Raw genomic sequence first — 57,671 nt, 5'->3', positions numbered from 1 at the left:
GGCTATTTGGCTGTATGCTGCCTCAGAGTTAAATAAATCTAGGCTGTAATTCGCCGCGTCTACCACAGTAATAATCGAATCCAAACGGGTTAAATCCCGCAATTCTGTGCCCAGGAATGTTAAAGCTACTGGTAGCGGATCTGCCAATCCAGTTGTTTCCACTACTAGATAATCTAGATTTTCTTGGCGTTCTAAAACTTTGTAAACTGCATCTACCAAATCATTATTAATAGTGCAGCAGATACAACCATTATTTAGCTCCACCATGTTCTCACCAGTGGAAACTATTAGCTCGTTGTCGATGCCAATTTCGCCAAATTCATTCACGAGAACAGCGGTTTTCAAACCCTGTTGATTGTTGAGGATATGATTAAGTAAAGTCGTCTTCCCACTACCGAGGAAACCAGTAATAATTGTTACTGGCATTCCTTGTTTAGGCGTATCCATTTCCGAAGATTGGGGTGTAACTGCTGATTGCATAGCGCTGTTATCAAGTCAAAAAATAGTAATGTAGCGCAGATAGTCCAGAAAACACTAGCATAGGGATGCTGGACTGTCATCCCATCTGCTTTACCCTATTATTACGTATCTCCCTATTTCAGCATTACTCTGTTATGACCCTAACCCTTTACAATACCCTCACCCGTCGTCAAGAACCGTTTGAAACAGTCGAACCAGGCAAGGTTAAGATGTATTACTGCGGCGTGACGGTGTACGACTACTGCCATTTGGGTCATGCTAGAGCTTGCATCGTTTGGGACGTAGTGCGCCGATACCTCCAGTTTATCGGCTATCAAGTCCGATATATCCAAAATTTTACTGATATTGATGACAAAATTCTGAATCGAGCCTGTGTTGAGCATTCCTCAATGGAAGCTGTAGCCGATCGCTTTATCAAAGCATATTTTGAGGATATGGCGCGGCTGGGTATCAAAGAAGCTGATGAGTATCCCCGTGCTACTCACACGATGAATGGCATTTTGCGGTTAATTCATGAGTTAGAAAATAAGGGTTTTGCTTACCCTGCTGACGGCGATGTGTATTATCCAGTACGAAAGTTTGCTGAGTATGGCAAGCTTTCTGGACGCAAGTTAGAAGATATGCAAGCGGGGAAAAGCGATCGCGTCAATCTAGAAGATCCAGAGTACCAGAAAAAAAAAGACCCCTTTGATTTTGCTTTGTGGAAAGCAGCACAACCGGGAGAACCTGCTTGGGAATCACCTTGGGGCGCAGGTCGTCCAGGGTGGCATATAGAATGCTCGGCGATGGTGCGCGATCGCTTGGGTGATACCATAGATATTCATGCTGGTGGTGCTGACTTAATTTTTCCCCACCACGAAAACGAAATTGCCCAATCTGAGGCTGTGACAGGAAAACCCCTGGCGCGTTACTGGCTGCATAACGGCATGGTGAAGGTAGATGGTGAAAAAATGTCTAAATCTTTGGGCAACTTTATCACTATTCGAGAATTGCTGGATCGAGGAGTTGATCCGATGGCAGTGCGGTTGTTTGTGCTGACCGCTCAATATCGTACACCAATTGATTTTACCGATGAAGCGATCGCCGCAGCAACTAACGGTTGGCACACCATTAAAGAAGGTTTACTCTTCGGCTACCAATACGGTCAGCAACTCGGTTGGTCATTGGATATAGTGAGTAATCCCATGCTTTATCCCAACGGTCAACTCTTTGAGGGACACGCTAAACAACTTGGTTGGCCATTAAATACAAAAATAGATTCCAATTTCCATCCCTACGCTGAACTCCTTTGCAACGCTGTCAACAATGACTTTAATTTCCCTGGTGGGTTAAGAAGCTTGTTTGAAATGGCTAAGGAATTACGCCAGGAGGGGAATATGCTCATACATGAAGGGAAAACAAATAATCCAGACGATGAATTGCTTCAGGTATGGCGAACACTTGTTACTTTAGCTGATGTTTTTGGTTTAACCGCGAAGCCAGAAGTGAAAACGCCTGCGAGTAATGGTTTAAGTGATGCGGAAATTGAAGCGCGAATTCAGCAAAGGCAACAAGCACGTATTGCCAAAAATTTTGCTGAAAGCGATCGCATTCGTGACGAACTTCAAGCAGAAGGTATTACGCTAATTGATAGTCGTGATGGCACACGCTGGCACCGTAATTAGAGAGTACTGGGAACTGGGGCCTAGGAATTGAATTATTCCCAATGCCCCATGCCCAATGCCCAATACTTCGGCTTCTCTACGAGACGCTACGCGAACGCTCAGTACAAGTGCCCAATTCCCAATTCCCAATTCCTTAAATTATGTGGTCTGAACTTAAAAAAGCGATCGCTAGTTTCGACATTCCCGCTGATTGGATCGGAATTAGAGCCGTAAAGGAGACTTCTACTACCCGTTTAGTTCGTGACGCCTTACCCCAGTTAAATGGCAAATCCTTCACTGTAGGAGCCATGCTGGAAGTTTTAGTTAATGGTTGTCTGGGTTATGCAGCTACTAACTCCCTGGAACTACCATCCCTACAAGCTGCTGCCCAAACAGCGTATAAACAGGCACTAGCAGCCAGTGAATGGTGGATACATCCCTTCGGTGAAAGTGAGCGCCCTAAAGTCGTTGGTGAATATAAATCTCCATTTCTTGAGCCATTGGATGGTCTGAGTCCGGGAGAAATCAACGATTTACTGATTCGTATTTGCCAAACGCTCAAAGTTGACGACAAGATTGTGCAAACCATAGCCAGTGCTAGCACAACCGAGAGAGAATCTTGGTTTATTAGCAGCAACGGCTCAGAAGTCTATCAAAAAATACTATCTATAGGCACTAATTACGGAGCCACTGCCCAAGATGGCCCGATTGTACAGCAGCGCAGCAACAACGGTTCGCAAGCAAATTGTTACCAAGGCGGACTAGAGCTTTTAAAACAAAAAGACTTATGGCATCGAGTGCGGCAAATTGGCGAACAAGCAGTAGAACTCTTGACAGCAGAGGAATGCCCAACCACCCGTACAAATTTAGTTTTAGCCTCAGACCAAATGATGCTGCAAATCCATGAAAGTGTCGGGCATCCCCTAGAAATTGACCGAATTTTGGGAGATGAGCGTAACTATGCTGGGGGCAGCTTTGTGAATAAAAGTGATTTTGGCAACCTAGTATATGGTTCGCCGCTGATGAACATTACCTTTGATCCCACCGTGCCCGGTGAATATGCCAGCTATGGCTTTGATGATACAGGTGCTGTAGCAACACGGGAGTACTTGGTTAAAGAAGGTGTACTCCAACGGGGTTTAGGCAGTCTAGAGAGTCAAGTAAGAGCAGGTGTAGCAGGAGTTGCCTGTGCCCGTGCTTCCTCATGGAATCGACCAGCGATTGATCGCATGGCAAACTTAAATTTAGAGCCTTTAAACGCCACTTTTGAAGACATTATTGGCGGGATAGAACACGGCGTTTATATGGAATCTAACCGATCTTGGTCAATCGACGATCGCCGCTACAAATTTCAATTTGGTTGCGAGTACGCTAAATTAATTGAAAACGGTAAACTCACCAAAACACTCCGCAATCCTAACTATCGCGCCACAACACCAGAGTTTTGGCACAGCTTAATCCAAGTAGGAAATGCTGACAACTGGCAAATGTATGGTACTCCTTATTGTGGTAAAGGAGAACCAAATCAGGCCATTTGGGTAGGACATGGTTCCCCTGTTTGCGTATTTGCTAATGTCGAAGTTTTTGGTGGAGGAAGTTAAAAGAGTGCAAAGTTAGGAGTTAGGAGTTAGAAGTTTTGAATTCCAAAAATTATTCAAATAATAACTCATAACTCATCACTCCTAACTCCTAACCTTCTCCCCTTCCCGATTCACTATTAATATTTAATATCTATGAAAATTGAGGAATTATCTGCGTTAGAAGTCAGCTTTAATCAAGTGATTGAAACTCTGCTTATCAAAAAAGTAGAAAATGAACAATTCACTGTAAAACTAAGCTGTGAAAGAAGTCAATTTACTCGTTTCAATCATGCGAAAGTACGACAAACTGGTTGTGTTGCTGATGGTTGGATCGAACTAACTTTGATGGCAGACCAGCGCAGCAGTGTTCGACAGTTTCCCTTTACTGGAAATTGGGACGTAGATTGGCAGTTAGCATATACTGCTTTGCAAGAACTACGTGACGAACTTATTCTATTACCTATCGATCTATATCTAGTTTTACCATCAGGAAGTAATACCAGCCGTGAAATACATTCTGGTAATTTCTTGGCAGCAGAAGCAGTAGTACCAACTGTGTTAGAACCAGTTGCTGAATTAGATTTTACAGGGATATATGCAGGGGGAATAGTAATTAAAGCTTATGGTGATTCCAGTGGTCAGAAACACTGGTTTGCTACTGATTATTTTACCTTAGATTATTCTCTATTCTCTACATCTGGACAAGCAGTTAAGGGGACATTTGCAGGGAGTGATTGGGATGCATCTGCTTATATAGCCAAAATCAGCGAAGCCAAAAAGCAGCTAGAACTGCTTTCTCGCCCAGCTAAAGAATTGCCACGGGGACAGTACAAAACTTATTTTGCACCTGCTGCTGTTGCAGATTTATTAATGATGCTTTCTTGGGGATCTGTGAGCGAAGCTGATATCCAACAAGGAAACAGCGCTTTAGCTGCTCTATGGCGTCAAGAAAAACAACTTTCGACCGCATTTAGTTTGAAAGAAAACTTTCAACAGGGATTAGTACCGCGATTTAATGAATTGGGAGAAATAGCAGCAGCGGAGTTACCTGTAATAGAAAAAGGAGATTTAGTAAACACTCTGGTGAATTCTCGGACTGCTAAGGAATATCAAAAAACCACCAACGGCGCTAATGCTTCAGAGACTTTACGAGCGCCAGAAGTGAGACCGGGAAATTTAGTATTTGAGCAGATTCTCCCAAGATTAGATACCGGATTATATGTATCGAATTTGCATTACTTGAATTGGAGCGATCGCCAAACTGGTAGAATTACAGGTATGACCCGTTATGCTTGTTTTTGGGTAGAAAACGGAGAAATTATTGCCCCTATTGAAAACTTACGTTTTGATGAAAGTCTCTATCGCTTCTGGGGAGAAAACTTAGTAGATTTGACTAATTTTCAAGAATTTATTCCCGAAGTAGGTACATACGAAAGTCGCCAACTTGGAGGTAGTTTAGTTCCCGGTATGCTAGTGGAAGATTTCACATATACTTTGTAATGAGTTCATGCAAATTCCCTCTGGAAATGCAAGATTCTGCATCTCTATTAGGAACACCAACCTTGTGTTTTTATAACTTGTTTAATTTCAGTTTCCAGTAATTGAAAAGCAGACAAGGCTCTTAGTGGTGAAAAGTCATCAATGAGTTCCGCTAATCGGTGTACACGTTCGTTAGCCGAGAATTGCTTTAGCCGCCGACCTCTCAACTCACTAGCTTCGCACAGAAGTCCATAGAGAATATCTTTTGGATCAGGTAGTTGTTCAAGTTTACAGATATCTGGCAGTTGTAATGGCTGACGCCCACGAGGATTCCCTGCCGCCTTCCGTAGCGCTGCTTCGTAAAATAAGAGCCACGCCTCCTGCATACGCACCGGAATCACACAAATATGAGGTGGCACTACTACTGATTTTTTAACTACTTCTTCTAGCGCTTCTAAAATTTCTGTTATACGTTTTTCGCGTGGTTCTCTTTCTGCATCTCGATGGATAAACAAGAGATCACAAGGATAAAGTTCTAAGCTGTTGATAATACGGGGTAATAACTTTTTCGGTGGTTTGGGTAAGCGTCGCAAATCTGCCCAATTAGACTGGATAGCACACTCAACCTCATGCGCCCGTAATAACCAAGTGAGGATAGGCATCAGTGCTTTATCTGAGCTGCCGTCTGACAGCAAAGTGTAGCAAAGTTCTTTCATGCCTATTCAGTAGGAAAACCGGGAATTAGTAGTTGAAGATCAGCTCTATCCACAACACGATGTTTCTTGGGTTGTGTTGGTTTTGATTGCTGGAGATTTCCTACTTTTCCATTACTATCAGGCTCTGATTCACCAAGTACTACTGGATTCAAGTAAGCAAGTAATTTGTTTTTAGGTACATCATTCATGCCTTCTGGGTCTTTCTGTCGCCAAGTTTCAGGTAGACAAGCAAACGACACTCGCTTAAATCGCTTCCCTAAATCTACTGTTTCTTTTAATTCAGCAACCAATAGGCTATCGTCAGGTACTTGCATAACTACTGAAGGTGAGTGAGTGTTTATGATTACTTGACGAAGGGGGTTATCTATCCCAATAGGTTCATCAACATCAGTAGCAATGTCTTGAAGTAGTTGGAGTATTTTGGGAATACGCTCTGGATGAATACCGTTTTCCGGTTCTTCTAAACACAAAAGACCTTGTGCTTGAGGGTCTAATTCTAGAACTGCTAACGCCAAAAAGCGCAGGGTTCCATCTGATAGCGCCCTTGCTGGATGTGATGTACTGTCTTTACCAGTAACTATTAGCGTCAGAATTTCGCGTCGTTCATCCCGGTCAATTCCTACTTCATCCACATCGTCAATAAGTTCTGCCAGCCGATTCGCAACTTGGCTATAAACCTGTGCTTCCGCCTCATCATCTGACAGTCCATTTGTTGGCTGATTTTTGTTGAACCGTGCCAAGTGATAGAGTGTTGCAGCTAAGTGAGAACCATCCATATCTAATTTTGTGGGCGATGTAAATTCGTCTGGCTGCCGTAGTGCTGAAGGTTCTAACTGAAGTAGCCGCCAGGATTGCATTTCTCTTCGCGCCAGCAGCACCGTTGGACTTTCCGCCGCATTAGCCACAGAAAGCACGGTTCGGGGAAGATTGGCAGCTAATCGAGACAGAGGTTTCCCTTTAATACCATCTTGATGTAGCTTAATAACTGTCCTATCTTTATCACCTTCAGTTGAAATAAATGGTGAAGTTCTTTTTCCCTTAACTGCGGATTTACGCCACTCAACACTGTGAGGAAACAATAAGTTTTTTCTGGCATCACCAAGGTTGATGTGAACTAACTCTTCTTTGATGATTTCCAGCGATCCTAAAGACCGTAAACTATGATCTAAACGGTAAGCTAGAGTGAGAGAGTAACGAAGAAAGGTAATACTAGCTTTTGCCTGTTGTCCTAAATCATCTACGCCTTCCTCCGGTACTATCATTTCTGCCTCAAATAATATTTTACCTGCATATTCATCACCAACTCGGTGAAATAAACTACGCACATCTGCTGTTCGTCCCTCTTCATCTCGCACAGATAACGCAGCGTCAATTAGGGTTCGATCAGCGATCGCACTTAAAAATCTAATAGCATCAAATAAGTTAGATTTCCCCACCCCATTAGCCCCGGCTACACAGGTAAATGGCCCGAAGCGGACATCAACACCGACGAGGTTCTTAAAACCAGAAACTTTCAACCTAGTTAGCATAATATTCCTCTGTTGGCAGAAAACATTGCAAATTTGCCAAGCAGACGTGGCTCACAAACAGAGTAGACCTTCTGCTTCTAGTTTGACTGTACAACCTGAGAAATTTTGGGTCTGGTTGGATAAAACTTGGTTATATCCTGATACTTGCGACTAGCTCAATCAGCTGTCGCGCCTCTAGTAAAGCATCTTTTGTACAAACGGGATGTGTACATTGCATCTCTATGAGAAAAATGTATCAAACCATCTTTCTACAACCCCGTCAGCCCAAACTGGTAAATGCTAGGACTACAGTTTATTTTTTCTTGCCAGGAGGTGAATTACGCTGGGTGAGGTTATCAATTTGCAATTGTTGCCGTCCGTTGGTGATAACTCGTAACATCTGCTTGAGATCCTGCTCAATATTTTCCAGGACGCCATCGGCATATGCATCAGCACCATCCTCAATTTCTTGAGCCTGAGCGATCGCAGTTTGTCGTATTTGCTCTAGCTCTTGCTGACAAGCATACCGCTTACGATCAATCTCGGCGAGGGTTTCTTTCATTATCGCCTCACACTCTTGTTGCACTTGTCGCCGCAGTTGTTCAGCTTCTTGTTCTGCCTGTTGAATAATATCGCTTTCAGCTAAAATTTGCGCTCTTTTTGCTTGCGCGGCCTCAACAATCTGCTGCCCATACTCTTCCGCTTCCAGCAGAATTCCTTCCTTTTGTTCCAGAATCACTGCTGCTTCTTGAAAAAGCGATGGTAAACCAAGCCGGATGTAATCAAGCTGATCCAGCAGCTTTTCTTCATCTATGAGTGTGCGTCCCGTCAGCGGAATCCTGAGACTAGAGAGAACCATTTCCTCTAGGCGGTTGAGTTCCTGCTGAATATCTACGCTTCCCTCTCCACCGAGATACTCTTGAGGGGGGGGATTGCTTCCGTTGAGATTGGGTTCAACATTGGAGAGTTGTGATTGTAGCATTGGTATATATCTAGGGCAACGTGTGGGGGAACAAGATGATCGATAGAGCCACCAAACCTTGCAATCTCTTTTACCACACTACTACTTAAAAAACTATACTCATTTGAGGTTGCGAGAAAAACTGTTTCTATTTGGGTAGAAAGAGTTTTATTGGTGTGAGCCATTTGCAGTTCCACTTCAAAATCTGACACAGCCCGTAAACCCCGCAGCAAAACTTGTGCTTGTCGCATTTGGGCATAGTTGACTGTAAGACCATCAAAGCTGTCTACTTCTACATTAGGTAAATGTTGTGTAGAATGACGGATCTGATCTAGCCGTTGCTGCACACTAAAAAGTGGCATTTTGTTAGGGTTCCGCAGTACAGCGACAATCACCCGCTCAAACAGCCGACTACCGCGCCCAATGAGGTCAAGGTGTCCCAAGGTGATGGGGTCGAAGCTACCAGGATAAATTGCAATCACAATTTTAGATATATCAAAGTTGTTTAGGTGATTATATCGAAACCGTTTGGTGTAACTTACTCAAATTTACCATCTTGCGCTCTGAGTAAGGATACTAAACTCAATTGTTTTAGTGGCACAAGTTATGCTCAACTAGGCGTTAGGAATTAGACTCCTAAATATGGATACTGGATTTTTACTTACGTCCCTACAATGTTGTGGAGATTCAAGTGTAGTTCCAGTATTCCAGACATAATAAACTCCGTACTTAACAAAGTGCGCGGGTAGTTAACGAATTCTAGGTAATTTTTCATGGCACTGGATTTTTCCACCTTGCCCTTGGCGTTTCAATTTACTTCTCCAGGACCGATTCTGGTGAAAATAGGGCCATTATCTATCCGCTGGTATGGCTTATTGATTGCCACAGCAGTGTTAATTGGCGTCATCCTTTCCCAGCATTTGGCAAAGCGCCGTAATATTAATCCGGAGTTGCTAGGCGATTTATTTTTTTGGTTGTTGATTGGGGCAATTCCTGGCGCACGGCTATATTACGTTTTCTTTGAGTGGTCAAAATATGCTCCAACTCCAGAAAAAATCTTTGCTATCTGGGAAGGAGGTATTGCCATTCATGGAGCGATTCTCGGTGGCGTTTTGGCTGCGTTAATTTTTGCCAAAATCAAGCAGGTTTCTTTCTGGCAACTGGCAGATTTAGTAGCGCCTTCGCTGATTTTAGGGCAAGCGATCGGACGTTGGGGCAATTTCTTTAATTCTGAGGCTTTTGGCGATCCTACTGATTTACCTTGGAAGTTGTATATTCCACCAGACCATCGTCCTCTAGAGTATGCTAGTTTCGATTACTTTCATCCCACCTTCCTCTACGAATCTCTGTGGGATTTAATGGTGTTTACGCTATTAATAACCTTGTTTTTCCGGTCTTTATCCGGTAAGCCACGCCTGAAGGTAGGCACACTGTTTCTAGTTTACTGGCCAGCCTATAGCTTAGGACGCTTGTGGATCGAAGGCTTTCGCACTGATAGCTTAATGCTGGGTCCGTTAAAAATGGCACAAGTAGTCAGTAGTCTAGGAATTTTATTGGGATTAGTTGGATTAGCTTGGCTTTACTTACTCAAACGCCCTTTACCCGATGTAGTTCCTACTCTTAAGGGAAATGGGGAGAGTGGGAGATGAGGGAGTAGGGGGAGAATTACTAACTCTTTACTCTTCCCTTGACTCAAAAAAAATGCCCCAGAGTATTCTCTAGGGCTTAACCAGGGTGCATCTACCATTACTCTCTACTAGGGAAAGAGGGTGAATCCGGAAAGATACTGAGAAAATACCAAAAAAGTTTTTTGAGGGATTGCCGTGTGTTCTTCTAAAAGTGAATATATAGAAAACTTGAGCTATAAAAAAACACTATATGCCGTAGAACCATCTGTGTATATTGTCGGAGCAGGCCCTGGAGATCCGGATTTATTAACGGTGAAGGCGCAGAAACTACTAGCTGCTGCTGATGTGATTTTATTTGCTGATTCTTTAGTACCCGAACAGATTTTAGAACTTTGCCGAGAAGATGCGGAGATCGTTAGGACTGCGAATCAGACTTTAGAAGAAATTTTGCCGATTATGATAGATCGGGTGCGATCGCAGCACAAATCTCTAGTCCGTCTCCATTCTGGCGATCCTAGTCTTTACAGCGCCATCCACGAGCAAATGCACCTCCTAAGAGAGGCAAATATCCCTTTTGAAGTTATACCAGGTATCAGCGCCTTTCAAGCCGCTGCTGCCAAACTAAAAGTAGAACTGACTGTCCCTGGTTTAGTCCAAACCATCATCCTGACACGCATCAGCGGACGGACAGAAGTCCCTGCCGCCGAAGAATTAGCTACTCTTGCAGCACATCAGGCTAGCCTCTGCTTATATCTCAGTGCGCGTCACGTCGAAAATGCCCAAGCCAAACTACTCGAACATTACCCAGCCGAAACCCCCATTGCGATTTGCTTTCGCATCGGATGGCCCGATGAAAAAATCAAAGTTGTTCCCCTTAATCAAATGGCAGACTGCACTCATAAAGAAAAACTAATTCGCACTACACTTTATATCATCAGTCCAGCCCTCTCGACAGCAACAGGGCGATCGCGTTTATATCATCCCGAACATAGTCATCTATTTCGCTCGTCTCATTAATTTTAATAGGTTCGTAGTGAGGACTTTAGCCCTCATTTAAGCACTAAAGTGCTTACTACAAACTCTCTTACCCAATCCCTAATTACTGCTGTGAGCCTCTGCGGTTCGGTAAACTTAACAGTGTGAATAAAATTAAAATTTCCAATTCGCTACTATGCCATTAATTAAAGTGCAAACTTCTGCATCTGCTCCTCAAAAAGCTGAAATTGAGTCAATGCTTTTAAACCTATCAGCCAAGTTAGCAAAACATTTGGGAAAACCAGAATCATATGTAATGACTGCTTTTGAACCGGGAATCCCCATGACCTTTGCAGGCAATACAGACCCGGTTTGCTACATTGAAATTAAGAGCGTTGGCACGATGAAGCCAGACCAAACCGCAGCAATGAGTCAGGACTTTTGCCAGCAGATTAACCAAACTCTAGGTGTGCCGAAAAATCGCATTTACATAGAGTTTGCAGACGCCAAAGGTGCAATGTGGGGCTGGAACGGCACAACCTTTGGATAATTACCCATCTTCTTTGGTCAAGACTAAGTTAATCTGGCAGGTGTAGGATAGAGATCCTACATCAACTCTTGATTTTTTATGTCTGCTACGCCTCTTGTATCTCAAGTTGAGTTACACAACCCACAAAAATTAGAACTAATTCCACCCCTACTAGGTGCGAACGTTACCGAGTTAACTGCTTGGGTGCAGCAGCAGGGACAACCTGCTTATAGAGGAAAGCAACTGCATGAATGGATTTATGACAAGGGGGTGCGATCGCTATCTGATATTTCTGTCTTCTCCAAGCAATGGCGCAAAGAAGTTGCAGAAATCCCGATTGGGCGCTCAATTTTACATTACCGCTCTGTGGCACCTGATGGTACAGTCAAATATCTTTTGCGATTAGCAGACGATCAAATTATTGAAACTGTTGGCATCCCCACCTTCGCAGAAAAAGGAGAAGGCCCAAAAGCCCGTCTGACAGTTTGCGTCTCTACTCAGGTGGGTTGCCCAATGGCGTGTGATTTTTGTGCTACTGGTAAGGGAGGCTACAAGCGCAACCTAGCACGCCACGAAATTGTCGATCAGGTGTTGACTGTGCAAGAAGATTTTCAGCAACGGGTTAGCAATGTAGTGTTTATGGGGCTAGGTGAACCGTTGTTGAATACTGAAAATGTCCTAGCAGCTCTGAAATCCCTAAATCAAGATGTCGGTATTGGGCAGCGATCGCTTACAGTTTCAACTGTTGGTATTCGCGATCGCATCCGTCAGTTCGCGCAAAATAATTTGCAAATCACTCTGGCTGTGAGTCTCCACGCACCCAACCAAGCCCTGCGGGAAAAACTCATCCCCAGCGCCCGCGCCTATCCTCTAGAAGATTTGCTGGCTGAATGTCGAGAATATGTAGAAATCACTGGACGCCGCGTTACCTTTGAGTATGTTCTCCTTGCTGGTGTTAATGATTTACCAGAACATGCATTGGAACTGGCAAAATGCCTGCGAGGGTTCCAAAGTCATGTGAATTTGATTCCTTATAATCCTATCCAAGAAGTAGACTACAAACGCCCCAACCGCGATCGCATTCAAGCATTTGTCAACGTCCTCAAGCAGCAAAATATTGCTGTTAGTGTCCGTTATTCCCGTGGATTAGAAGCCGATGCAGCTTGCGGACAACTCAGAGCAAGTAAAAATTAAACCTTTTGCAGTCAATTTTATGAATTAGGACTAGCCCTTTCAAGGTGAGTCATAAAATCTTAGTTCTGGCGATAAAATCTCTACTTTACTCTCTGTGTCGCGCCAGTTGCTTCTCCCTTGGCGCTAGCCTCTCCCTTTAGGAGAAGGGGAGACGCTGCGCGAACAAGTCGGGAAACCCGCCCAATGCACTGGCTTCTCTGTGCCTCGGCGGTTAAAAAGTAATTTATGGAACTACTCCATACGCAGAGAGCACAGAGATCAGAAAAATTCTTATCCAAAAATTTTACCTACCTTGAAAGGGAGCATCCCAAATGTGCAAAAACCTTGATAGCCCTCATCCCCTAACCCCTTCTCCCATGCTTGAGAGAGGGGCTGGGGGTGAGGGAAGAGAGTTAAAGTAGCCTTCATTGGGATGCTCCCCCTTGAAAGGGCTAGTCCTGAACCTGAGAAATTATCTCTATTTATCTATAGTGTAAAACCGCCTGTAATCCTTTTTTTAACTTACCTGCCGCAGGTAGGTGGATTACGGAAATCCGGCAACCCATGTAAAAAATTTAAATGTATAATTTAATTAAGATGAATATCTAAAAAAGGATATTTTTATGCAAAATCAAGATAATGCACTGGATATAACCTTGATTTAGGAAGTTATTATCAATGCACTGATATTTAGAGAACGTTATGGACTGGAGACGCTGAAGGAATCGCGCAAGCCCATAACGCTAAATAAAGCTAATGCTTTATTCAGCTATTTTAAGCTCCTGCATTTATGTATAGGGTAATTATGAATTATTTTGACATTTTTGGGGTTTAGCGATCGCTCAACCCAACCTATAACAATTGAGGAAATAACTGTATGTTGAATCGCTTATTAATGGTTAAAGCATGGCTACTATTGATTGTGCTTGCAAAAGCTTTATCGATGAATTCTGCTGTATCTGCACAAGTAATTCAGATGAATCCTCAACAAACCGAGTCTTTTCAAGAAAGAATGAGACAACAACAAGAGCAGCGAAATCAGCAAACACAACAGCAGTTTAAGGAAACATGGCTACGGCAAAACTTTCAAGATCCACGACTACAACAACAACAACAGATAATACAACAGCAAGAATTTACACGACAACAGCAAGAACTGATACGCCAGCAACAATTAAGACTACAACAGGAAGAAACAAGACTACAACAGCAAGAATTTACACAACAGCAACAGCTGAGAATACAACAGCAACAACTCAGACAAGATCAACAAATTAGACAACAGCAAGAATTTAGATTACAATAACAAAGACTACAGCAACAATTCAGACAACAGAAGAATAAGCTGTGAAGTGTTCAAAATTTCTGTTCAGTAATTTTATTATTAAAAATTGGAGAATGTTTTCTCTAATTTTTAATTTTTATTATTTAGCGGTGTGCGTAAATACCAGGAGCATAAGCCTCAATGACTTTGCCAGTGCGAGTGCAACTAATCATCAAGTAGTCGCAACTTGGGCATTGTGTGCGAGTTAATTGACTATCATAAATATAATAACGCTCTGCGTGACTACCACAATTTGGGCAGTAAATCTTTTGTACTGTCTGCATTTTAAAACCCCTGGTTGTAATTATTTTTTATTTGGTAAATCTAGAAGCTAAACCAGGAAAAATTCTGGTTCGACCCAACTTCACAAACTGCTGTAATATTGGCTGATTATTTTAAACAAAATTTCAGGTTAGAAAACTTTTCGATATCTTCATCTATTATCCAATAATCTAGGTGATTTTACCCTCCTACTTTAGATACATAAATTATTTTTTAATTAGATGCTGCTTAGATATTTACTGATCCCTATGCTTAATGCCTTGAGAGAGCCTTGTTTATAGTCATTTCAGACGGCTACAAAAAAACCCGTTCTTGTATTCAAAAATTAAAACCAATAAAATACTGTATCTTTAGTAACAAAATTTTTATCTTAAGATTTAGTTAATATTTGCCAACAAGATGTTTGAGATTAAATTCTGGTGAAATAATTTAATCCCAAGTGCGAACTTTTAAGGCGACAGCTTTTTTCGCTCGGCTCAGACAAGAGCTGCTCAAAATTCTCTTGGCATGTGATTTCTGTGCTACTGCTAAAAAAGGTTACAAGTGCAACCCCACAAGGGATGAAATTATCGATCAGGTTTTGACTGTGCAAGAGGATTTTTAGCAACGGGTTAGCAATGTAGTGTTTATAAGTCTAGTGAACCGTTGTTGAGTACCATCAATCAGCGATCGCTAAGTGTTTATACAATTGGTATTAGCGATCGTCCCTCTAAGGTTGTAGATTAAAGGATGCTTTATTGAGGAGGATATCGTTTTGAAATCTAAGTGTAACACTCCAGTATGGATTGATAACATCTCCTCTTTGAGATTCGTAATCAGTTAAATAAACATCTTGATTGTTCCACTGGTAAAACTTCTCATGTATTTGTCCATCGGCAGAATCAATATTGTTTTCATAAATCAAGATACCATCCCAGCCTATAATGGAACGAACTTGATCATAAGACATACCGGGAGATATAGAGTTATATAAATTTTCCCTGATTTCAGATGACAAATTTATCTGTTGAATCTGTAGATTATCGTGGGTATTTTGATTAAAGACTTTGAACATAGAGTTCATAAAAAAGATAGGCATCTGATTCATAGATATAACTCTATGGGAATAGTTAAACACAATCCATGCCAATAAAGCAACAGTTAACAATATTGAATATTTCATAAAAAAAAGGGTGGAATAACCACCCTACAATTTTTTCTAATTATATCAAGCGGGGTCTTTACTAACGAATACCTGCACTGCTTTCGTGGGAGTTTGTGTATGAATTCATAATAGTATTGATTGTACCCCATACTCTATTTGTCATCTCTTCGTGAAAACTACCATTCAAGTAAGAACCAGCATGATTAGCAGTAAAATTTTTAAACGATTTTCTTATATTACCATTGTTGGATTCGGTTTCAACCGTACCATCGATATACATCTTGTCAGACGAAGAACTGTAATCTTGAGTGCGATTTGAATTGGTTACATTATCGATATTTATATTAGTCTCTGTTCTGCTGCCCTGAATTGTCCACTGGTTCAAGACAAAAGTTTCATCTGCTAAGGCAGGGCTAGCAAACAAAGTAGCAAGAATAGCTAAACCGACAACTTTCTTCATTACTTTGTCCTCATTAGAAATTAGTTGCCTTTGTCAGATAAACTAATTTAGCCAAAGGAACTAAAAGAAGTCTCAGGGTGGATTAGCCACCCTAGAATCTTTTCAAATTAGATCAAGCACTATTAAGAACTAACGAACACCTGCGGTAGTTTCGTGAGCATCAGTATAGGTGTTAATTGTAGTGTTAATACTACCACCAAGGGTAGTCCAATTAGTTTCACTATATTTACCATGCAGCTCACTATCTGCTGTATTATTGGTAAATTTATCAAAGGAAATTGTTGTATCACCATCTGATCCTTGGCTGATATTAATATCACCATCGACATCAACCTTGTTAGCCCAAGAACTGTATTTTTCATCCCGTTGTGAAAAAGTCTTAGAATCAAGCATTAAATTGGTCTTTGTTACGCTGTTACTCGATGAATCTTGGTTACCCACAAATGTTTCACCAGCAAAAGCAGGGGTAGCTAAGAAGGTAGCAAGAATAGCCAAACTAAGAACTTTTTTCATGAGTTTATCCTCGTTGTGAATTAGTTGTCTCTTCCAGCCTCATTTTTAGGTAATTCTTGAGACTGAAACCTGGGAACTTTATTAGGTTCATTTGTATTACTTCTGTTTATAGCAACCCCTTTACAGACAGCAGAAATAGTAGGAAAGCTGTCGGGGCTTAGTTGGATACCAGCGCTGATTAGTTCAGCACAGGCACGAGCATTGATAATCTCTACATCATATTGAGTCTTACGACCTATAGTTTCAGCCATTTGCTTGCAAGTACTCTCTAAGCTTCCACCCAAAGGGAAAACTATCGCAGCATTCACAGCATAAGAGGCGTTGTTAGAGAAACTAATCCCATCATAGGAACTCAAAGAACTCCCTAATATTAAAGATGGTCGCGGACACACAACATTTATTCCAGCTACTCCTTGAATCTTATAAGTAGCCGATTCACCAAGGTTATAAACTCCTGTTTGATTAATTGCAGCAGAGTTACGTTGTTGGTTATCAAGAGTCTGCTCTTGATTAGGCTGAGATTGAGAATTAACAGAGTTAGTGACAGATTGTGCTTGGGCTTCGAGATTTATGCTAACTACTCCGAGTAGACACAGTAAGGAATGGTTAGTGAATAGTCGTAGAGCTTTTTTAAACATTTGAAGTTTTTTAGATATTGCAAAAGAAGGATGTTAAGAGTCATGGATTAAGTAAGTTGGCAGAATCAAACCAAACTATGTGAAGAAAGATAAATTAAAGTAAAACAGTCTTTCTTCCTGCCTCCTACCTCCTACCTCCTGCCTTATCCTAACGACAAACTTTTACGCCGACTTACTTGATTTACTAATTGGGTGTTTTACCTCATTACTATCTGTAGTATTGACCACTTTATTTACTATTGAAAGTGTTGATTTTTATGAACTTTTGCTGTTCATTTTTGATTACAAATCAATATTCCCAAAGAGCAAAAAAAAACACGAGGGGGGTTTTGTGGGATTAAGTGGGAGATTGGTAAATATTAAAATTCATAGAGCGAATAATAGTTTGATTTATACTACTCTACTGAGATTTTAATGTTGGTTTAGATAAAGCTTCAACTAATCTAGCTTTTCATCAATCAAATAACATTCTTATATCAAGCTTTTTTTCAAGTTCTTCAACTTGGCACTATTGGACTTTTTAAAGCAACGATGATAAATCTTTAAAGATAAAATAAATACAAAATAAAATTTTTGATAAGTCAGTTAATTTAAACGAATTTTTTAAAGATAAAATAAACTTTCTCATAAAATAGTTAATACTACTATAGTTTGTTATAGATTAATAATTACTACATCCAATTAGATTAGAATCGATAGAAAAGTTTGTGCTATAAAAAATTGTGATAAGCAATAGTACTTAGGAAGTAAATTTGGCAAATTCGGTTTTGTAAAGATTGAAAACCAGTATTTAACAATAAAGATTAATTTCCGGAAACAATGATGATGAAATCATGAAAAAATCCAAATAACAGAATAAACAACTTAACTCCAAGTACAATCATGATTATCTACTTCAGTAATATTAGTGATACTTAAGTAGATAAGACTTGAAATCTTTTCAAGTTAATAAATTTAATAGTACTCCTATTTGATTTGTGAAAAAACGACCTACTCTTTTACCTCTCTTCTTTTATGTTCCCTGTTTTTACGAGTAAGTTGATAAATCAAATCGGATTGCTATATCAACTAATAATTAATCATCTACATAAAAATCATCAGATAAGTTTGACGTATGAACACTCAAGAGTTATTAATTATTGCAGATCAAGTAGTATCGAAATCATCTGGCAGACACTTGACTGATTTACAAAGTGATTTGTTAAAAGCATCTTATGAAAATCAGACATACGAACAGTTTGCCAACGATCGCGGCTACTGCCTTGATTATATAAAGAAGGATGTAGGGTCTGCTTTATGGCAATTGCTATCTCAAGCATTAGGAGAGAAAGTTACAAAAAAGAACTTTCGGCAAGCGTTAGAGCGATCTCAACAGGCTGAAAAATTTGTGATTTATAACGAAAAAGAAAAACAACAATATTTTGGCATCTACCTGATGTTTTTGCTTTCTAGGGAAGCACAGAAGAATTCGACAACCTTTGACAATCGATACTACAGCATAGATGCCGAGTAATACTGCTACCTTGGAATTCAAACTTCACTCATTGAAAATTTCAAATACTTATGTCATATGCTTTTCACCCATATCAAGATGGATGAAAATAATCGTAAATTTCCTGAGCCAAACGCGGCCCAATTCCTGCTACTTCAGCTAGTTGTGTAGTTGTTGCTTGCCGAATATAATCGACTGAGCGAAAATGTCCTAGTAACTGCTTTTGTCGATGATGTCCTAAGCCAGGAATTTCATCTAAACGCGATCGCTTCAATTTATCACTGCGCTGCTGACGATGGAAACTCACTGCAAACCGATGCGCTTCATCCCGCAACCGCCGCAATAACTGTACCCCCGGTTGTTCTGCATCAGTTGTCAAGGGTTTGGATTCTCCCGGTAAAAAAATCTCTTCTCGTTGCTTTGCTAAACTCACAACTCGCAAGTCTTCTAATAAATTCATCTCTTGCAAGACGGCGACAACCGATGATAACTGACCTTTACCACCATCGATCATGATTAAATCAGGCCAGTCGGGATTACCCAAACGTGATAACTGCTGATTTGTAGAGTCGTCTGACGCTACAGATTCCCCAACGCCATATTTGCGGAACCGCCTCTGAATAACTTCAGCAAGACTAGCAAAATCATCTGAGTGTCCCGCTGTCACAGTGGGATTTTTAATTTTGTAGTGGCGATAGTGTTGTTTGGCGGGTAATCCGTCGATAAACACAACTTGCGAAGCTACAGCATTTGACCCTTGAATATGGGAAATGTCATAACCTTCGATGCGGTGGGGTACATCTGGTAAATCGAGAATGGCGGCTAAATCTTGCATTGCTTGGTGATTGCGATCGCCTAATTTCTGCATTCTTTGCAATTCATACTGGGCATTTCGCTCTACCATCTCAATTAATTCTGCCTTAGTTTGCCGCAAAGGAGTCAATATTGTGACTTTTTTCCCTTTACGTTGAGTTAAGACATCCGCCAATATCTCTCCATCTGGTAACTCATGCTGTACCAAAATTTCTGTAGGTATTTCTACAGAGTCAGCAGTTTGGTAATGTTCCTCTAAAGCTCGTTGTAAAATAGCGCCCGGTTCCGCGTGAGTATCCGCTACAAAAGCCAAACGTCCTACCAATTGCCCAGCGCGAATCTGGAATAGTTGAATGCAGGCGTGTTGTTCGTCGGCTGCCAGTGCGATCGCATCCCGCGAAACTGTATCATCTGGTAAGGAAACTTTTTGATCAGCTGTCAGCAACTTTAACCCAGAAATTTGATCGCGAATTCGCGCCGCTGACTCAAAATTCAAGTCCTCAGCTGCTGCGTTCATCTGTTGGGTCAAAATATCAATCAGTTCCTGAGTTCGACCTTGGAATACCATCGCTATTTTTTGCACAATTTTGCGATATTCTTCTGGTGAAACCAGCTGTTGACACACACCTGGACAGCGCCCTAAATCAAAATTCAAGCAAGGACGGTCTTTGAAAAGTGGTTGAGGTCGTTGTCGCTGTGGGAAGATCCGCTTGCAGATGCGGACAATTTCTCGCAATAAACCAGCATCAGTATAAGGCCCGTAAAATTTATCCTTTTCTTTGCCGAATTGGCGTTTACGGGTGATAAAAATTCGAGGATAATCTTCTGACCAAGTAATGCAGAGATAGGGATATTTTTTATCATCTTTGAGCAGCACGTTAAAGTATGGCTGGTGCTGCTTGATCAAATTGGCTTCTAGCGCTAGCGCTTCGGCTTCAGTATCAGTGACGATGAATTCAATTTCTGTCACCAACTTGACCATCGTGGCGATGCGTTCACTCTTGTTGTAGCCATCCCGGAAATAGGAACGGACACGCGATCGCAACTTACGTGATTTACCTATATATATAATGCGATCGCTCCTGTCTCGCATGAAATAAACCCCCGGTTCCGGTGGAATTTCGGCTAGACGGTTTTCCAGTCGTTCTGGTTCTTTAAGCAGTGGTAATATTTGAGTAGATATTGTCACAACTAAAATTAGCTAATTTTTATCTATTTTAAGAAAAATTATTTTTTCGTGCCGATTTCACAGACTATTTATCAAGTAAATATAAAGTTGCCCTGATCAACTCCATACACCAGAAGACATGAAACAGGGACTGGGGACTAGTATTTTTTACTCAGCACGGGCTAAACCATAGTCCGCTAACAGCACTTTCAAGTCAGGTAGGCTTTTAGTCCACCCAAACAGAAGTCTCTAGACGCTTCTGCGCCTACTCTAAGAGAACGCCAAAGGCAAACTGGCAAGGTGGGTCAAGCAATTTTGGATTTTAGATTTTAGATTTTAGATTGAAAAGAGCAATCAAGTCAGGCGATGCACTGAGCGTACTTGTACTGAGCGTAGTCGAAGTAGCCGAAGTGGGCAAGTCAATTAATGCAAGGATTTTGGATTTTAGATTTATTCGTGGAATAAATTCGCTTGATCTCAAACCTCTCTTACAAAGTTCAGATGCCTGCGGCAGGCATCTGAACTTTGCAAGACGAGCAACCATTTAAAATCCCTAAAAAGCCTATTCCATAATACTTTTGACTTTTGAATGAGTGACTTACGCCTTGCGGTACTAGACGCTTGCCAGAAAACTTGCTGCAAGCATCAGAACTTTGGAGTAGACGAGAGTTTGTCTAGCCGCGACCTTAGTCATCGACTGCTACTGTCAGAATAAAAACTTTGCTTTTTGAATCTATAATCAGGATTTGTAAATCGATAATACTTTATTATTTGAAACTTTATATTTTGCATAAAAATATTTTATTACTTGATTTTGCTAAGTTTGTATCGGGATTTTTAATAATAAATAGTCTGTGGAGATATTGCTTATATAAATGCCAGATAAATAATTGATTAATCAACCATGTTTCAGCTTTTTGATTGAATTTATAATATTAAGCGAATTAACGGATTGAGTAACTTAAATTTATGATTATGATTGTGAGTATAGCTATTATAATGATTTTAGACAAGAGCTAAACTATGAATTTGCAAGACTTTGAAGCCCAGTACCGTGAGGCTATGGCTGAAACTCTCAATGAGCTGCAAACAGCAGTTTTGTTGTTAGCACAAGTCCAACAGAAAATCTCAATAATTGGCAGTTCTGTACAAAATCTTAGTGAGTGCGTGGAAGAGTTCATCGCTAACCAAAAAGCCGAATAAATGCACGCCCAGCAGAAAAGTTTATCTGTGGCAAAAAGTAAACTCTTCTTCAATTGTAAGGATCAGCTCCTTGAGTTTTAAAGGTTTTACAAAATAGCGACGTGCGCCCAAACTCAGAGCTAGTTCTTGATCTGCTTTAAAAGCAAAAGCTGAAACCACAATAATAGGTATTTTTGACAAATCAGGTTTTTGCTGGACTTGTTTTAAGAGCGAATAACCGTCAATATCTGGCAATTTCAAGTCTAATAACATTAAATCTGGCTGAAATTTATCTATAGTTGAGAAAAAAGTAGAGCCTTCTGATAAGCTTTGGACATCGTACCCACAGTAAGTTAGATAGTCACTCAGTAATATCCTATTGAGATAATGGTCTTCAACTAGCAAAATTCGTTTAACCTTATGTGACCGCAATGCCTGATCTATATTGAGTAATTGTGCTGTCATTGCTACCTATTATCTGATTATCTTAAGTAAAAGCCAACAATTATTACCATAAACTGAGACGGTAGTGCATTTAAACGGTTAAACGAATATAAATTTGACTTATGTAATCTAGTCAAAGATATGAATAAATTAAGTTTAGCTGCACTCCAATACTTAAATCACACGTATTATTAAATATAATTTAATCAAAAACTAAGCTTTTTTTACGAACTTTTTCTAAGTTATAGTATAAAATTAACGGCTAATTTTAAAAAGTGAATTTTCCAATTTTTAGGAATAAAACTACTTAAGTAATACTCTAATTAACAGTATGGTAATTGCCCTTTCTAAAAGAGTTTTTACCTGGATGTGAGGGGAAGTAATACCATTTCACGAAATCTATGTTACAAACACGTTGGTAGAGGCATACATATCTAGAATTTTACAACCGACTCATTTTTTGCAAATATTTTTATAATTATTATAACCTAGAAGATTAAATTATCTTATATTCTGAAGAAATTATTCATCAAAAAAGGGAGCTAATAGCTCCCTGACTTATTTGTAGTTTTGAACCCACAATCTTAAATAGATGCTTTTTTAAATGTGCGTTGGGTAGCAAACACACCAGCAACACCTAGCAGACCCAGGATTACTGATGGTTCTGGCACTGCTACTGGAGGCACACCTTTTATGCTAACTTCATAGTTGCCACTGTGAGACTTTCCATCAGCACCTACCCCCGAACTGTTGGTTAGCTCAGTTGCCGTAGCAGAAAAGCTGTAAAGGAAATCAGTCTTGTCATTGTAGGTAACTTTAACAACTTCACTGGCTTGGAATCCATCTTTGAGAAGATTACCCGAGGTTCCTAACAGAGGCTTATAGTAATCTTTTAAATTGAAGTGACCGGCTAACCCAATTTTGATTTCGCCAGTAATATCGTTTTGATTAACATAAGAGATATTAGGGTCGCTGGTGCGTTGGAAGCCATTGATGCCGAAAAACGAAGCATAGGCTTGACTACGAGAGATAAAACCAGAACTTGTTAGACCAGCTGCGTCATAAAATTGGTTAAACCAAGTATTTGCAAAGTTCTGTGCACCATAGGTTTTATTTAATATTGACCCAGTACTAAACCAATCTGTTTCTGTTAGACTGCTCAAGATAATACTTTTGCCCCCAATTTGCCCTGTCAAGGTGGTGTTTTTGGCGAAATCAAAACCCGCTCCTTCACTACTAGCTCGTAACTCTACGTTTCCTGTGGGATGTGCGGCGTCTCCATCTAGGACTTTTTGTACATCATTTGCGGAGGGCTTGTCCACGAGCTTGGTACTGCTACCTTCGACATCATAAACTAAATAATCACTGGCTGCTGTTCCACCGATAGTAGCGCCGGTGAGTGTGCCAGCCTGTGCTGGTACAGTAGCAAGAGCGCTCACACTAATAGCCATTGAAGCACCAATTACAAGTTTCTGAAAAGTCATCTTCATTGTTTTCAAGTCTCTGTTAGTTTGGAAGTTAAGTTTTAAACTACTGCCGTTTTTAGGCTGGGCTGTCTTGACTACAAGCTTTTTGACAATACGGCTGCTTGAAGACGCGACCTGCATTGTTAGTCATCTTTGGTAGCTGAGCATACAAACCCAGTTTAAGAAACGGGGAGACCTGATTGGGTAAAGTTCCTGCTGATTATCAATAAAAAGATGACGAATGTTTCGATATTTTTATAGGTTTAAATAAGTATTTATTCTGATTTACATAGTTCTAAAAATAACGAATAAATGTTTTTAAGTTCAGTATAATACGGGGATTCGTAGGGACGCACATTTGTCATGGGTGTCAACTTAAAGTGAAAGCCTGTCTAAATAAGTCCTTCAGAGATTGCCTCGTCAAGAGTCTCTGACTCTTAATGCCTAATGAGAGGCTCCGCCTCTTACTTGCAGCAGAGCCGCAATGACGAGCATTTCCAGACTCTGGCTGGAAACGAGGTTTTAAAGGGGTTTACGGTTAAGTTGACACCAATGGGCAGGGTATTGCCCCTACATTTCCTACTTGATGCGTAATACCATGTCCGCTTGATTACTTAATAAAACCTCAAGAACCCCACCCCACCAAAGCTACGCTTTGTCTCCCCTAAGAGCAGGCTCTTAGGAGCTGGGGGTGGGGTGCAATGACTGTGGGAATCATAACTAATTATCCGAACTTGATATAAGTCCTAAATATCTAAAAGCTTGTTCTAAGTGGCTTTGATCTTAAGTTGACACCAATGCACATTTGTGACCCCCTAGCGCATGTTCCATTCGTAGAGCTTTGCCGCCAAAAATCTTTGGCGTTCAGCTTGAGAAGAAATTCAATGAAGGAACTGGGCAATTCTTTCCACAGCAGTTTCTAACAAAGGTGGCTCATGCACCAAGGCAAAGCGGACATACCCTTCTCCAGATTTGCCAAAGCCAGCACCAGGGGAAGCGGCTACACCAGTTTGTTTGACTAGCTGGGTACAAAATTCGATGGAGTTTTGACTCCAAGCTGAGGGCAACTTTGCCCAGATGTACATTGTGGCTTTGGGAGTAGGAACATTCCAGCCAATGCGGTGTAAAGCACTGATGAAAGCATTACGGCGTCCCTCGAAAGTAGCGACAGCAGATTTTACTCCAGCTTGAGGGCCAGTTAGGGCAGCGATCGCACCATTTAAAATCCCCCGATACTGATTAAAATCAACCGCGGCTTTTACCTGGCGTAAGGCGTTAATTAACTGGGCATTACCGATGGCGTAGCCAATCCGGAAGCCGCCCATATTGTAGGACTTTGAAAGGGTAAAAAATTCAATCGAGACGCTTTTATCTGGATCAGCTTGCAGAATTGAAGGGACTAGGGATTTTGGATTTTGGACTTCGGCTTCTCTACGAGACGCGCAAGGGACGCTCAGTCGAACGATTTTGGATTTTGGATTGGGAGAAGAATCTGCCCAGTTCCCAGTTTCCTCAAATACCAAATCTACGTAGGGAAAATCGTGAACCAGGGCGAGATTGTGTTGCTGACAAAAGGCGACAGCTTCTTGGAAGAATGATATTGGAGCGATCGCAGCTGTGGGATTGTGAGGATAACTTAATACCATCATCCGCGACTGGGCCAAGACTGGGGCAGGAATCTCAGCAAACACTGGTAAAAAACCGTTTTCTGCCTTTAGTGGCATCGGGTAGATTTGACCACTGGCTAGGTAGACACCCCCAGCATGAGAGGGGTAACCTGGATCGACCAACAGAGCAAAATCTCCTGGATTGAGCAATGCTAGGGGTAAATGGGCTGTGCCTTCTTGAGAACCAATCAGAGGTAGTACCTCAGTTTGGGGATCAACTTTGATGCCAAATTTTTGTTCGTACCAGTTGGCTGCGGCTTGGCGAAACCCAAAGGTCCCGTTAAACAACAGATAGCCGTGGGTACTGCGATCGTGGAGAGACTGGGCGATCGCCTCAATGACATGTGTCTCAGCTGGTAAATCCGAAGACCCCAAGGACAAATCAATTACTTGTTGTCCAGCTGCCAAAGCGACTGCCTTGGCCCTGTCCATATCAGCAAATACATTCGATTGCAGGGGTTGTAAACGCTTTGCAAATTGCATGTTAGTCATTAGTCATTAGTCATTAGTCATTAGTCATTAGTCATTAGTGAGCCAGCGCTCTTACAGGAGATTTCCACGCCACTTCCTTTTCCTGTCGGAGATGCTGCGTGTAGCTTGCTTCTCCGTAGGAGTACAACTCTTGGAACCCGGCAACAGAATCGCTCCCCATGAGTGACTGGCGTTAGCGCAGCGGTAGCGTCCCTTGCGCGTCTCGTAGAGAGGCACGAACGTCACCCGTGAGGGTCATTAGTCATTTGCTATGGACTATGAACTATTGACTAATTATTATTTAAGTGTGTATCTAAGAGTTCGAGTAATTTATCTTTGCCGATAACTCCCTCAGTGGATATCAAAACTTCCTTGCCTTGAAATAGTCTGAGGGCGGGTACACCTTCCACTTGGTACTGTTTAACAGTGAGTGGGTTGGGGTCAATTTCCATTTTAACGACTTTGAGGCGATCGCTATATTTGGTAGCAACTGAGTTAATCAGGGGCGACATCAATTGACAAGGCCCACACCAGGAAGCCCAAAAGTAAACTAATACAGGCTGCTCGGCTTTTAACACTTCGGTTTCAAACTCAGCATCAGTTATGGTGATTACAGCCTTACTCATTGCAGTCTCCATCACGTGGCGATCAAAGTTGGCACACACAATACTTTATCCCAAAGTCGTCAATAGTCCATAATCAATAATTCATAGTTATTAGGACTCTTAACTATTGACTAATGACGTAAAATCCCACAGCCAACAGGCGTGGGACTGGCTTAAATAAGTTTTCTGCCAATTATTACAGTTGATCCAATTGCTTGCGTAAAGAATCCAACTCAGCATCAACCACCTCATTAGACTTAGGAGCAGTGGTTTGTTGTTGCGGCGGCAATTGGGGTTGATTTTGGGGAGTAGCGGGTGGTAACATTTGTGCTTTTAAAGCTGCCAATTCATCATCAACATCGCTACCACCTTCCAACTGGGCAAATTGGGTTTCTAAATCTGCACCTGCTAACTCTCCTTGTGCCTGGGCCCGGGCTTCTTGCATCAAGACTTTTTCTTCCATCCGCTCGAAGGCAGACATTGCACTGCTGGTATTCATCCCACGCACCATGCCTTGGAGTTGCTCTTGGGCTTTGGCAGTAGTGATTCTAGCTCTGAGCATTTCTTTCTTGGTTTTAGCCTCAGAAATTTTGCTTTCCAACTGGATTAAGTTGCGCTTGAGGGTTTCAACTTGAGTGCTTTGGGTATCTAAACTAGATTTGAGGGCTGCGCTGGTGTCAGTATAAGTCTTCTTGCGCTCTAGAGCTTGTCGTGCTAAGTTCTCATCACCTTTTTGCAGCGCCAGTTGGGCATTGCGTTGCCACTTATTGATTTCATTTTGGGCATCATTATACTGTTTCTCACTGCGTTTTTGGGCGGCGATTGTCTGGGCTACTCCCTGACGCAGCTGAACCAAGTCTTCCTGCATTTCCAGGATGGCTTGTTCTAGCATTTTTTCGGGGTCTTCGGCTTTGTTAACCAGATCATTGAGGTTAGAACTAACTACTCGCTTAATGCGATCGAATAATCCCATAACTTTGTTTTTCCTTGTGTGGTTTACGCTTTTTGTTGGACAGTTAGCTTTTTTACTTTTTAATCGTTACCTATTTCAATGTAATCTTTCCGGTTTGAATCAGTACCCTCTAACAACTCTTAATTGTTAAGATATCTCCAAACTGGGGTAATTAGCCGAACTTCAAGAGTCTTGAGTTTTGGGTAACTGCTGTTGGAGAGGCTCTGCTGTCTTCGGGTTCTCCTGGGTGAGGAGACTGTTGTGCTGTATGTTTTCTGCCTGGTTTAAAACCTGCACCTTCATCGCTGCTAATTCGTCATCCACATCATTAGTAGATTCCAAAGAAGTAAATTGTGTTTCCAAATCGTCGCTACTGAGTTGAGCTATTGCTTCTGATTTAGCTTCTATCTGCAAAACTTTTTCTTCCATCCGCTCAAAGGCACTCAGACTGCTGGTGGCAGAAACTGTGCCGAGCATTTCCTGGAGGCGATAAGACGCTTCGGCAGAACGGGCGCGAGCAATATACATATCTTTTTTTGTTTTCGCTTCGGCAATTTTTAACTCTAGCGATCGCATATCCTTTTTTAGCCTAGCTACTATATCGTTTTGCTGCTCTATCTGGGAAAAGAGGGCTGTAGTGGTTTCTTTATAGGCTTGGCGCTTAGTCAAAGCTTCGCGTGCTAGAGGTTCGTTGCCTTGTTGCAGCGCCAATTGGGCGCGGCGATACCATTCTTCTGTTTGAGAGTTGGCAGCGGCTGCCTGTCGTTCGGTGCGTTTCTGGGTAGCGATCGCTTGTGCTACACCCTGCCGCAACCGTACCAGATTTTCCTGCATCTCCAGGACAGTTTGCTCCAGAATTTTTTCTGGATCTTCTGCACTGCCGATCAAACTATTGAGATTAGCGCGAATCACCCGCAGGATACGCTTGATTAATTCCATGTCGGCTCTCCATTCACGAAATTCAGTGCTGAGTAATGAGTTTTGATAATTACTCATCACCGCATATGTGGATGCCACATCCCAACTAACTTAGTGCTGAGTATTCAAACTCCTGACTTTACCAAAAGGACGCCAAAAGTGGTAGATGCGGCAACGCGGATAATTAAAATCTCCTCGTGTCCTCCGTTCGCGAAGCGTCTCCCTTAGGAGAAGTTCTGATCTAAGGAAGCCTTAGCTCAGACTTTTCTACGTATCCTGTTTACGCAGAACTCAGCACTCATAATTCAGGACTGTTATCTCATGGTATCGTAGATTTTTGCAACTCATGGCTCCTGAACCCGTGCCTTGATTCCTCTGGCCTGTAACAGTTGCATCTGTTGTTTTACTTGCTCTTTAGTCTTAAAAGCACCGAGATAAATCAATTCTTTGTTGGATGATAAATAAGCATCAGGAATTACTTGCCGGGCTGAGGCAAAAGCCGCGCCTTTATTATCTATCACTACATGATAGAACCCATCTGTTCCTGGTTTGATTTCTGCATTCGGCTTTGGTGAGGTTGCAATTGGCTTGGGCGAGGTTTTTGCGGTTGAAGTGGGAGGCAAATTCAGGGGAGGCAAGGGCTGTAGCGTCGGTACTGGTGCTAAGGCGATCGGATTTGTCGGTTTTAGAACTGTGTTGGGGGCAGGCAATGCCGCTTGAGGATTTACGGGATTTTGGGGAACGACTGCGAGGGTTGGTTGGACTTTGGGTTTTAAGCCAACTACATCATTGGGGTCTCTCACCTCAGGAAACTCCTCAGCAGCTAGATTGGGATACTTGGGTATAGAACTACTTGGTGGCTGGATCTGAGGTTGGACATTACTTCCAACTTCCTCAGTATTTTCTGCTACGGGAGACGAGTTGCCGTTAAACAACTTGCCTAAATTCCATTGTGAGAAGCTTTTGGGATTGAACACTACATAACCCAAGGTAAGACTCGCTACCAATAGCAGTAACATCGAGCCGATACCCAAAGGTGATAGCAGACTGTCGCTAGAATTGCTTGGCTTTTTGGTTTGTAGTTGTTCTTCTGTCAGACTTCGCAGCAGTGCTTCACTAGATTCTAAATAGTCATCTGGGTGCTTAGGGGTATGATCTGGCTGCAAGAGATTTTTGCTCTTAGTATCTTTAACGACTGCTGGCACGATGCTGCTACTAAAGTTGGGCGGGGGTGGTGGAAGTTGAGTTTGTGTTTTAGCAGAATCGGAGGTGGAGGTCACATTAAGATTATTTAGTTTCTCAGTCTTTGCCGTAGCTGGCGCTGGGTTGATCTCAGGATTCACAGCTACAGAAGATGCTGGTGGTACGTCAATTTTTGCTGTAGCTGGCGCTGGGGTTCCCTGATGATTCACGGGTACAGATGCAGGCGGCACGTTAGTTTTAATTTCCATTACTGATGACTGAGTTGTGCCGGATATTGTAGGAATAGCAGTCAACGGCTGGGATTGACTGCTCATGTAACTTGCAACACGGGACTGGTTCGATGACACCAAACCAGTTCGCGTGCGTCGATATCGAGCTAACTCTTGATCTAGCGGCACCTCTAAACTCGCTAGTGCTGCTGCTAGTGCTGGTTTCAACCCAGGTGTTTTAGACGATTGAGTACCGGAATCGTTCAGGGGGTTTTGAATCATTGCCTCTGTGCCTCAAACGTAGGCTGCTGGAATTAACTTTAGATATATTTGTGACAATAGTAGCGGAAATTATCTAAATAGATAGATTGGGCATTCGGCATTGGGCATTATGAACTATAAAAGAGAGATTTTCAGGCTTTGTTGTGAACGATAAGTTCATGGGAGTATATTTTGGAAATAGGGTATGGAGCAGGGGGAGAACTCCTCACTCCTTACTCCTCACGGACTAAACCATAGCTATCCGCTAACAGCACGGCCTAAACGCCCCGCTATCGCTAACAGCACTTTTAACGATGTCGTTGAAATCAATTAATGATATTTTAGGCGTTCTGGAAAAGCAGGCTAAATGGCAAGAGCAACCATTTCAACGCCTGCTAAAGTTTTGGCCAGAAGTTGTAGGTCCAGTAGTTGCCGCACATACTCGACCGTTGTCGATTCAGCGCGATGTTTTGTGGGTAGCAACTTTTAGTGCTGCTTGGGCGCAAAACCTGACTTTTGGTCGCTCGTCTCTGCTTTTGAAGTTGAATCAAAAGTTGCCAACGCCTTTGGTTGATATTCGCTTCTCTACTGCTGGCTGGCAGAATCCATCTGTGGAGAGAAAACAACAACAAACGGTTTCGCCTGATGAGCATCCCAGTTACCTTGGTGATCAGATTAGCCGCCCTGATGTTGCACCCACCAAGGATGTAAATGCTGCTTTTGGACATTGGGCTAAGATCATGCGATCGCAATCGCATGGCTTACCCCTTTGTCCCCAGTGTCAATCTCCCACCCCACCCGGCGAACTCCAGCGCTGGACAGTCTGTTCTGTCTGTGCTGCTAAACAGTTTTAAAGGGAGTCAGTCCTGACCTGAATTAAAAGCAAAATAGTTTAGCGATTATTCGTTGAGCAGAATTTATCCGTAAGTAACTTGCTGCTACCCCATAAAATAGTTCTGATTCTTGAGCAGAAACATATTTTACTGCTAAAATCTGCCGAATGTGGTATATCAAGCAGACTATTTATCTGAAATTATCTGCCTTAACCCATCCTTAAGGAGGAAGTTAAAAGGCTGCATAAATCCAAAGCTTTAGTTTTAGTCTTGATCCCTAATAATTTTTAGCCAAAATCTATAGGTAACCACTCTAAGGATTATTTAAAAATATAACAAGATTATAAAAATATCCTGAAGTTTATTTTTTGCTCGGGATCGCTGAAACCTAGATGAAATAATGACTTTTTGGCTCTTATCCGTATTTATATATAGATGCAAAATATAAGAATGAAATTCAGCCGGAAACGGCACTAAAGATGAATCCAAATGAAACCCATTAAATTTTTAGCCTCTGCCTGTAAATATTGCCGTCATTACCAGCCAGAGGGTCGCCGTGGCGGAACCTGCCAGCAGTTGGGAGCACCAGTTCAAGCGACTTGGAAGGCTTGCTCTTTGGCGCTTCCACCTTTTGCACCTTCTTGGGAAACCTTAGAAGATGCCTGGATTTTGCCAGATGCAGCCCCAGTTTTAACATCTTCTCAATCTCTAGCCTCAGATTTAGACAATGCTGCTCTTGTGCCTGTAGAGGAAATAACTGCCTCTATATCTGAACAAATAAAGACTAAAGCAGTGGTTATTTAGTCATTCATTATTACTGAACTGAGTTTGTCGTTTGCTTAAAATAAGATTTGTTTTTAAGATTTTTAGTGTAGTAAAAGTTGATATATACAAAAATCGCACCTCAGTAAAGGGTGCGATTTTTGCAATTTTAAGGTAACCAAGGAAAAGAGCGGAAATCTGGTGGACGCTTTTCGAGAAAGGCTTGTTTGCCCTCAGATCCTTCTTCCGTCATGTAATAGAGTAGGGTAGCATTGCCAGCGAGTTCTTGTAAACCAGCTTGTCCGTCACAATCAGCGTTGAACGCGGCTTTGAGACACCGAATTGCGATCGGACTTTTTTCTAAAATCTCTTGCGCCCATTGAATACCATCCGCTTCTAGTTGTTCCACTGGGACGACGCAATTAATTAAGCCCATTTCTAGAGCTTGTTGGGCATCATATTGTCGGCAGAGAAACCAAATTTCTCGGGCCTTTTTTTGCCCTACGATGCGGGCGAGATAGCTGGCTCCAAAACCACCGTCGAAACTGCCGACTTTGGGGCCAGTCTGTCCAAAAATGGCGTTATCGGCAGCGATGGTAAGGTCGCAAATCAAGTGTAGGACATGTCCACCACCGATCGCATATCCAGCTACTAAAGCAATCACCACTTTCGGCATGGAACGAATCAGGCGTTGTAAGTCCAGCACATTCAAGCGGGGGATGCCAGTATCGTCCACATAACCTGCATGTCCCCGCACACTTTGATCGCCACCAGAACAGAAGGCATATTTGCCATCAGTATGTGGACCGTAACCTGTAAATAGGACAACACCTATAGTAGTATCTTCACGAGCATCAGAGAAAGCGTCGTACAGTTCAAAGACAGTTTTAGGACGAAAGGCATTGCGTTTGTGGGGGCGGTTGATGGTGATTTTAGCGATGCCATCGTTTTTTTGATACAGAATATCTTCGTAGGTTTTGGCAGTTTCCCAGTTAATTTGCATTGGTATGGAGTGCGCTGTTGCTTCAAGAATTTTATCGCGGTCTTAGGGACAAGCGATACCTACGGTGGGCTACGCCTAGGCTAAAATTGGTGTCTCAACCGTTTACAATCTGGTAATTGTCTGGGTGTTGAGGAATAAAAATGCGGCGTGACACCATCTTCTACAAATTATTTAAGCAATTTCCAGGATTGCTATTTGAATTAGTAGATGAACCACCCCCAGAAGCGGAAAACTACCAGTTTGAATCAGTTGAAGTGAAAGAAACAGCGTTTCGGATTGATGGAGTATTTTTACCTCCGGCGAATGCAGTTTCCAAAACCGTCTTTTTTGCAGAAGTGCAGTTTCAGAAGGACGAAGACTTATATCACCGCTTCTTTAGCGAATTGTTTTTGTTTCTCTACCGTCACTCTATCCGTTACGATGACTGGTTTGGAGTCATAATTTTTGGTTCTCGCAGCCTGGAACCCTCTTCCTCTTCGATTCACCGCGCTTTGTTAGAAAGTGGTCAAGTTAGGCGGGTTTATCTGGATGAGTTGGGGGATTTGCGACAACAACCTTTGGGATTGGGTTTGATGTTGCTGACAAATGTTACTTCTGAAACGGAAGCAGTGGAAGGGGCGCGGTTTTTGCTGGAGCAAGCACGGCAACAATCGGAGCAAGCGATAATAGATTTAGTGACGACGATTATCGTCTACAAGTTTTCTACCCTAAGTCGAGAGGAGATTAGAGCAATGTTGGGACTGAATTTGGAAGAACCACGGGCTATTCTGGAAGCGAAGGAAGAAGGACGAGAGGAAGGAAAGGTCGAAGGAGAAAGAAAGGTCGTTTTACGACTATTAAACCGGCGCGTGGGTAATATTCCTGATGCGTTTCTGTCCCAGATTCAAGAGTTATCGGTGGAACAGTTGGAAGCTTTAGGTGATGCTTTGTTGGATTTCTCTACTCTTGCTGATTTGGAAAGGTGGTTACAAGGTGAATTAAGGGGATAAGTTTCACCCAAAGACGCAGAAGAGAAGGGCGATACCTGCGGTGGGCTACGCCTACGCACTCCCTAAAATAATTATGGCTACAAATAAAGTTTCTCGTAGTGAAGAAGCAGTTGCAGACACGCGGGTACATCAGAAGCGGTGGAAGAAGCGCGATCGCTCCTCCTCCGACTATTTGGCGAAATTGCTGAGGAACGTGGAAGCGTTAGCTTTGGCGTTGTTGGAATTGAGATTGCGATCACTGACTTGGAAGGATGGTTACAAGGTCAACCAAGCGGGTAAATCTCACGCAAAGGCGCAAAGAAGAACGCAAAAAAGTGATCTATAGTGTAAGGTTATGCCAGTGACCGCTATCTACTTGTTCTCAGTGGAGATAAGAAAACAGAGCAGAAGTAATCTTCTGCTCTGAGTCAAAATATCTAAATTACTATTTTGATAAATTTATTGGAGTAATGGCTGAGATCAGGTCTTTTGCCTGTATCTTTAAAATGGAAGCAACACAGCAGGTAAGTTGCCCTAAATTAACTACATTTGTCATCCAAATTGGCTGATCAAGTATCAGCGCATCTAAATTTTCTTTATATAATCGCTCTAATAATTCTTTCTTTATCTTTTCAGGCAAGAGTCTAGATATTGGTTCCACTATCCATGTACTAACCAAAGTCCTAGCAGGATGATCTTTCCTGTACTTTACAAATTTAATTTCTTGCTGTATGTATTTTTCCAGTTGTTCTGGATCTTCCAGCAACAGCAAAAGTAAGTCTTCCCGTTGGGGTAGGCCGCCAAATAGAAAGGTTTGAGCAGAAGGCAAAGAGGATACGTTCCTCTGGATTGAATTTTCTTGTGTCATTATCACAATTAGTATTTTTATTTTGTTTTGCCGTTGAGGCCATGTGTTTTCTCCTTTTATTGGCTAAAAACATCCTTAATGTAGGAAGTTTATTCTCTAATGAATTTAATATATCACAACTAAGGCAATATACGCAAATATTAAGTAACAATTGTAAGTTGTAATTACCGAACTAAATCACCTAGAAGGTGTTGTATCGACAAGCTGAACTTTCTTCTTGCTCGCTTACTGAAGGTAAGCCAGCGATTGATTCTCTTCCATTCAGAAAAACTATTCCCATCACCAAGGGGATACCTTGAGTCTTCAGAGCTACTATCCCAGAACACAATCTCATCCATATTTAAATTGCAATATCTGCGGCAAACTTCTGTAAATTATCCTGTCGCCACTTAGCATCTAATTTCCGATTTGTCTGCAACTCTAAAACCCGTATCCCCATAGTTGGAAGCGGGTTTAATCTTTGCTGTAACTGCTCCCAAGAAGTAATCAATTCATGCTGCACATTATAAGTAGCGCACAACTGAGTGAAATCAATATCCTGGGGAGTGCCAAAAAACTCTTCAAATGGTGGGTCAAATTTGGCAATGGGTAACATTTCAAAAATTCCACCGCCATTGTTGTTGATTAACACAATCGTCAGATGTCCCACAAACTTATTTCTAATTAAAAAACCATTAGTGTCATGCAACAGAGCTAAATCTCCCGTTAACATCACACTACTTTGCTGGCGATGGGCAATTCCTAAAGCTGTGGATAATGTGCCATCGATGCCATTTGCACCCCGGTTAAAGTGCGATCGCACTCCTAAATTATTTGGTTTCCAGAAATATTCCACATCCCGCACAGGCATACTATTGGCAATAAACAGAGGCGTTCCTGGCGGTAAAATCTGAGAAATTAACCAAGCTGCTTTACTCTCAATTACTTCATCTATTTTCCCCATCGTCTGGTCAACAACTAACCTGACCTTCGTTTCCGCATCACACCATTTCTTTCCATAGTCTGGGGAGAAAGATAAATTTCTTTCCTCTGCCTTTATATCTTCTACAGATATCCGTAAATGTGTCGTCCTCCCGTGCAAAGGGTCGAGGTTTTGGTCGCTCTTGTCAATTACCCAGCGTCGCGGTTGGGTTGCATCTATCCAGTTACGCAGTTCTTTACTAGTAGGCATTTCTCCTACCTGAATCACCATTTCGGGGGCTAACTGCTTTGCTAGTTGCTGATTTCGCAAAATTAGGTCATAGGTGGAAATCAAATAAGGGTTGAGTTCGGCATAATTTCTCACTGGGGAGAGTCCCTCTGCTAGCACGGGCCATTTGAGAGTTTGGGAAAGTTGCGCGATCGCTTTTGCATATTCCTGTGGTTGCTGTGGTTGGGCAACACCTGCGATAATAATGCCGCGATCGCATTCCTTCCATTCTTGGGGAATGGGGAGTAGGGAGTGGGGAGTAGGGAATGTGGTGGTGTTTGCTATTCCTGCGAAGAACTCTTCTGGGTGGAACTGTGATTGCAAATAATTCAAGTCAGTTCCATCAGGAAGAGGCGCTAAGGGATCGCGAAAGGGAATATTCAAATGTACTGGCCCCTTTGTAGGAGTTTGCATTCTTTCCCAGCTATGAATTACCATTTGTCGCAGGTAAGCTAGCATTCCCATGTCGGTGGAGGGTAAAGCTAACTCCGTTTGCCAATTTGGGTAGTTTCCATATAATCTCAATTGATCTATAGTTTGCCCAGAGTGACAATCTCGCAATTCTGGCGGTCTATCGGTAGTTAACACCAACAGTGGTACGCGACTATATGAGGCTTCAATTACTGCTGAATAAAAATTTGCTCCTGCTGTACCAGAAGTGCAAACTAGTACCACAGGGCGTCCGGTTGCTTGAGCTTGTCCCAAAGCAAAAAAGGCGGCGGAACGTTCATCGAGAATGGAAATCGCTTCAATCTCAGGTATTTGTTGAGCAAAGGCGACTGCTAAGGGTGTAGAGCGTGATCCAGGACAAATGATCGCACAAGTCAATCCCAACCGCTTTAGCGTCTCTGTTAAAATATAAGCCCAAAGTTGATTAACATTCCTAAAGGCGATCGGCATTAAATCAAACATTTTTAGATTTTGTCTAGGGAAATTCAATTTAAAATCCATCTGGGAAAGTTGAGCAAAGAGAAGACCGAAGCAGGGAAGCCGAACCTCGGAACTTCAAAAGCAGCTTGACCTAAAGGTGGGTTGCAAGCCTGATAATTCAGGTCATCTAGAAAAGTCAACGCGAAACCTAACCCCCAGCCCCCAACCCTTGTAGGGTTGGGGGAGAATTCAAAGCCTCTCACCTAAAAGGAGAGAGGTTTGGAGAGAGGTTTTCCAGATCCCGTGAAAAGCTGGGTTGCAAGCCAACCCTTACAAATGCGGTGATGGAACTCTCCAAGCAAACTTGCTCCACTTTCTACAAAATGCACAATTTGCTCTCAAACTTTTATGGACTGCATTCATTTAACGGGAATTCGCTGCTATGGCTACACTGGGTATCTGCCAGAAGAACAGGTGCTAGGACAATGGTTTGAGGTGGATGTAAAGTTATGGTTGGATATCTCCACAGCAGCTAAGACTGACGCGATCGAAGATACTTTAGATTATCGCAGCGTCATTACCTTGATACAACATCTAGTCAAAACGTCTAAATTTGCTTTGGTGGAGAAGTTGGTAGCAACGATCGCAGATTCTATTCTCCAAGAATGCGATCGTGTGACACAAGTCCAAGTCACTCTGAGCAAACCTGCCGCACCTATTCCAGACTTTAGTGGCAAAATTAGCATTGAACTGACTAAAAGTAAGTCCAACCTCTAAATCACAAAGCGTGTTTTTTATCAATATCTATAAACTAGCAAAGACAGGGGGTTTACGTGGAGCGTGGAAGTATCTGACAAACAGAATCTTTTCTGCTATTGCCCCCAGCACCCGCTAGTTCTCAAAAAGCTAAAAAAATCACGTGATCTGCTGATGAGCATTTCACTTGCATATTTTCAGATCACAGGATTTGTGATTAAGTATTAACCAGAAGCGATCAATAGTTTTAAGTAATACCATTTCACTCACCATTCAAAATTTAAGACAGTTTCAGACAGGAATTTGGACTCCGGTTAAGACAAAAACTATTTGTAGACAAAGCAGTATCAAACACTTTAATTTCAAATAATGATTAATTTTTAGTAGTCATTTAGTCAATGAATATTATTTTATTAGACACAACACACTAGATGATTTTTTTCAACTTCTATGCTGTAATTTGATGAAATTCTATTCTTGATTAATTTTTAGATAAATACTATAGTTACTCTTTATACTTTTTTCAGAAAAATTATTGCATATTTTTGAGAATCAGTTTTTGATTGCTGGTGATTACATGGTAATTGATGTGTAATGTCAATAACATAATATTAACTGCATGGTTCAATCAAAATTAGCTTTGCCAAGCAAAGAAATTATCGGAGCTTAATAACATGCTATTTGATCCATTAGTCAGTATTTATATAAAGTAAAAACACAGGGAGTTAGAGATTGTTTATGATAAGATAATGACTTTTAGATCGAGTTGACAGACACAATAAAAATCTGAACCTTAGCAAACAAGTTGTTGTAACATGTTCGCCCGTAAAATCCTAGTTGTTGAGGATGAAAAAATTCTCGCCTCAAATATTAGAAAAAGTTTACAAAAACTAGGTTATTCTGTTTCAGAAATAACTTAGTCTGGTGAAGAGGCAATAAAAAAGGTAGCAGAAACTAATCCACATTTAGTATTAATTGATATCTGCCTAGCTGGGGAAATTGGCGCTATGCAGGTAGCGGATATTACCAATATCACTTAAATATACTTATAGTATATTTAAGTGAGCATTCAGAATATAAAACATTACATAAAAATCAGCTAAGTGAGTCTTTTAGCTACATAGTCAAACCATTTATTGAAAATGATTTACATTTGGCGATTGAAATGGCTTTATACAAACATCAGAGCAAAAAGATATTATACCAAGAAAAAGAGAGACTGGCGGCAATTATTAACAGTATAGGCAGTGCAGTAATTGTGACAGATGCAAATGGTAGTATTCAAATGATGAATCCCATAGCAGAAATAATCACTGGTTGGAAGCAAAGTGAAGCGTTCGGTAAAGATTTAGTAGAAGTCGTTAACTTAGTTGACAAAGATTTAGGAGAAAAAAATGAAAATTTAGCCATACATGTAATCGAAGCAGGTGAAATTTTAAATTTCCCAGAAAACTGTACACTGATTACCAAAGATGGCAAAGAAATAGCGATTGGGGATAATATTGCACCCATCCGCGATCAAAATGGCAATATTACTGGTGCGGTTTTACTTTTTCAAGACATCACCAAACGCAAGCAGACAGAAGCGAAACTGATCCGTAATGCATTTTATGATGGATTAACAGCATTACCGAATCGTGTTTTATTTTTAGATCGGCTCAGACAAACCATTGAACGTAGCAAACGCAGAAGCGATTTTTATTTTGCAGTTTTATTTTTGGATTTAGATGGCTTTAAGGAGATTAACGATCACTTTGGGCATGAAATAGGGGATGATTTTTTAGTAGCGATCGCTAGACGTTTAGAGTCGTGCTTACGCAGTGGCGATACTATAGCACGATTTGGTGGTGACGAGTTTACTGTTCTTTTGGAGGATATTAAAGACGTTACCGAAGCCACCAATGTTGCCAAACGTATTCAAGACTCCTTACGATTGCCACTTAACCTCAATGGACATCAATTATCTACTACAGCTAGCATTGGTATTACTTGGAATTTTAGTAATTATGAGGAACCTGCAACTCTGCTGCGAGATGCTGATATTGCTATGTACCGAGCTAAACGGCAGGGAAAAGCTACTTATGCCATATTTAGTTAATTAGTCCTTTCTGTTGCCACTTCCATCAAATTACTCTGATTGTCTTGACAACTATCTGAAATTTTGATTCATAGCGGTTTTCGTTTGTGTGCAATATACTTTCACCTCTCTCCTAAAATGAGGAGCCACTGCGTTGGGGAGACAGTGCGCCCTTGCGGTTTCCCGACAAGCTTTGCAACTGCCGTCAACTCTGCCGACGAGCCTTGCATGTGGCGTCAGAGGCTTTGAATCTTACTCCCCAACGCTACAAGGGTTGGGGCTGTTCTTGTTAGGTCTATATGGATAGAATATGCTATTCTAGCCGCTACTAATGTGTATCCTATACAACCGAGAAGCCCCATAAGTCTCTCATGGAAAAAACCGAAAAACAGAAAATGCTCGCAGGCGAATTATATCTGGCGGAAGATCCAGAATTGGCTGCCGAAAATAAGCGAGCTAATCGTCTGTTGCGAAGTTACAATTCTACAACAGAAGAACAGCAACAACGGCAGCAAATTTTACAAGAATTATTTGGAAAGATCGGTCACAAAGCATCAATTGTGCCACCTTTTCACTGTGACTATGGCAGTAATATTTTCGCTGGCGACAGATTGTATATAAACTATGGCTGTGTAATTTTAGACTGTAATACAGTTCATATTGGTGAAAATGTCTTATGCGCTCCTTATGTACAAATTTATACTGCTTATCACCCTACAGAGCCGGAAATTCGTCTTACTGGTAAAGAATTAGCTGCCCCAATTAACAATGTCTGGATTGGTGGCAGTGCAATTATTTGTCCAGGTGTAACTATTGGTGATAACACAACCATTGGTGCTGGCAGTGTAGTTGTCAAAGATATACCTAAAAATGTTGTCGCTGCTGGCAATCCCTGCCGCGTCATTCGGTATTTATCCTAGAATTTAAAACTTATAGCCTCTAGCAATCCAATAGAGCCAGTCTGCGATCGCTTCTTGAGTTTCACTGTCAGTTTCAATGGCTGCTATTTCAGATAATTTTGCAGAATATACATCTTCATCCTTACCATTAATGTAAGCCACTTCTACAAACATATCTTTTAAGCACTCATCATCTGGGGCCATTCCTAGCACTTCGACTTGTTTCTCCTCGGCAGAACCTGATTTGCGTCCCTTCTTAGTCCATTTAGCCACAAAGGGAAAATTCAGAGTCTCTTCGAGGTAATAGTACCAACCCATAGCCCGGTCTTCTTTGTCTTCAGCATCTACAATGATCTCTGTTTTAATCCGATGCTCTCGGTTTTCGTCGAGTTCAACACTAGGCATAAGATAACGCTTTGCGTATAATGCATTTTGATAATACTACCAAACTAGGGGCACGGCAGTGCCTATGCGTGTCAAGTTAAGCTAAAACTCCTTTAAAACCTCGTTTCCAGCCTCTGGCTAGAAATGTACCTCATAGCGGTGCCGCAAGTCTTGAGGTAGCAGCCCCCCATTAGGCATTAAGAATCGGAGACTTCTTTTCGAGGCAATCTCTGAAAAACTTATCTAGACAGGCTTTCACGTTAAGTTGACACTAATGTACATCTGTACGCCACTACAGCCAATTCATGTGTTGCATAGATTTTTGAAAATGGTATAGTCTCTACAAAAAACCGCTTGTCAATGACAAGCGGTTTTGTAATTATTGCCCTTTAGGGGGAACTTATTTGTTGCACCAAAATGCAAAGTTTTTTCTTAGGGCTTTAACACGAAATCTTTTAAAGATTAAACAAGTCTCAAATCAGGATAATTTGCTAACACATCATCAGATGTCAGGGTATCATTTTCAGCTTGCGGAGTCCAAAGAACTTCAATTGCCAGAAGCTTTTCGCTAGGAATACTACCAATTTGCCGCAAAGCTTGACGCAAATCATCAGCACTATTAATCGCTGTGGGGATTTCAAACTTACCGAGTGTCGCCGCCAGCAAGGTGACGATAATGTATTCTCCAGCGCCTTCGGTAAATAGGCGGGTGGGGTTGTCGAGTTCACCAGCCGGGGGTAAAGCATCTTTGGTAAGGGCTGCTCTTAGCTGGTTGTTGACGTTAGAAAGAGTTTCTTCGCTAAACTTGCTGCGTTCTGCTAGTGACAGCCGATTAAACTGACCTTCAGCTGAATTTAAACTGGCTTGTTGAGTCCCACCACCTGCATATACAAAGTATTCGGGATGGCGGAGTAAAGCTAGACTGGCTTCTTGTAGAACTTCTGCTCTCCCCTCTGGGGTGTTAGTATCAGCAGTTTCAGCAATGTGATTGAGTTCATTTTGCAATTCACGGGCTTGAGCTAACAAACCTACTTGCAAACGAGTTACGGAAACAGGAGAGTTACTGCTGTAATCTGCTTCTCCAGTTTCACCGCTAGAGACGCGGCGGAAAGTTTGCAATAAGAAATTAGCGAGCGCAAAGAAAATTAAGATGCCAAATAGACCACCAAATCCTCCCCCAATACCCCAGAAGGGAAGTAGGAAGGGAAAGCCAAAACCACCACCAGGATAGTATCCGCCCCCGCCAGGAGGTGCGTAGGTGCGTGGTGTATAGGTGCGGCTGGAAGGTACTCTAAAGGAGCCACCACCAATCCGACCCCCACTGCGGGCCGCTAATGCTCCATCGGCGTGACCAAGAGCCAAAGCTAACACTAGGCTTAGGGCTAAGAAGGTTTTTAACAGCGGTTTGATGGTTTGTTGTAGTTTTTTACGCATAATACAATCGCTTGAAAAACGGAATTACTTATGATTTCTCCCAATGCTCTTAGGAGTGTTGCGATATGGCGCTAAGGCCAGCCCGTAACAAGCAAGCTTTGTAGCATTCACGTAGCATTCACTTTTAGAGGCTACATATTCAATTTACCGCGTCTGATCTTGGGTAGGCAGCGATCGCAGGGGGGATTTCTCGACTGGGGAACCGTACCTGAAGACAGGTTCATGATCACAGAAATTTACGATGTCTACGATGGTCACTGAGCGGCTGGTGAGCGCAGTCGAACCATGTCGTACCACTTTCCTACGGAACGCTCCGCGAACGTGGAAGCAAGCTACGCGCAGCGTCTCGTAGAGAAGTGCGGGCTACGCCTACGAGGAATTGTTGCTACGTCTTGGACTAGCACTTTCAGACTACAGTCTTGAATTATACAGATGATTTTAATTCTTAATGATTATTTTGACTAATTTTTTTAATACTTTACTGAAACAGTGCTGAGTAAAAAAGTAAAATGACTAGGCTTAGGCATCAAATCAGTTTCGAGTAGCGAGTGCCTCGGCTGAAGTGGGAAGATTCATAAGTACTACTTCTAACTCAGGACTTAGCACTCCTGAACCTACTTGTTTTGTCACAAGGCAGGAGGATATTTTTAAATTATGAATAGTATTTACTACATCTAGCGGCTTTGAATTTACGTATACACAGCAGGTAAATAAGTGCCCGTGATGCCCATCAGTCAGCCCAGCCAGACACCAGATCGCTATCCAATACTTATGCCACTTTTTGGCATTTTGGCACAACAGTCCACAGGATTCAGGATATTCTATTGAACGTAGCTAAATTTCGTAATTTTCGCAACAGTTGTTCACTGGACAATTTGGCTACAAGTACTAGCTTTTATTTATTGTTCATCATGCATAGAATTCTCAAGTAGTGAGAAATTTGCAGCAAAAATAAAATCAACACAATAAAAAAACAATTTTCCTGGCTAATCTTCTAAAATAGGCTTCAAATTTGTCTACCACATTCGTTTTAAAAGAAATAAAATAATAATTGTGGCTTTGAAAGTAATCCTAATTGTAAATAAATTAAAAATTATTTGAAATATAGTCATCAACTTTATTATGGAACATATTTCTCAACTAACAGCCGAAATTAGAGACAAAGCTGCATACCCAGATATCCTAGTCATATCCCGGATCTTCCTGCCGAAAGAAGCTGTAATTGGGGAATATATCTACAATCGCTGTCTCCAAGATCCAGAACGAGTTATTGTGCTAGCGGCTAGTTGCTCAGGAGATAAAGTATTTGATGAAGGTCAACAGTTTCCCGTGTATCGCTGGTCTTATCCTAGATACTGGCGTACTGGCTGTGTGGGAAATATCCTGAAGCCTTTGGTCAATATCGTCTGCTCATTTTTCCTAGCAATCAAACTCTATTTTCGCTATCACTACCGTTATATAGAGTGGGGTCACGGCTATGACTTTCCTTCACTCTTGCTATTGAGCTATTTCTTACCTATTCGCTTTTTTATCTATCTGCACGGCAACGATCTTCTTTGTACTTTACACAATCCCGTGCTGCGATCGCTCTTTAAATTAACACTCAAACGAGCCGAAGGTATTGTTTGTAACAGTTCTTATACACAAGACTATCTCAGAACTGCTTTGCGATTAGATACTCCTACTCACGTGATTAACCCGGTAGTCAGACCAGAAAAATTTGGTAATAATGTAGCGAGTCCCAGTAGCCTTGATGATTTACGTGTTCGCGTGCGTCAGACTTACAACATTCCCGAAACAGCAATAGTTATTCTTTCCATCGGAAGGCTAGTAAAACATAAAGGTTTCGACCGAGTAATTGATAACATCCCACTCTTGCTAACTTTTGGGGTCGATGTCCACTATATACTCTGCGGTCAAGGGTCAAGTGAATTGGAACTGAAATCTCTGGCGCATCGGTTGCGGGTAGATAAGCGCGTCCACTTTGCCGGATATGTGCCAGAGCGAGAATTAGCAGGTTATTATGCAGCTTGCGACATATTTGCGATGTTGACTTTATTGGATACTAAACCTAATAGTATGGAGGGTTTTGGTATGGTTTATTTAGAAGCAAGTTACTTCGGTAAGCCTGTAATTGCCCCTCGCTTAGGCGGTGTTATAGACACAGTTCAGCATGAGGAGAATGGGATACTGGTTAATCCCAATTCTGGTTATGAAGTGTTTCAAGCTTTCAATCGGTTGTGCAAAGACCAACAATTACGTGAGCAACTCGGTCGCAAAGGTAAAGAATTAGCCAAGCGTAGAACCCTTCATCGATCGCTTTACAAATCAGATTTGTGAGATTTTTAAATTATGAATTATAAATTAGGTTGGGCAATGAATACGTAAAAAACTAATCTCAGTAATAATACTATAATTTTTATTACATTCAATGGCATACACTCAGTTTTTTCTTTTCATCAGGATTAGTTACAAGGTAATCTTTAAGCCGATCGCATCCTTCATGTAGCAGTTCATCTAATCCCCGGATACGCCACACAATTACCGTCTTGTCTTCACTAGCCGTAGCTAGAATACTATGAAAGCTTACTCTATCGACTTTCGAGAAAAAATAATTAACGCTTACTCTCAAGGCGATACATCAATTAGAAAAATAGCTTCTAGGTTCGATGTAAGTAAGGCTTTTGTACAAAGGCTGCTTTTACTTAAAAGAACTCAAGGTCATGTAGAGCCACAAAAACAAGGTGGAGGTATGAAGAGTGATTTGGATAAGCATAAAATTGAGCTAGCTCAAATGGTAGAAAAATATCCAGATGCAACTTTATCTGAATATTGTGAATATTGGGGACAAACTTCCGATAAATGGGTAAGCACGAGTGCTATGTGTCGCGCGTTGCAAAGACAAAACTTGACACAAAAAAAAAGACGCTACGTAGTAGTCAATGTGCCACACAAAGAGTCCAAAAGCTCAGGTGTGAATTTTGGGAGAAAGTGAAAGCTATAGACCCAGAAAACTTAGTTTTCATTGATGAAATGGGTGTTTTACTCGGTTTAACACGAACTCATGCTCGCAGCCCCTGCGGTCAAAGAGTGTATGATTTAAAAGCATTTTATCGGGGTGCGAAAGTAACTGTTATTGGTGCAATAAGCTTCAAAAAAGTTTTAGCTGTCATGACTATGAACGGCTCAATGGATGGTAATGCATTTCAAGTGTTTATCCAAAAATGTTTGCTCCCTCAATTATGGGTGGGTGCTGTAGTTGTTATGGATAATGTGCCATATCACAAAGTAGCTTCTATTCAACCCTTGATTCAATCAAAAGGTGCCAGTGTTCTTAATATGTCACCGTATTCTCCTGATTTTAATCCAATTGAACTTTGGTGGTCGCAACTTAAAGCTTTTTTGCGTCAATTCTCTCCAACCACAACAAAAATGGTTGATATTCTGATTGCGACTGCTCTTGATTTAATTAATCCGAAACATCTAAAAAACTGGTTTACAGACTGTTGCTAGGGAATTGCAGCCCTTAAGGGTGCTGTAAGCAACGCGGTAGGCTAGTAGCAATGAGTGGCAGAGGGCGCGTCATTCATGGGATGTCAACCGCCTCAAGAATGGCTCCGCTGCTGTTCATCTGCTCTACGGTGACGAACTGCGGGTTCATTTGTAGCCAGAAATTGTTTTACGGCTTGCTGTTGCTTGAGCATGTTAAAAGTGAGTTTTATTCTTAAGTTAATTTAGTAATCAAACCAGCTTATAAACAGCTGAGTTGACTATCATGCCCAAAGCTGCAAAACGAAACTCTGACCACGCACAACGACATACTACTCCTACTCTAAATAATGAAGTGATCGCCAATCATTTAGAAGCTTTGTTAACTCCAGCAATTTTTGCTCAACAAAAATATTATAAACAGTTAGGATTACGTGATAAAGTTCTAAATTTATCATTAATGGTCGCAGCAGTATTAACGTTATTGTGGCGGCAAGTTCCGGGAGTACAAGAGTTAACTCGTTTGTTGGCAAGAGAAGACCTATTATGATGTCGTTCTACTCATCTTGCTCAACAGTCACTATCAGAAAGATTCTTAGTATTTGCAGCAGAATTATTTGAGCGAAAGCCAATCTCCAAGCTCGATTTATCGCCTTTTCCTGCACCCTCGCAGACAAATGTGCAATTAATCTTAACCTCTCACTGATGACAGATATCGCTATCGCTTAGGGAAATATAAAAAATAAAAGCAAGCGCCGATTCCCAGAGGAGAGTTTGCAGACTGTTATATCTTTGGCGCTTTCACCTGGAGGGAAAAGCTAGGCTCATAGTATTTTATTATTGGTAAGTGCCTTACCAAAATGACTTGCATTGAACAAAACAGATGCAAAGTGCTAAAAATAGCACTCCGCAAACCCTACGCCTTGGTGACAACAGAGGGCTAATAAAGATTAAACAAGCACAAAATTTTTGTTGGTTAATAACAATCCAGGAGAGAATTGTGCAAATTGTTGTTGAGACAACGCAGATCCACTGCCATCTGGGTCAAAGAACAATGCACCTGTAGAGATGTTATATATAAATAGCTGATCGCTAGTGGTTGCAGATGTTCCCAGGGTAAACTGACTTGTCAGAAGTGGACGTGGTGATGGCTCACCGTTTGAAAGAAAAGATACCTTAATCAGGTCATTAATGGGGTTGAAGTCATAAAGACTATCAACACCTCCGCCATATGGACTATTGAAAACAAAAGTATCACTACCGTTCCCACCTGTCAGGGTGTCATTTCCATAGCCCCCGGAGAGGGTATCGTTACCATTGCTCCCGATTATGTTGTCATCGTAGTTTGTACCATAAATCTCTAATCTTTCGATATTCTTGTAACTAACGCTATTAGTTCCTGCCGTAATCGATCCATTCTTAGTAGTGGGATTGATTGTGGAAGTTATCCCTTTTGTAGCATTCCCATAACCGATAGACAAAATATCGTCCCCATTACCCCCATCTATGGTGTCATTGCCACTATCGCCACCATAGAGAATATCATTGCCATTTCCTCCATCTATGGTATCATTGCCACTAACCCCCGCAGAGAGGGTATCATTACCATTGCCCCCCAATATATAGTCATCGTTGTCCGTACCATCAATCTCTAATCGTTCAATATTCTTGTAACTAACACTATTGGTTCCTACCGTAATCGATCCACTGTTAGTAGTGGCATTCCTCATCGAAGTGATCCCCTTTGTATCGTTACTATAACGGACTATCAACAAATCGTCGCCAGTCCCCCCATCTATGGTGTCATTGCCACTAACCCCCCCTGAGAGAGTATCGTTGCCATTGCTCCCTAATATATAGTCATCGTAGTTTGTACCAAAAATATCTAATCGTTCAATATTTTTGTAACTAACGCTATTGCTCCCTGCCCTAATCAATCCACTGTTAGTACTGGCATTGATTGTGGAGCTTATCCCCCCTGTAGTTTTGTAATAATAATTGACACTCAACAAATTGTCACCAGTTCCCCCATCTATGGTGTCATTGCCACTATAGCCACCATTGAGGGTATCATTGCCATTGCTCCCTAATATATAGTCATCATAGTCTGTACCGACGATATTTAATTCTTCTATATTCTTATAGGTAACCAGATTAATGATGCCTGTTATAATCGATCCAATATTGGTAGTAGGATTGAAAGAAAAAGTGATTCCCTGGATCTTTGCACCCAAGTCAAAGCTTAACGAATCGTCACCTGTTCCCCCATCTACCGCTTGAGTCACTAAGGAATCAGTAGTAGATCCTGAATAAGACACATATATCGTATCATTGCCATTCCCTCCATTGAGGGTATTACTGCCAGAATCAAAATCAACCCTAAGTTGATCATCACCATCGCCTCCAGAGAGGATGTTATTACCTGCTGAATCGAAAATATCTAAGCTATCGTTACCAACACCACCATCGAGAGTGTTATTACCTTTGTAGATAATGGCGGAGTCGTCGGAGCTGGAGTTAAAGATCGAGAGATGATCATTGCCATTGCCTCCAGAGAAGATGTTATTGCCTGTTGAATACTCAGACAACAAGCTATCGTCCCCATCATCCCCAGAGAGGATGTTATTGCCTGATGATGCTTCAATACCCAAGTTATCATCACCAGCACCTCCCTTAAGGGTATTATTTCCCGATAGATAATTGTAAATTGTGATATCGCCACGATAGTCTAAGTAGGCGCCAGAGGCGCTAAGATCATCATTGCCATTGCCCCCATACAGCAGGTTATTACCGGTTGAAGCGGAATCATAATCTAAAGACTTAACATTTAAGTAATCGTCACCAGTGCCTCCGTTGAGGGTGTCATTGCCTACACCATCATTACTATCATTAAGGCTATCATTTCCCGCACCACCATTAAGGATGTCATTTCCCGCACCACCATTAAGGATGTCATTTCCTGCACCACCGTTAAGGGTATCATTGCCATCGCCTCCATAGAGGAGGTTATCACCTGTTGAACCGCTAGCATTCAGGTAATCATCACCAGTACCACCGTCAAGGGTATTATTCCCCGCACCACCATTAAGGATGTCATTTCCTGCACCACCGTTAAGGGTATCATTTCCTGCACCACCGTTAAGGGTATCATTTCCCGCACCACCTCTGAGGATGTCATTACCACTCAAGCCGTCGATGATGTCGTCACCCCTTTGACCATTAATCACATCATCTGAGTTATCAAAGCCATTAACATTATTGGATAGGTCATTGAGGAAGGTGACTGTATTCTTATTGAAGATAGTGCTTTGAGTAGAGTTGGCATCGAAGACATCAAAGCTGTCCGTGATGATAGTTTGCCCATCAAACTCTATATTACCCAAATCTACAGTGGCTCCAGTAGATTTGCTCAAGTTATCTAGGTTTTCCAAGGCAAAGTTTTGCAGAATGACTCTGGGATAAAATACACCTTCATTGATGTCATATACATTTTCAAAGCCGATTTCTAAATTGCTGCCATTCTTGGTCAGCAGCATATTTTGGGCAGTAAAGCCATCGCCCTGAAATTTTAGAGTATCCACTTCGGCAATGACTCCTAGTGTTGGGTTTATTCCTTTACCAATGCCACTAAAATCGGTGATGCGCTTAGTGTCATAGTCCGTGATCACAAATTCATCATTGCCACCGCCACCAGTTAAAGTGTCTTTGCCCCCGTTACCTGTGATGGTATCGTTACCTGCCTTACCGTTAATCGTGTCTGCGTTATAACTACCCAGTAGGGTATCATTTTTGCTGGTTCCAATGATATTTGCCATAACTTTTACCTACCTAAATCAATTTTTTCAGTAACTTCAGTTATCAACCTTGACTTGAGTGCTGCTTTTGGGCACAAAGAAACCGCCTCAATAACACGTTTTTGCTATCCTTAAGCAACAGTAATCTTTCTCAAAGATTCACTTCAAGAATAGCTTTTACCTGATCCTATCTAACTATCTAATTTTTAAGTGTTGTACAAATTAATCAGCATGTGTATTCCGGATAATCGGTCTTTTTCGGCTAAATTAATTATTCTTGTTCTGGAAAATCACTGAACAAGAATAATTAAAAAATCTGACAGGTGAATGCCTAGCCTGACTCGAAAGTTTGTGTAGCTTTATCAACGACTTGATCTCGCAAACCGATGCGATCGTCGATCTGTGCTGCTTCGTCTACTTCCACAAAAATGGATTCGCCACTTTCAAGAGGAAATTCTATTATCTGCTTCACAATAAACTTACAAAATTGAGTATAAATACGTAAAAATCCATATATACAGATTATAGAGAGTTTTTTTTTACTTTAAGTTTCCAGATAATGCAACTTTTAGAATCTTACCCTCATTTTGCAACCCAAAATAGGTTGATTCAGAAATATACCGAAAACCCTTGAGGTTGAAACAGACTAAAACTGCCTTAAATTAACTAACCACCACCGACAATAGTTACCACTTCTAAGTGATCGCCTGGCTGCACTTTTGTTTGCGGCCAAAACTGGCGGTGTAAAATTTCGCCGTTATACTCTACAGCCACCAAGCGGGGGTTAAAACCCAACTGTTGGAGCAAATCGGGTAAAGAAGTTTGAAACGAACAGTTATGGGTTTCCCCATTTACTTGAACCTTAATCTCATTAAACATAAGTCATGTTGCAAATTGGGCATTAGAAGCTAGACTTTCATCATTTGTGCTAAGTTGCAAAAAACGATTTTGAATTTTGAATTTTGAATTTATAAAGGTTCTGGTTTAATGCGATTGAGCTGGGAGAGCAAATATTGCGTTACGAGAGTAGGCTGTTCGGCTTGCATAAGCGATCGCACCACCGCTACACGTTCGGCTCCCGCATCGATCACATCATTGATATTATTGGCATCTATTCCCCCAATGGCAAACCAGGGAATTGAGCAATTTTTGGCAGCATAGCTGACATATTCTAAACCTGTTGCTGCCTTACCTACTTTTGTGGGAGTTTCATAAACTGGCCCGACGCCAATGTAATCTACACCTTCAGCAATTGCTCCTTGCATTTCTTCTTTATTTGTGGTAGAAAGACCGATCAAACGCTGCGAACCGAGTAATTGCCGAGCGACAGCAATGGGCATATCTTGTTGTCCCAGATGCACCCCATCTGCATCAACTGCCAAAGCCAGATCAACGCGATCATTAACAATAAACAAAGCACCGTAGATGTGGCATAATTGCCGGAGTTTTCTAGCTTGTTCCAAACGCAAAGAATCATCGGCGGTTTTGTCGCGGTACTGTAGGAGCGTTAATCCACCTTTGAGTGCAGCTTCGACGTTGTTCAATAAAGCTTCACTAGGGGAAGTAACAAAATACAGACGCGATCGCCACAATAATTGATGGCGCTGATGACCCATTAAACTACTTTCTAAGGTATAAACCTGATAGCGCATCTGCTTACAAGCTTTAGCCATAGTTGGGTGGTAAAGCTTGCCGTATTCTTCCAACACCCGCAATGCTTCTTCTATGCGGCAAAAGTTAGCTTGCAACACTGATTTGATACTAGCTCGTTGTTCTTCCTGAGGATGAGTTAATTCAGTCCCAGGATCGCCTGGTGTATCTCGCGCCGCCCGTAATTCCGAGGTATGCCACTTGGCTACCTCTTGTCGCAAGTGCTTGCATTCAAGAGCCAACTGAGCATTATTCAATCCAAAGCGACACCATTCTTCAATAATTCGCAAGCCCTCACGAGCGCGATCTAAATTGGCATCTAAAATCCGGTAAACAACTTGCTGTATTTGCTCTTTTTGGCTGTATGGCTCGACCATTACAACAACCCCGTTAGTGCTTTCATCGAAGTGTGAATTATCATACGTCTTAGTAACCATAAGTTAATTAATTTGCTTTTTTTTACTCAATTTTTACCTAATCTACGTAAAACAACGTAGTTGCCAGGGTTACAGTCAATTATCCCATGTTCTTATAGGCAGTGAGCAGGGTAGTTTGAGGCTACAGTTTAGTACTAAGGTTAGTCAAGTATTTTCGGGTAAACGACAAGTTTACAAAGGATTGGGAAGAGCGGATACACCAGAAAATTGGCAGTGGGCAGAAGGTATAGCACGGCAATATCAGCTGATCTTGATTGCCGATGCAAGATTACTTGACTCTAGCCTAGCTAAGTATTTTAATATCAAGCAATTAGCTACAATTATTCAACTGGTTACAGTTAAACTACTCTCAAAGTTAGGGGAATTAGGGAAATAGTTTGTAGACTGGAAAATACAAACAAACCAAATCCAAAAAACAATTTATAACATAATTTTTTTAGTCTATCGGAATTTGATTAAATATTTTATATAACAATAACTAACAGATAATTTAGTTAAGTAAATCATTTCATAAGTTTGGGCGAAATGAACCAATAAACAACAAGTTAAAAAGTTTGATTTCGTTCCTATGCTTGGTATGAAACAAGATCATCTCACCAAATTTTAGATTTTAAATTTTGGATAATGGAAAAGAAGATTCTTGCATCCCAAATTTAAAAAGGTTTGTCCCTTGCACGTCTCCAAGAGTTGCCCTTGAATTTATACTCCCTTTGCAAGAAGCAAGCTACGTGGAATAATTCTTTAATAGGACTTACGTAAAAAACCTCTCCAACTCCTATTCCCACCGAAGTTCAGATCGGCGGAAGCCGCCGCTCCGACTTCTCTCCGTGTCCTCTGCGTCCTCTGTGGTTCGATTTTCTGTTGCTTGTGCGTAAATCCTATTTAATCCAAAATTGCTTGACCTTGACAGGGCTACCCCCTACTTATTCCTAGTACAGCGGGCGCGTAAATCCACCTACCATCTCAATTAACAGACTTGGTGCAGACAAAGGCATTAAGCCCCTTGTTAAAGGTAAGCAAACTGACGCCACTGTGTACTAGTCCCCAATCCTTCATTTATTACTATGTATTAAATATCGCCAATCGGTCAATATGTGAGTAATATTATCGACATAATACTCTCTAAGAGTATAAGAATTTATTGTTACTTCTAAGGAGTTGTGTTAAATATGATTCTCCCTGGTGTGTTTACTGAGTACTGTAGAGTAGATGTTTTGTTTGCAAAGCTGAAGTTTCTGAAATCAGCAAGGCTTTTGTTTTTTAGTTTTTCAGTATTATCTTTTACCATCGGCATGGGAGCGGTAAGTATGGCATTCCTGGGTACAAGCTTGGGTAGCGCGATCGCTCAGATTCCATTAACACCAGATTCAGCACCTCTGGGTGAGAAAACAACTTCTCACGTTAACGTGCTGTTTGTCAACCCAAGTGTTGGAGATAATAGCACAGGCAATGGCAGCGAATCCGCTCCGGTGAAAACGATTACCCAAGCGTTGCGATTAGCTAAAGCCAATACTATAATTATGCTCTCCACGGGCACTTATAGCGCCGAGACAGGAGAGATTTTCCCCTTAATGCTGAAACCAGGTGTTTCAATTCAAGGCAACCCTAGCAATCAAGGTAAGGATATTATCATTCAGGGAGGTGGTGATTACCTGAGCCGGAGCTTTGCCGGTCAAAACGTCACAATTGTGGGAGCAAACCAAGCCTTGCTGACTGGGGTAACGGTAACGAACTCGAACCGCCGTGGTTACGGTTTATGGATTGAATCTAGCAATCCGGTAGTCGCGGAAAATACATTCACTGGTAGTACCCAGGATGGGATTTCCGTCAATGGTAATGCTGCACCCACCATTAGCAAGAATTACTTTGATCGCAATGGAGCCAATGGAATCACAATTGCTGGTTACTCCAGTCCCCAAGTGAAGGAAAATGTATTTCACCAAACGGGTTTTGGGATCAATATTGCCCAGAATGCCACTCCTATAGTCATAGGCAATCAAATTCAGCACAACAGATCGGGAATTGTGGTGCAAGCAAATGCCCGCCCAATTTTGCGGAATAATTCTATTCAAGATAATAAAGAAGATGGTTTAGTTGCGATCGCTCAAGCAATGCCAGATTTGGGTAGTGCATCGGAACCAGGGGGTAATCAATTTCAAAATAATGCCCGCTACGACATTAACGCCAGCGCTGCCAAACAGGTGATTTCTGCTGCTGGTAACAATCTTGTGAGCGATCGGATCACTGGCAAGGTAGATATTAACGGTACAACAGCACTAGTAACCGAAAATTCTCAATCTGCTCCCAACAACGTATTACGACAAATACCAGCAAACGGTGAAATCACCTTCTCGGCTCCCGAAATCTCTGAAACTACTAATGGGCAAACCAGCAACAGCATTTCAGCAAATAATCCTGTTTCTGGACAATTAAACAGTCAGCTGCTGCCATTGTTGCCAGCTAATATGCCACTTTCCATACCCATATCTAATCAACAGCAACCCACCTCTAAAGTTGCCGGATTTCCTACTCCTAGCAGCTTGTCAGCTAGACAAATACCAACTAACACTTCCAGTTCAGCAGAGCCACCTAATACGCCACAGTTGAATTATGTACGGATCGATCCCAATACGATTGAGTTTACTGCTCCTCAGTACCCATCCAATTCAGTAGCACAGCCACCAGTTCCGAGCATGAGGGAGCAAACACAACAACCATTACCAACACTAGAAACTGCTGCCCCATCTGCTGAAGCACTTTTGCCAGTTCCTGATCGCAATATCCCTATTGGCAATACTCGCAATATGCGAAAAGTACCAGTACCTGCAAGTTCTGCAAGTATGCCCTATGGCCGGAACTCTAGCACACAGTTCGGTGTACGTTATCGCGTGGTAGTTCCACTCTTCACTGATCGGGATCAAGATTTAGTGCGATCGCTTGCTCCTGATGCGTTTATCACAGTTTGGGATGGTCAAAGAGTTATGCAAGCAGGAGTATTTAGCAGTGAATATAACGCTAAAGAAATGCTAAAAACACTTTCTAGCAAAGGTTTAAGAGCCATTATGGAGCCGTTGAATTAATTGAGAATTGGGCATGGGGCAAAATATATAGAATAGCGAGAAAAGCACCTCAAAATGAATATTGATCTATTTGAAAGAGCGATCGCTTTCCTACTGTAGGGAGGCATCGCTATTTTAGTCAAGGGGGCGATCGTATTTTGGGAAGTCGGTCAAAAGGCGATCGCGTTTAGGCATAAGTTGAATTAGCGATCGCTTTTCTAATGTGGAGGAGGCAATCGCGGTTTCATTAAAGGAGCGATCGTATTTTGGGAAGTCAATCAAAAGGTGATCGCGGTTAGGCATAAGTTATAGCATTCGCGTTCCTTTTCATTCTTTTTTTTGATTGTCATTGGCGATCGCGGGTCAAAATGAAATCAATCGACTTGAGAGAGCGATCGCTTTTCTAATGTGGAGGAGGCAATCGCGGTTTCATCAAAGGAGCAATCGCACACCCTTATACCTGCGCTGATTTGGCGACTTGCGTCTGGATACAGCAGGCTCAGTTTTTTCCGTAGAATTCTGCAAGATTATTGAGGTTTGCTGCCACACTAGGATGCTTGTGACCTAACTGCTGTTAAAGGATTTCTAGTGATCGCAAACCCAATGGAACTGTGACATGACCGTCTGGAGTGTTGATGCCATCTTCTTCCAATAAACGGATTGCTTGCACAGTAGATAAATGGCGACCTTTGCGGTTAGAGCTACGTATTTTAATGGCAGCAATGATTTCGCAGTATCGCTTTAGTCCGGCTTTAGGAATCACACGCGGGACAAAACGCATCTAAATTACTCTTGATCACAACCAAGGTTAAGAATCAACTAGAAAATCAGCATTTCTCGTTTGATTTATTTTCTCCTACTCAAAGCGATGTCTACGACGGGCTACGCCTACGCTAAATTTGTGTCAATAAGCAGGGATTAATACGAGTATTTTCGAACCTATTGAGAATAAAATCCTTTTGTTGACATAATGCGTTTGCCCTGAAAGCACTCTTTAGTAGAGTACTTTCACTTTTTCACTAGTATTTTTTCGGAATCGCCCTTTTTACATTTGTAGATTTGTGTAAGAATTACGTACATATAATATCAATTTAAAAAATGCACATTAGCATCACGAATGACTTGAAGAAGCGGTTCCATGCCACCTGTGTCATCCGGGGTAAGAAAATGAGCCAAGTATTAATTGAGCTAATCAAGCAATGGCTCGAAAGCAACGAGTGTTCCCCAACTGGGAAGACAGAGAGCTAAGAAGCTAGTACCGAATTGATTGTCTTGCTACTAAAACCAGTTGAGTAAGAAAACTTTGTCAATTTATATAATCAGGTGCAACCAAAAAAAAGTTATGTCCATATTACCCACTGAGCCTATAGAAGTTTTCTTCTCCTACGCTCATAAAGACGAAGAACTCAAAAACGAGTTAGTGAAACACTTAAGCATTTTGAAGCGGCAGAGTGTAATTACAGCTTGGCATGACCGGGAGATTACTGCGGGAACAGAATGGGCAGGTGAAATTGATACACACTTGAATGCAGCCGATGTGATTCTGCTGCTTATTAGTTCAGATTTTCTAGCTTCAGATTATTGCTATGACATTGAGCTTATACAAGCGATGGAACGGCACGCAACTGGAGAAGCTTGCGTTATTCCCGTTATTCTCCGTGAAGTTGATTGGAGGGGCGCAGTGTTTGGCAAGCTTCAAGCCTTGCCCAAAAATGCTGATCCTGTGGCTAATTGGGTAAATCGTGATCAGGCGTTTGCAGATGTTGCTAGAGGAATTCGTAAAGCAGTAGAGGAGCTAAAACAACAGCCAACCCCCCAAGCTATTTCACAGCTTAGTTTTTCTTCCATTGAAATCGAGCAAGAACTAAATGACTCTGACAGAGAAGTACTTACAGAACTCTTAATATATAGTGGACGTGCAGAATATTCATCACGAAAAGCTCTTTGTATAAGAATTGGAATTGAATCAAATCAACTTGGATTTTTAAGACAATCCACCGATGCTGACTTTGCTTTAGAGCTAATTGACTATTTGCATACTACCGATGATAGACAAGCTCTTGGTAAAATCTGCAAGGAACTTGAAGTTGTATTTAAAAGAGGGAAACACGCAGCTAAATTAGAAAGTATTAAATCAAAACTAAATTGTAAGTAGTATTAAGAGTAAAAATTATGTCAACTCAATTCCTTTTGGACGAAAACGATATCAAAGAATTAACAAAACTAATGCTCGTAATGATCGAGACCCAAGAGTCAAGAAAACAACTATGTAGAGAACTTGGTATCAACCACCAGGAAATCTCGTTTATCAGAGATTCTTCGGATGATGCATTTTGTACAGAGCTAATTGATCGTTTGAATCGATATGGGTATCATGAATATCTTTGTAAGCTTTGTTGCCAAAAATTATTTCCTATTTTGAATAAATCAGTATATAGCCATCGTAAATCCACCTTGAAAAAGATTGTAGAAAAACTCAATTGTGATTGCAATCATGAGTTTAGCAATATTTATTCAAATACTCAAAATTTAACTGAAGTTTCAACAAATGGTTCATTTTTTGGTGGAAATATAAGAATTATTGCAGCAATTACAGGTGTTGTAGTTTTCTTTGGAGGAGGATTAATGTATTATTCTACATCCCAGTCGCAGCAATTGCCATCAGGAACCTATTAACTTACTTGTAAAAATATTTCTGTAAAAGATAGTATTTTAACTGCTGATTGTGCAAATTCTAATGGTAGCTGGAAAATAAGTAGTTTAGAGTATAAGCAATGCAAATATGGTATTGAAAACATAGAAGGAAGGCTGGAATGTAAATAATTGTAGCAGAGCTACAGATAAACAATCCCCATTGGCGTGCAACCACTGTTCTATTAGCTCTGCTACAACATTAATGAATTAATTTTTAAGTTTATAGTTTTTAGATTCAAGGTTTAGCCAGGACTATGATTCTTGAAATGTAGTATAAGCTTAATAACCTCTGCACTTAGTTACTAATCTATCGTGATGTATTATCATGCTATCTAATTTTAGTTTAGATCGCTTGGCTTCCTCGGCTTCTGTACTAACTTTGACATTTGGTATAGCATTTGTTGCCCAGCCTGCTCAAAAAGCTTCTGCCCAAGTTACATTTAGTAGCTATCAAAAAAGCTGTTCTAACATTAAAGTTGAAAATGGAAATTTATTATCAGCAACTTGTATAAAAATAGATGGCAGTTACAACAATACATCTATTCGCATTCCCGGAATTGAAAATATTAATGGCGTATTGACGTTTAATAATTCTTACAGTTCTAGTAGCTATCAAAAAAG

Annotated in this window: 54 protein-coding genes and 4 pseudogenes (1 of these 58 running past the window's edge); 28 read left to right on the top strand and 30 right to left on the bottom strand. The window is 41.4% G+C overall.

From position 1 onward, the window contains the following. A protein-coding gene (locus V7K85_RS17905; protein ID WP_334815082.1) for a CobW family GTP-binding protein crosses the window boundary here: on the bottom strand, nucleotides 1-480 show its beginning. Its footprint begins 636 nt before the window's first position; only the first 480 of its 1,116 coding nucleotides appear in the window; it begins with the start codon at nucleotides 478-480; its stop codon lies off the left edge, out of view. Nucleotides 481-614: 134 nt separating this feature from the next. Here V7K85_RS17905 and cysS point away from each other — a divergent pair, with 134 nt between their 5' ends. From cysS to V7K85_RS17890, 3 genes are all read left to right on the top strand, one after another. Then, nucleotides 615-2,144, top strand: coding sequence for a cysteine--tRNA ligase (cysS, locus tag V7K85_RS17900; RefSeq protein ID WP_334815080.1), 1,530 nt, complete (start codon nucleotides 615-617; stop codon nucleotides 2,142-2,144). Nucleotides 2,145-2,284: 140 nt separating this feature from the next. Further along, nucleotides 2,285-3,724 carry a TldD/PmbA family protein gene (locus V7K85_RS17895; RefSeq protein WP_334815078.1) on the top strand — a complete coding sequence of 480 codons (1,440 nt, stop codon included), beginning with the start codon at nucleotides 2,285-2,287 and terminating at the stop codon, nucleotides 3,722-3,724. 132 nt (nucleotides 3,725-3,856) lie between these two features. Continuing rightward, a complete protein-coding gene (locus tag V7K85_RS17890; protein ID WP_334815076.1) occupies nucleotides 3,857-5,203 on the top strand; it encodes a TldD/PmbA family protein in 1,347 nt (448 codons plus the stop codon). 47 nt (nucleotides 5,204-5,250) lie between these two features. Here the strand turns inward: V7K85_RS17890 and V7K85_RS17885 are convergent, their stop codons facing one another. From V7K85_RS17885 to coaD, 4 genes are all read right to left on the bottom strand, one after another. Beyond that, the gene (locus V7K85_RS17885; protein ID WP_334815074.1) at nucleotides 5,251-5,898 is read right to left on the bottom strand and encodes a hypothetical protein; all 648 of its coding nucleotides are present in this window, start codon (nucleotides 5,896-5,898) and stop codon (nucleotides 5,251-5,253) included. A gap of 2 nt (nucleotides 5,899-5,900) precedes the next feature. Continuing rightward, nucleotides 5,901-7,427: an AAA family ATPase gene (locus tag V7K85_RS17880; RefSeq protein ID WP_334815072.1), complete on the bottom strand. Its 1,527-nt coding sequence runs from the start codon at nucleotides 7,425-7,427 to the stop codon at nucleotides 5,901-5,903. A 292-nt stretch (nucleotides 7,428-7,719) separates the two neighbouring features. Next, nucleotides 7,720-8,388: a DivIVA domain-containing protein gene (locus V7K85_RS17875; protein WP_334815070.1), complete on the bottom strand. Its 669-nt coding sequence runs from the start codon at nucleotides 8,386-8,388 to the stop codon at nucleotides 7,720-7,722. Further along, a complete protein-coding gene (gene coaD / locus V7K85_RS17870) occupies nucleotides 8,298-8,849 on the bottom strand; it encodes a pantetheine-phosphate adenylyltransferase (protein WP_334815068.1) in 552 nt (183 codons plus the stop codon). Before coaD ends, V7K85_RS17875 begins: the two co-directional genes overlap by 91 nt. 291 nt (nucleotides 8,850-9,140) lie before the next feature. Here coaD and lgt point away from each other — a divergent pair, with 291 nt between their 5' ends. The 5 genes from lgt to V7K85_RS17845 all read left to right on the top strand — a co-directional run bounded on the left by lgt (nucleotide 9,141) and on the right by V7K85_RS17845 (nucleotide 13,978). Continuing rightward, nucleotides 9,141-10,016: a prolipoprotein diacylglyceryl transferase gene (lgt, locus tag V7K85_RS17865; RefSeq protein WP_334815066.1), complete on the top strand. Its 876-nt coding sequence runs from the start codon at nucleotides 9,141-9,143 to the stop codon at nucleotides 10,014-10,016. 174 nt (nucleotides 10,017-10,190) lie between these two features. Then, complete coding sequence (cobM, locus tag V7K85_RS17860) at nucleotides 10,191-11,012, top strand: precorrin-4 C(11)-methyltransferase (protein ID WP_334815064.1); 822 nt, start codon at nucleotides 10,191-10,193, stop codon at nucleotides 11,010-11,012. Nucleotides 11,013-11,166: 154 nt separating this feature from the next. Further along, nucleotides 11,167-11,520, top strand: a complete 354-nt coding sequence (locus V7K85_RS17855; RefSeq protein ID WP_094349557.1) for a phenylpyruvate tautomerase MIF-related protein — start codon at nucleotides 11,167-11,169, stop codon at nucleotides 11,518-11,520. Nucleotides 11,521-11,598: 78 nt separating this feature from the next. Next, nucleotides 11,599-12,693 (top strand): 23S rRNA (adenine(2503)-C(2))-methyltransferase RlmN, encoded by a 1,095-nt coding sequence (gene rlmN / locus V7K85_RS17850; RefSeq protein ID WP_334815062.1) that lies wholly within the window; start codon nucleotides 11,599-11,601, stop codon nucleotides 12,691-12,693. Nucleotides 12,694-13,549: 856 nt separating this feature from the next. After that, nucleotides 13,550-13,978, top strand: coding sequence for a hypothetical protein (locus tag V7K85_RS17845; RefSeq protein WP_334815061.1), 429 nt, complete (start codon nucleotides 13,550-13,552; stop codon nucleotides 13,976-13,978). 122 nt (nucleotides 13,979-14,100) lie between these two features. Here V7K85_RS17845 and V7K85_RS17840 read toward each other — a convergent pair whose 3' ends face one another. Further along, the gene (locus tag V7K85_RS17840; RefSeq protein ID WP_334719488.1) at nucleotides 14,101-14,280 is read right to left on the bottom strand and encodes a replication restart DNA helicase PriA; all 180 of its coding nucleotides are present in this window, start codon (nucleotides 14,278-14,280) and stop codon (nucleotides 14,101-14,103) included. Between the two features lie 500 nt (nucleotides 14,281-14,780). Between V7K85_RS17840 and V7K85_RS17835 the strand changes: the two are divergent. Next, nucleotides 14,781-14,983, top strand: a pseudogene (locus V7K85_RS17835) (23S rRNA (adenine(2503)-C(2))-methyltransferase RlmN); the annotation flags it as partial. Between the two features lie 4 nt (nucleotides 14,984-14,987). On the opposite strand, the gene V7K85_RS17830 reads toward V7K85_RS17835, so the two are convergent. The 4 genes from V7K85_RS17830 to V7K85_RS17815 form a co-directional block, all read right to left on the bottom strand. Beyond that, a complete protein-coding gene (locus tag V7K85_RS17830; protein ID WP_334815059.1) occupies nucleotides 14,988-15,356 on the bottom strand; it encodes a hypothetical protein in 369 nt (122 codons plus the stop codon). 145 nt (nucleotides 15,357-15,501) lie between these two features. After that, nucleotides 15,502-15,882, bottom strand: coding sequence for a hypothetical protein (locus V7K85_RS17825; protein ID WP_334815057.1), 381 nt, complete (start codon nucleotides 15,880-15,882; stop codon nucleotides 15,502-15,504). A gap of 129 nt (nucleotides 15,883-16,011) precedes the next feature. Next, nucleotides 16,012-16,395, bottom strand: a complete 384-nt coding sequence (locus tag V7K85_RS17820; protein WP_334815055.1) for a hypothetical protein — start codon at nucleotides 16,393-16,395, stop codon at nucleotides 16,012-16,014. 20 nt (nucleotides 16,396-16,415) lie between these two features. Further along, nucleotides 16,416-17,033 carry a hypothetical protein gene (locus V7K85_RS17815; RefSeq protein WP_334815053.1) on the bottom strand — a complete coding sequence of 206 codons (618 nt, stop codon included), beginning with the start codon at nucleotides 17,031-17,033 and terminating at the stop codon, nucleotides 16,416-16,418. A 1,114-nt stretch (nucleotides 17,034-18,147) separates the two neighbouring features. On the opposite strand from V7K85_RS17815, the gene V7K85_RS17810 reads away from it, so the two are divergent. Beyond that, nucleotides 18,148-18,546 (top strand): hypothetical protein, encoded by a 399-nt coding sequence (locus tag V7K85_RS17810; RefSeq protein ID WP_334815051.1) that lies wholly within the window; start codon nucleotides 18,148-18,150, stop codon nucleotides 18,544-18,546. 73 nt (nucleotides 18,547-18,619) lie between these two features. Here the strand turns inward: V7K85_RS17810 and uvrC are convergent, their stop codons facing one another. Continuing rightward, nucleotides 18,620-20,527 (bottom strand): excinuclease ABC subunit UvrC, encoded by a 1,908-nt coding sequence (uvrC, locus tag V7K85_RS17805; RefSeq protein WP_334815049.1) that lies wholly within the window; start codon nucleotides 20,525-20,527, stop codon nucleotides 18,620-18,622. 1,002 nt (nucleotides 20,528-21,529) lie between these two features. Here uvrC and V7K85_RS17800 point away from each other — a divergent pair. Then, nucleotides 21,530-21,709 (top strand): hypothetical protein, encoded by a 180-nt coding sequence (locus V7K85_RS17800; RefSeq protein ID WP_334691110.1) that lies wholly within the window; start codon nucleotides 21,530-21,532, stop codon nucleotides 21,707-21,709. 21 nt (nucleotides 21,710-21,730) lie between these two features. Here V7K85_RS17800 and V7K85_RS17795 read toward each other — a convergent pair whose 3' ends face one another. The 8 genes from V7K85_RS17795 to V7K85_RS17760 all read right to left on the bottom strand — a co-directional run bounded on the left by V7K85_RS17795 (nucleotide 21,731) and on the right by V7K85_RS17760 (nucleotide 29,905). After that, nucleotides 21,731-22,153, bottom strand: coding sequence for a response regulator (locus tag V7K85_RS17795; RefSeq protein ID WP_334815047.1), 423 nt, complete (start codon nucleotides 22,151-22,153; stop codon nucleotides 21,731-21,733). Nucleotides 22,154-22,716: 563 nt separating this feature from the next. After that, nucleotides 22,717-23,622: an NF038130 family PEP-CTERM protein gene (locus tag V7K85_RS17790; RefSeq protein ID WP_334815045.1), complete on the bottom strand. Its 906-nt coding sequence runs from the start codon at nucleotides 23,620-23,622 to the stop codon at nucleotides 22,717-22,719. Between the two features lie 857 nt (nucleotides 23,623-24,479). Beyond that, nucleotides 24,480-25,748 (bottom strand): LL-diaminopimelate aminotransferase, encoded by a 1,269-nt coding sequence (locus V7K85_RS17785; protein ID WP_334815131.1) that lies wholly within the window; start codon nucleotides 25,746-25,748, stop codon nucleotides 24,480-24,482. Between the two features lie 43 nt (nucleotides 25,749-25,791). Continuing rightward, complete coding sequence (locus tag V7K85_RS17780) at nucleotides 25,792-25,917, bottom strand: hypothetical protein (protein ID WP_334815043.1); 126 nt, start codon at nucleotides 25,915-25,917, stop codon at nucleotides 25,792-25,794. A gap of 109 nt (nucleotides 25,918-26,026) precedes the next feature. Continuing rightward, nucleotides 26,027-26,362, bottom strand: a complete 336-nt coding sequence (locus V7K85_RS17775; protein ID WP_334815041.1) for a thioredoxin family protein — start codon at nucleotides 26,360-26,362, stop codon at nucleotides 26,027-26,029. 175 nt (nucleotides 26,363-26,537) lie between these two features. Then, a complete protein-coding gene (locus V7K85_RS17770; RefSeq protein ID WP_334815039.1) occupies nucleotides 26,538-27,314 on the bottom strand; it encodes a PspA/IM30 family protein in 777 nt (258 codons plus the stop codon). Nucleotides 27,315-27,476: 162 nt separating this feature from the next. Next, a complete protein-coding gene (locus V7K85_RS17765; RefSeq protein WP_334815129.1) occupies nucleotides 27,477-28,232 on the bottom strand; it encodes a PspA/IM30 family protein in 756 nt (251 codons plus the stop codon). A gap of 323 nt (nucleotides 28,233-28,555) precedes the next feature. Then, nucleotides 28,556-29,905 carry a hypothetical protein gene (locus tag V7K85_RS17760; RefSeq protein WP_334815037.1) on the bottom strand — a complete coding sequence of 450 codons (1,350 nt, stop codon included), beginning with the start codon at nucleotides 29,903-29,905 and terminating at the stop codon, nucleotides 28,556-28,558. Nucleotides 29,906-30,198: 293 nt separating this feature from the next. Between V7K85_RS17760 and V7K85_RS17755 the strand changes: the two genes are divergently transcribed. Beyond that, nucleotides 30,199-30,738 carry a DUF721 domain-containing protein gene (locus V7K85_RS17755; RefSeq protein WP_334815035.1) on the top strand — a complete coding sequence of 180 codons (540 nt, stop codon included), beginning with the start codon at nucleotides 30,199-30,201 and terminating at the stop codon, nucleotides 30,736-30,738. A 468-nt stretch (nucleotides 30,739-31,206) separates the two neighbouring features. Next, nucleotides 31,207-31,521: a hypothetical protein gene (locus V7K85_RS17750; RefSeq protein ID WP_334815033.1), complete on the top strand. Its 315-nt coding sequence runs from the start codon at nucleotides 31,207-31,209 to the stop codon at nucleotides 31,519-31,521. A 127-nt stretch (nucleotides 31,522-31,648) separates the two neighbouring features. Here V7K85_RS17750 and menB read toward each other — a convergent pair whose 3' ends face one another. After that, nucleotides 31,649-32,482: a 1,4-dihydroxy-2-naphthoyl-CoA synthase gene (gene menB / locus V7K85_RS17745; protein WP_334815032.1), complete on the bottom strand. Its 834-nt coding sequence runs from the start codon at nucleotides 32,480-32,482 to the stop codon at nucleotides 31,649-31,651. Between the two features lie 140 nt (nucleotides 32,483-32,622). Between menB and V7K85_RS17740 the strand changes: the two genes are divergently transcribed. Together V7K85_RS17740 and V7K85_RS17735 are read left to right on the top strand one after the other, a co-directional pair. After that, a complete protein-coding gene (locus tag V7K85_RS17740; protein ID WP_334815030.1) occupies nucleotides 32,623-33,471 on the top strand; it encodes an Rpn family recombination-promoting nuclease/putative transposase in 849 nt (282 codons plus the stop codon). A gap of 73 nt (nucleotides 33,472-33,544) precedes the next feature. Then, nucleotides 33,545-33,796: a hypothetical protein gene (locus V7K85_RS17735; protein ID WP_334815028.1), complete on the top strand. Its 252-nt coding sequence runs from the start codon at nucleotides 33,545-33,547 to the stop codon at nucleotides 33,794-33,796. 99 nt (nucleotides 33,797-33,895) lie between these two features. On the opposite strand, the gene V7K85_RS17730 is transcribed toward V7K85_RS17735, so the two are convergent. Both V7K85_RS17730 and menD read right to left on the bottom strand, forming a co-directional pair. Beyond that, nucleotides 33,896-34,318 (bottom strand): hypothetical protein, encoded by a 423-nt coding sequence (locus V7K85_RS17730; RefSeq protein WP_334815026.1) that lies wholly within the window; start codon nucleotides 34,316-34,318, stop codon nucleotides 33,896-33,898. A 340-nt stretch (nucleotides 34,319-34,658) separates the two neighbouring features. Further along, nucleotides 34,659-36,419, bottom strand: coding sequence for a 2-succinyl-5-enolpyruvyl-6-hydroxy-3-cyclohexene-1-carboxylic-acid synthase (menD, locus tag V7K85_RS17725; protein WP_334815024.1), 1,761 nt, complete (start codon nucleotides 36,417-36,419; stop codon nucleotides 34,659-34,661). A 366-nt stretch (nucleotides 36,420-36,785) separates the two neighbouring features. Between menD and folB the strand changes: the two genes are divergently transcribed. From folB to V7K85_RS17710, 3 genes and pseudogenes are all read left to right on the top strand, one after another. Then, a complete protein-coding gene (gene folB, locus V7K85_RS17720) occupies nucleotides 36,786-37,154 on the top strand; it encodes a dihydroneopterin aldolase (protein WP_334815022.1) in 369 nt (122 codons plus the stop codon). Nucleotides 37,155-37,948: 794 nt separating this feature from the next. After that, a pseudogene (locus tag V7K85_RS17715) lies at nucleotides 37,949-39,231 on the top strand (diguanylate cyclase domain-containing protein). A gap of 350 nt (nucleotides 39,232-39,581) precedes the next feature. Beyond that, nucleotides 39,582-40,130, top strand: a complete 549-nt coding sequence (locus tag V7K85_RS17710) for a sugar O-acetyltransferase (RefSeq protein WP_334815020.1) — start codon at nucleotides 39,582-39,584, stop codon at nucleotides 40,128-40,130. Between the two features lie 3 nt (nucleotides 40,131-40,133). On the opposite strand, the gene V7K85_RS17705 is transcribed toward V7K85_RS17710, so the two are convergent. Continuing rightward, nucleotides 40,134-40,514 (bottom strand): calcium-binding protein, encoded by a 381-nt coding sequence (locus tag V7K85_RS17705; RefSeq protein ID WP_334815019.1) that lies wholly within the window; start codon nucleotides 40,512-40,514, stop codon nucleotides 40,134-40,136. A 441-nt stretch (nucleotides 40,515-40,955) separates the two neighbouring features. After that, nucleotides 40,956-41,927, bottom strand: coding sequence for a DUF1517 domain-containing protein (locus V7K85_RS17700; protein ID WP_334815018.1), 972 nt, complete (start codon nucleotides 41,925-41,927; stop codon nucleotides 40,956-40,958). Between the two features lie 1,122 nt (nucleotides 41,928-43,049). Between V7K85_RS17700 and V7K85_RS17695 the strand changes: the two genes are divergently transcribed. The 4 genes and pseudogenes from V7K85_RS17695 to V7K85_RS17680 form a co-directional block, all read left to right on the top strand. After that, nucleotides 43,050-44,267 carry a glycosyltransferase family 4 protein gene (locus tag V7K85_RS17695; RefSeq protein WP_334815016.1) on the top strand — a complete coding sequence of 406 codons (1,218 nt, stop codon included), beginning with the start codon at nucleotides 43,050-43,052 and terminating at the stop codon, nucleotides 44,265-44,267. Nucleotides 44,268-44,505: 238 nt separating this feature from the next. Continuing rightward, on the top strand, nucleotides 44,506-44,922 hold the full coding sequence (locus tag V7K85_RS17690) for a helix-turn-helix domain-containing protein (protein WP_334815014.1): 417 nt from the start codon (nucleotides 44,506-44,508) through the stop codon (nucleotides 44,920-44,922). After that, nucleotides 44,811-45,440: a transposase gene (locus V7K85_RS17685; protein WP_334815013.1), complete on the top strand. Its 630-nt coding sequence runs from the start codon at nucleotides 44,811-44,813 to the stop codon at nucleotides 45,438-45,440. Before V7K85_RS17690 ends, V7K85_RS17685 begins: the two co-directional genes overlap by 112 nt. A gap of 262 nt (nucleotides 45,441-45,702) precedes the next feature. Next, a pseudogene (locus V7K85_RS17680) lies at nucleotides 45,703-46,041 on the top strand (hypothetical protein); the annotation flags it as partial. Nucleotides 46,042-46,366: 325 nt separating this feature from the next. Here V7K85_RS17680 and V7K85_RS17675 read toward each other — a convergent pair. The 4 genes and pseudogenes from V7K85_RS17675 to V7K85_RS17660 form a co-directional block, all read right to left on the bottom strand. Continuing rightward, nucleotides 46,367-49,231: pseudogene (locus V7K85_RS17675) on the bottom strand (beta strand repeat-containing protein); the annotation flags it as partial. 310 nt (nucleotides 49,232-49,541) lie between these two features. After that, on the bottom strand, nucleotides 49,542-49,682 hold the full coding sequence (locus tag V7K85_RS17670; protein ID WP_334815009.1) for a hypothetical protein: 141 nt from the start codon (nucleotides 49,680-49,682) through the stop codon (nucleotides 49,542-49,544). A gap of 194 nt (nucleotides 49,683-49,876) precedes the next feature. Then, nucleotides 49,877-50,089: a sulfur carrier protein ThiS gene (gene thiS / locus V7K85_RS17665; protein WP_334815007.1), complete on the bottom strand. Its 213-nt coding sequence runs from the start codon at nucleotides 50,087-50,089 to the stop codon at nucleotides 49,877-49,879. Between the two features lie 89 nt (nucleotides 50,090-50,178). Then, nucleotides 50,179-51,297, bottom strand: coding sequence for a thiamine phosphate synthase (locus tag V7K85_RS17660; RefSeq protein ID WP_334815005.1), 1,119 nt, complete (start codon nucleotides 51,295-51,297; stop codon nucleotides 50,179-50,181). A gap of 115 nt (nucleotides 51,298-51,412) precedes the next feature. On the opposite strand from V7K85_RS17660, the gene V7K85_RS17655 reads away from it, so the two are divergent. Then, nucleotides 51,413-51,673 (top strand): hypothetical protein, encoded by a 261-nt coding sequence (locus V7K85_RS17655; RefSeq protein WP_334815003.1) that lies wholly within the window; start codon nucleotides 51,413-51,415, stop codon nucleotides 51,671-51,673. A gap of 793 nt (nucleotides 51,674-52,466) precedes the next feature. After that, entirely contained in the window at nucleotides 52,467-54,377 is a 1,911-nt protein-coding gene (locus tag V7K85_RS17650) for a DUF1565 domain-containing protein (RefSeq protein ID WP_334815001.1), read from the top strand. Nucleotides 54,378-54,491: 114 nt separating this feature from the next. On the opposite strand, the gene V7K85_RS17645 is transcribed toward V7K85_RS17650, so the two are convergent. Continuing rightward, nucleotides 54,492-54,659, bottom strand: a complete 168-nt coding sequence (locus tag V7K85_RS17645; RefSeq protein ID WP_334814999.1) for a hypothetical protein — start codon at nucleotides 54,657-54,659, stop codon at nucleotides 54,492-54,494. A 271-nt stretch (nucleotides 54,660-54,930) separates the two neighbouring features. Further along, nucleotides 54,931-55,137, bottom strand: a complete 207-nt coding sequence (locus tag V7K85_RS17640; RefSeq protein WP_334814997.1) for a hypothetical protein — start codon at nucleotides 55,135-55,137, stop codon at nucleotides 54,931-54,933. A 561-nt stretch (nucleotides 55,138-55,698) separates the two neighbouring features. Here V7K85_RS17640 and V7K85_RS17635 point away from each other — a divergent pair. The 4 genes from V7K85_RS17635 to V7K85_RS17625 all read left to right on the top strand — a co-directional run. Further along, the gene (locus V7K85_RS17635) at nucleotides 55,699-56,511 is read left to right on the top strand and encodes a toll/interleukin-1 receptor domain-containing protein (protein WP_334814995.1); all 813 of its coding nucleotides are present in this window, start codon (nucleotides 55,699-55,701) and stop codon (nucleotides 56,509-56,511) included. 17 nt (nucleotides 56,512-56,528) lie between these two features. Next, on the top strand, nucleotides 56,529-57,032 hold the full coding sequence (locus V7K85_RS17630) for a hypothetical protein (protein WP_334814993.1): 504 nt from the start codon (nucleotides 56,529-56,531) through the stop codon (nucleotides 57,030-57,032). 15 nt (nucleotides 57,033-57,047) lie between these two features. Beyond that, a complete protein-coding gene (locus V7K85_RS36550; protein WP_442940594.1) occupies nucleotides 57,048-57,179 on the top strand; it encodes a hypothetical protein in 132 nt (43 codons plus the stop codon). A 196-nt stretch (nucleotides 57,180-57,375) separates the two neighbouring features. Next, nucleotides 57,376-57,671: hypothetical protein (locus V7K85_RS17625; protein WP_334814991.1), on the top strand; the 296-nt coding region annotated here is incomplete at its 3' end.

Source organism: Nostoc sp. (assembly GCF_036917615.1).
GTDB lineage: Bacteria > Cyanobacteriota > Cyanobacteriia > Cyanobacteriales > Nostocaceae > Nostoc.
The sequence above is the reverse complement of the archived record's forward strand: the minus strand, read 5'-3'. Positions and strand labels throughout refer to the sequence as shown.

What these genes read in the sequence shown, in the direction of transcription:
- cysS (WP_334815080.1), top strand. Translation starts at nt 615, where the DNA reads ATGACCCTAACCCTTTACAATACCCTCACCCGTCGTCAAGAACCGTTT.
- V7K85_RS17895 (WP_334815078.1), top strand. Translation starts at nt 2,285, where the DNA reads ATGTGGTCTGAACTTAAAAAAGCGATCGCTAGTTTCGACATTCCCGCT.
- V7K85_RS17890 (WP_334815076.1), top strand. Translation starts at nt 3,857, where the DNA reads ATGAAAATTGAGGAATTATCTGCGTTAGAAGTCAGCTTTAATCAAGTG.
- V7K85_RS17885 (WP_334815074.1), bottom strand. Translation starts at nt 5,898, where the DNA reads ATGAAAGAACTTTGCTACACTTTGCTGTCAGACGGCAGCTCAGATAAA.
- V7K85_RS17880 (WP_334815072.1), bottom strand. Translation starts at nt 7,427, where the DNA reads ATGCTAACTAGGTTGAAAGTTTCTGGTTTTAAGAACCTCGTCGGTGTT.
- V7K85_RS17875 (WP_334815070.1), bottom strand. Translation starts at nt 8,388, where the DNA reads ATGCTACAATCACAACTCTCCAATGTTGAACCCAATCTCAACGGAAGC.
- lgt (WP_334815066.1), top strand. Translation starts at nt 9,141, where the DNA reads ATGGCACTGGATTTTTCCACCTTGCCCTTGGCGTTTCAATTTACTTCT.
- V7K85_RS17855 (WP_094349557.1), top strand. Translation starts at nt 11,167, where the DNA reads ATGCCATTAATTAAAGTGCAAACTTCTGCATCTGCTCCTCAAAAAGCT.
- rlmN (WP_334815062.1), top strand. Translation starts at nt 11,599, where the DNA reads ATGTCTGCTACGCCTCTTGTATCTCAAGTTGAGTTACACAACCCACAA.
- V7K85_RS17845 (WP_334815061.1), top strand. Translation starts at nt 13,550, where the DNA reads ATGTTGAATCGCTTATTAATGGTTAAAGCATGGCTACTATTGATTGTG.
- V7K85_RS17840 (WP_334719488.1), bottom strand. Translation starts at nt 14,280, where the DNA reads ATGCAGACAGTACAAAAGATTTACTGCCCAAATTGTGGTAGTCACGCA.
- V7K85_RS17830 (WP_334815059.1), bottom strand. Translation starts at nt 15,356, where the DNA reads ATGCCTATCTTTTTTATGAACTCTATGTTCAAAGTCTTTAATCAAAAT.
- V7K85_RS17825 (WP_334815057.1), bottom strand. Translation starts at nt 15,882, where the DNA reads ATGAAGAAAGTTGTCGGTTTAGCTATTCTTGCTACTTTGTTTGCTAGC.
- V7K85_RS17820 (WP_334815055.1), bottom strand. Translation starts at nt 16,395, where the DNA reads ATGAAAAAAGTTCTTAGTTTGGCTATTCTTGCTACCTTCTTAGCTACC.
- V7K85_RS17815 (WP_334815053.1), bottom strand. Translation starts at nt 17,033, where the DNA reads ATGTTTAAAAAAGCTCTACGACTATTCACTAACCATTCCTTACTGTGT.
- V7K85_RS17810 (WP_334815051.1), top strand. Translation starts at nt 18,148, where the DNA reads ATGAACACTCAAGAGTTATTAATTATTGCAGATCAAGTAGTATCGAAA.
- V7K85_RS17800 (WP_334691110.1), top strand. Translation starts at nt 21,530, where the DNA reads ATGAATTTGCAAGACTTTGAAGCCCAGTACCGTGAGGCTATGGCTGAA.
- V7K85_RS17795 (WP_334815047.1), bottom strand. Translation starts at nt 22,153, where the DNA reads ATGACAGCACAATTACTCAATATAGATCAGGCATTGCGGTCACATAAG.
- V7K85_RS17790 (WP_334815045.1), bottom strand. Translation starts at nt 23,622, where the DNA reads ATGAAGATGACTTTTCAGAAACTTGTAATTGGTGCTTCAATGGCTATT.
- V7K85_RS17785 (WP_334815131.1), bottom strand. Translation starts at nt 25,748, where the DNA reads ATGCAATTTGCAAAGCGTTTACAACCCCTGCAATCGAATGTATTTGCT.
- V7K85_RS17780 (WP_334815043.1), bottom strand. Translation starts at nt 25,917, where the DNA reads ATGGGGAGCGATTCTGTTGCCGGGTTCCAAGAGTTGTACTCCTACGGA.
- V7K85_RS17775 (WP_334815041.1), bottom strand. Translation starts at nt 26,362, where the DNA reads ATGAGTAAGGCTGTAATCACCATAACTGATGCTGAGTTTGAAACCGAA.
- V7K85_RS17770 (WP_334815039.1), bottom strand. Translation starts at nt 27,314, where the DNA reads ATGGGATTATTCGATCGCATTAAGCGAGTAGTTAGTTCTAACCTCAAT.
- V7K85_RS17765 (WP_334815129.1), bottom strand. Translation starts at nt 28,232, where the DNA reads ATGGAATTAATCAAGCGTATCCTGCGGGTGATTCGCGCTAATCTCAAT.
- V7K85_RS17760 (WP_334815037.1), bottom strand. Translation starts at nt 29,905, where the DNA reads ATGATTCAAAACCCCCTGAACGATTCCGGTACTCAATCGTCTAAAACA.
- V7K85_RS17755 (WP_334815035.1), top strand. Translation starts at nt 30,199, where the DNA reads ATGTCGTTGAAATCAATTAATGATATTTTAGGCGTTCTGGAAAAGCAG.
- V7K85_RS17750 (WP_334815033.1), top strand. Translation starts at nt 31,207, where the DNA reads ATGAAACCCATTAAATTTTTAGCCTCTGCCTGTAAATATTGCCGTCAT.
- menB (WP_334815032.1), bottom strand. Translation starts at nt 32,482, where the DNA reads ATGCAAATTAACTGGGAAACTGCCAAAACCTACGAAGATATTCTGTAT.
- V7K85_RS17740 (WP_334815030.1), top strand. Translation starts at nt 32,623, where the DNA reads ATGCGGCGTGACACCATCTTCTACAAATTATTTAAGCAATTTCCAGGA.
- V7K85_RS17735 (WP_334815028.1), top strand. Translation starts at nt 33,545, where the DNA reads ATGGCTACAAATAAAGTTTCTCGTAGTGAAGAAGCAGTTGCAGACACG.
- V7K85_RS17730 (WP_334815026.1), bottom strand. Translation starts at nt 34,318, where the DNA reads ATGACACAAGAAAATTCAATCCAGAGGAACGTATCCTCTTTGCCTTCT.
- menD (WP_334815024.1), bottom strand. Translation starts at nt 36,419, where the DNA reads ATGTTTGATTTAATGCCGATCGCCTTTAGGAATGTTAATCAACTTTGG.
- folB (WP_334815022.1), top strand. Translation starts at nt 36,786, where the DNA reads ATGGACTGCATTCATTTAACGGGAATTCGCTGCTATGGCTACACTGGG.
- V7K85_RS17710 (WP_334815020.1), top strand. Translation starts at nt 39,582, where the DNA reads ATGGAAAAAACCGAAAAACAGAAAATGCTCGCAGGCGAATTATATCTG.
- V7K85_RS17705 (WP_334815019.1), bottom strand. Translation starts at nt 40,514, where the DNA reads ATGCCTAGTGTTGAACTCGACGAAAACCGAGAGCATCGGATTAAAACA.
- V7K85_RS17700 (WP_334815018.1), bottom strand. Translation starts at nt 41,927, where the DNA reads ATGCGTAAAAAACTACAACAAACCATCAAACCGCTGTTAAAAACCTTC.
- V7K85_RS17695 (WP_334815016.1), top strand. Translation starts at nt 43,050, where the DNA reads ATGGAACATATTTCTCAACTAACAGCCGAAATTAGAGACAAAGCTGCA.
- V7K85_RS17690 (WP_334815014.1), top strand. Translation starts at nt 44,506, where the DNA reads ATGAAAGCTTACTCTATCGACTTTCGAGAAAAAATAATTAACGCTTAC.
- thiS (WP_334815007.1), bottom strand. Translation starts at nt 50,089, where the DNA reads ATGTTTAATGAGATTAAGGTTCAAGTAAATGGGGAAACCCATAACTGT.
- V7K85_RS17660 (WP_334815005.1), bottom strand. Translation starts at nt 51,297, where the DNA reads ATGGTTACTAAGACGTATGATAATTCACACTTCGATGAAAGCACTAAC.
- V7K85_RS17650 (WP_334815001.1), top strand. Translation starts at nt 52,467, where the DNA reads ATGATTCTCCCTGGTGTGTTTACTGAGTACTGTAGAGTAGATGTTTTG.
- V7K85_RS17645 (WP_334814999.1), bottom strand. Translation starts at nt 54,659, where the DNA reads ATGCCTAACCGCGATCACCTTTTGATTGACTTCCCAAAATACGATCGC.
- V7K85_RS17640 (WP_334814997.1), bottom strand. Translation starts at nt 55,137, where the DNA reads ATGCGTTTTGTCCCGCGTGTGATTCCTAAAGCCGGACTAAAGCGATAC.
- V7K85_RS17635 (WP_334814995.1), top strand. Translation starts at nt 55,699, where the DNA reads ATGTCCATATTACCCACTGAGCCTATAGAAGTTTTCTTCTCCTACGCT.
- V7K85_RS17630 (WP_334814993.1), top strand. Translation starts at nt 56,529, where the DNA reads ATGTCAACTCAATTCCTTTTGGACGAAAACGATATCAAAGAATTAACA.